General features: G+C 67.5%; 48 protein-coding genes and 1 riboswitch (1 of these 49 running past the window's edge). Of the genes, 18 read left to right on the top strand and 30 right to left on the bottom strand.

The annotated features are described in order from the left end of the window. From AC3FJ6_RS04315 to AC3FJ6_RS04285, 7 genes are all read right to left on the bottom strand, one after another. Window positions 1–933: the 5' portion of a Tim44 domain-containing protein gene (locus AC3FJ6_RS04315; protein ID WP_488770828.1), read on the bottom strand. Its footprint begins 66 nt before the window's first position; the window shows 933 of its 999 coding nt (coding positions 1–933); it begins with the start codon at window positions 931–933; its stop codon lies beyond the left edge, outside the window. A 50-nt stretch (window positions 934–983) separates the two neighbouring features. Next, window positions 984–1715, bottom strand: coding sequence for a bifunctional demethylmenaquinone methyltransferase/2-methoxy-6-polyprenyl-1,4-benzoquinol methylase UbiE (gene ubiE, locus AC3FJ6_RS04310; protein WP_488770827.1), 732 nt, complete (start codon window positions 1713–1715; stop codon window positions 984–986). Between the two features lie 22 nt (window positions 1716–1737). After that, window positions 1738–2154, bottom strand: coding sequence for a gamma-butyrobetaine hydroxylase family protein (locus AC3FJ6_RS04305; protein WP_488770826.1), 417 nt, complete (start codon window positions 2152–2154; stop codon window positions 1738–1740). Between the two features lie 58 nt (window positions 2155–2212). Next, a complete protein-coding gene (locus AC3FJ6_RS04300) occupies window positions 2213–4123 on the bottom strand; it encodes an ABC transporter ATP-binding protein/permease (protein ID WP_488770825.1) in 1911 nt (636 codons plus the stop codon). 206 nt (window positions 4124–4329) lie between these two features. Further along, window positions 4330–4764 carry an HIT family protein gene (locus tag AC3FJ6_RS04295; RefSeq protein WP_488770824.1) on the bottom strand — a complete coding sequence of 145 codons (435 nt, stop codon included), beginning with the start codon at window positions 4762–4764 and terminating at the stop codon, window positions 4330–4332. A 9-nt stretch (window positions 4765–4773) separates the two neighbouring features. Then, the gene (locus AC3FJ6_RS04290) at window positions 4774–8748 is read right to left on the bottom strand and encodes a DUF3683 domain-containing protein (RefSeq protein WP_488770823.1); all 3975 of its coding nucleotides are present in this window, start codon (window positions 8746–8748) and stop codon (window positions 4774–4776) included. Window positions 8749–8948: 200 nt separating this feature from the next. Next, window positions 8949–9527, bottom strand: coding sequence for a YqaA family protein (locus AC3FJ6_RS04285; RefSeq protein WP_488770822.1), 579 nt, complete (start codon window positions 9525–9527; stop codon window positions 8949–8951). 257 nt (window positions 9528–9784) lie between these two features. Between AC3FJ6_RS04285 and AC3FJ6_RS04280 the strand changes: the two genes are divergently transcribed. The 8 genes from AC3FJ6_RS04280 (at window position 9785) to AC3FJ6_RS04245 (ending at window position 18342) form a co-directional block, all read left to right on the top strand. Continuing rightward, window positions 9785–10279 carry a (2Fe-2S)-binding protein gene (locus AC3FJ6_RS04280; RefSeq protein WP_488770821.1) on the top strand — a complete coding sequence of 165 codons (495 nt, stop codon included), beginning with the start codon at window positions 9785–9787 and terminating at the stop codon, window positions 10277–10279. A 12-nt stretch (window positions 10280–10291) separates the two neighbouring features. Further along, window positions 10292–12676 carry a xanthine dehydrogenase family protein molybdopterin-binding subunit gene (locus AC3FJ6_RS04275; RefSeq protein ID WP_488770820.1) on the top strand — a complete coding sequence of 795 codons (2385 nt, stop codon included), beginning with the start codon at window positions 10292–10294 and terminating at the stop codon, window positions 12674–12676. A gap of 14 nt (window positions 12677–12690) precedes the next feature. Then, entirely contained in the window at window positions 12691–13491 is an 801-nt protein-coding gene (locus AC3FJ6_RS04270; RefSeq protein ID WP_488770819.1) for an FAD binding domain-containing protein, read from the top strand. A 518-nt stretch (window positions 13492–14009) separates the two neighbouring features. After that, window positions 14010–14906 carry an AAA family ATPase gene (locus AC3FJ6_RS04265; protein ID WP_488770818.1) on the top strand — a complete coding sequence of 299 codons (897 nt, stop codon included), beginning with the start codon at window positions 14010–14012 and terminating at the stop codon, window positions 14904–14906. 13 nt (window positions 14907–14919) lie between these two features. After that, a complete protein-coding gene (locus AC3FJ6_RS04260; protein ID WP_488770817.1) occupies window positions 14920–16143 on the top strand; it encodes a vWA domain-containing protein in 1224 nt (407 codons plus the stop codon). Then, on the top strand, window positions 16134–16718 hold the full coding sequence (locus AC3FJ6_RS04255) for an SRPBCC family protein (RefSeq protein WP_488770816.1): 585 nt from the start codon (window positions 16134–16136) through the stop codon (window positions 16716–16718). Before AC3FJ6_RS04260 ends, AC3FJ6_RS04255 begins: the two co-directional genes overlap by 10 nt. Next, the gene (locus AC3FJ6_RS04250; RefSeq protein WP_488770815.1) at window positions 16691–17740 is read left to right on the top strand and encodes an XdhC family protein; all 1050 of its coding nucleotides are present in this window, start codon (window positions 16691–16693) and stop codon (window positions 17738–17740) included. The genes AC3FJ6_RS04255 and AC3FJ6_RS04250 overlap by 28 nt, the downstream gene beginning before the upstream one ends. Further along, window positions 17737–18342 carry a nucleotidyltransferase family protein gene (locus tag AC3FJ6_RS04245; protein ID WP_488770814.1) on the top strand — a complete coding sequence of 202 codons (606 nt, stop codon included), beginning with the start codon at window positions 17737–17739 and terminating at the stop codon, window positions 18340–18342. Before AC3FJ6_RS04250 ends, AC3FJ6_RS04245 begins: the two co-directional genes overlap by 4 nt. A 178-nt stretch (window positions 18343–18520) precedes the next feature. Here AC3FJ6_RS04245 and AC3FJ6_RS04240 read toward each other — a convergent pair whose 3' ends face one another. The 3 genes from AC3FJ6_RS04240 to otsB are packed head-to-tail and all read right to left on the bottom strand — an operon-like array spanning window position 18521 to window position 22609. Further along, on the bottom strand, window positions 18521–19915 hold the full coding sequence (locus tag AC3FJ6_RS04240) for an alpha,alpha-trehalose-phosphate synthase (UDP-forming) (RefSeq protein ID WP_400392957.1): 1395 nt from the start codon (window positions 19913–19915) through the stop codon (window positions 18521–18523). Between the two features lie 31 nt (window positions 19916–19946). After that, window positions 19947–21812, bottom strand: a complete 1866-nt coding sequence (locus tag AC3FJ6_RS04235; RefSeq protein WP_488770813.1) for a glycoside hydrolase family 15 protein — start codon at window positions 21810–21812, stop codon at window positions 19947–19949. Next, window positions 21809–22609, bottom strand: a complete 801-nt coding sequence (gene otsB / locus AC3FJ6_RS04230) for a trehalose-phosphatase (RefSeq protein WP_488770812.1) — start codon at window positions 22607–22609, stop codon at window positions 21809–21811. The genes AC3FJ6_RS04235 and otsB overlap by 4 nt, the downstream gene beginning before the upstream one ends. A gap of 188 nt (window positions 22610–22797) precedes the next feature. On the opposite strand from otsB, the gene ilvA reads away from it, so the two are divergent. Together ilvA and queF are read left to right on the top strand one after the other, a co-directional pair. Then, window positions 22798–24333: a threonine ammonia-lyase, biosynthetic gene (gene ilvA, locus AC3FJ6_RS04225; protein ID WP_488770811.1), complete on the top strand. Its 1536-nt coding sequence runs from the start codon at window positions 22798–22800 to the stop codon at window positions 24331–24333. A gap of 8 nt (window positions 24334–24341) precedes the next feature. Continuing rightward, a complete protein-coding gene (gene queF / locus AC3FJ6_RS04220; protein WP_400392965.1) occupies window positions 24342–25175 on the top strand; it encodes an NADPH-dependent 7-cyano-7-deazaguanine reductase QueF in 834 nt (277 codons plus the stop codon). 33 nt (window positions 25176–25208) lie between these two features. On the opposite strand, the gene AC3FJ6_RS04215 is transcribed toward queF, so the two are convergent. After that, entirely contained in the window at window positions 25209–26639 is a 1431-nt protein-coding gene (locus AC3FJ6_RS04215) for a carbohydrate porin (RefSeq protein WP_488770810.1), read from the bottom strand. 246 nt (window positions 26640–26885) lie between these two features. Between AC3FJ6_RS04215 and AC3FJ6_RS04210 the strand changes: the two genes are divergently transcribed. From AC3FJ6_RS04210 to AC3FJ6_RS04190, 5 genes are read left to right on the top strand one after another with little or no spacing between them, the layout of a single operon-like run. Then, a complete protein-coding gene (locus AC3FJ6_RS04210; protein WP_488770809.1) occupies window positions 26886–27560 on the top strand; it encodes a TetR/AcrR family transcriptional regulator in 675 nt (224 codons plus the stop codon). Between the two features lie 21 nt (window positions 27561–27581). Next, window positions 27582–28553: an HlyD family secretion protein gene (locus AC3FJ6_RS04205; protein WP_488770808.1), complete on the top strand. Its 972-nt coding sequence runs from the start codon at window positions 27582–27584 to the stop codon at window positions 28551–28553. Beyond that, the gene (locus AC3FJ6_RS04200) at window positions 28550–29587 is read left to right on the top strand and encodes an ABC transporter ATP-binding protein (protein WP_488770807.1); all 1038 of its coding nucleotides are present in this window, start codon (window positions 28550–28552) and stop codon (window positions 29585–29587) included. Before AC3FJ6_RS04205 ends, AC3FJ6_RS04200 begins: the two co-directional genes overlap by 4 nt. Beyond that, window positions 29584–30762 (top strand): ABC transporter permease, encoded by a 1179-nt coding sequence (locus AC3FJ6_RS04195; RefSeq protein WP_488770806.1) that lies wholly within the window; start codon window positions 29584–29586, stop codon window positions 30760–30762. Before AC3FJ6_RS04200 ends, AC3FJ6_RS04195 begins: the two co-directional genes overlap by 4 nt. A 16-nt stretch (window positions 30763–30778) precedes the next feature. Continuing rightward, window positions 30779–32254 carry an efflux transporter outer membrane subunit gene (locus tag AC3FJ6_RS04190; RefSeq protein WP_488770805.1) on the top strand — a complete coding sequence of 492 codons (1476 nt, stop codon included), beginning with the start codon at window positions 30779–30781 and terminating at the stop codon, window positions 32252–32254. 197 nt (window positions 32255–32451) lie between these two features. Here AC3FJ6_RS04190 and AC3FJ6_RS04185 read toward each other — a convergent pair whose 3' ends face one another. From AC3FJ6_RS04185 to AC3FJ6_RS04175, 3 genes are all read right to left on the bottom strand, one after another. After that, complete coding sequence (locus AC3FJ6_RS04185; protein ID WP_488770804.1) at window positions 32452–33651, bottom strand: pyridoxal phosphate-dependent aminotransferase; 1200 nt, start codon at window positions 33649–33651, stop codon at window positions 32452–32454. 82 nt (window positions 33652–33733) lie between these two features. After that, window positions 33734–34579, bottom strand: coding sequence for a beta-keto acid cleavage family enzyme (locus AC3FJ6_RS04180; RefSeq protein ID WP_488770803.1), 846 nt, complete (start codon window positions 34577–34579; stop codon window positions 33734–33736). A 10-nt stretch (window positions 34580–34589) separates the two neighbouring features. Next, complete coding sequence (locus AC3FJ6_RS04175) at window positions 34590–35915, bottom strand: aspartate aminotransferase family protein (protein WP_488770802.1); 1326 nt, start codon at window positions 35913–35915, stop codon at window positions 34590–34592. A gap of 183 nt (window positions 35916–36098) precedes the next feature. Here AC3FJ6_RS04175 and AC3FJ6_RS04170 point away from each other — a divergent pair, with 183 nt between their 5' ends. After that, on the top strand, window positions 36099–36995 hold the full coding sequence (locus tag AC3FJ6_RS04170; protein WP_488770801.1) for a MurR/RpiR family transcriptional regulator: 897 nt from the start codon (window positions 36099–36101) through the stop codon (window positions 36993–36995). 121 nt (window positions 36996–37116) lie between these two features. Here the strand turns inward: AC3FJ6_RS04170 and AC3FJ6_RS04165 are convergent, their stop codons facing one another. From AC3FJ6_RS04165 to AC3FJ6_RS04145, 5 genes are all read right to left on the bottom strand, one after another. Then, window positions 37117–38034 (bottom strand): glutamate/aspartate ABC transporter substrate-binding protein, encoded by a 918-nt coding sequence (locus AC3FJ6_RS04165; RefSeq protein WP_153946501.1) that lies wholly within the window; start codon window positions 38032–38034, stop codon window positions 37117–37119. Window positions 38035–38190: 156 nt separating this feature from the next. Then, on the bottom strand, window positions 38191–39552 hold the full coding sequence (locus AC3FJ6_RS04160; protein ID WP_488770800.1) for an MFS transporter: 1362 nt from the start codon (window positions 39550–39552) through the stop codon (window positions 38191–38193). Between the two features lie 104 nt (window positions 39553–39656). Further along, window positions 39657–39866: a DUF2783 domain-containing protein gene (locus tag AC3FJ6_RS04155; RefSeq protein ID WP_153946499.1), complete on the bottom strand. Its 210-nt coding sequence runs from the start codon at window positions 39864–39866 to the stop codon at window positions 39657–39659. Between the two features lie 36 nt (window positions 39867–39902). Beyond that, on the bottom strand, window positions 39903–41657 hold the full coding sequence (locus AC3FJ6_RS04150; RefSeq protein ID WP_488770799.1) for an FAD-dependent oxidoreductase: 1755 nt from the start codon (window positions 41655–41657) through the stop codon (window positions 39903–39905). Window positions 41658–41859: 202 nt separating this feature from the next. Further along, window positions 41860–42819 (bottom strand): MBL fold metallo-hydrolase, encoded by a 960-nt coding sequence (locus tag AC3FJ6_RS04145; RefSeq protein ID WP_153946497.1) that lies wholly within the window; start codon window positions 42817–42819, stop codon window positions 41860–41862. A 263-nt stretch (window positions 42820–43082) separates the two neighbouring features. On the opposite strand from AC3FJ6_RS04145, the gene AC3FJ6_RS04140 reads away from it, so the two are divergent. After that, window positions 43083–43865 (top strand): IclR family transcriptional regulator, encoded by a 783-nt coding sequence (locus AC3FJ6_RS04140; RefSeq protein ID WP_488770798.1) that lies wholly within the window; start codon window positions 43083–43085, stop codon window positions 43863–43865. Next, window positions 43862–44659, top strand: coding sequence for an IclR family transcriptional regulator (locus AC3FJ6_RS04135; protein ID WP_488770797.1), 798 nt, complete (start codon window positions 43862–43864; stop codon window positions 44657–44659). Before AC3FJ6_RS04140 ends, AC3FJ6_RS04135 begins: the two co-directional genes overlap by 4 nt. Before the next feature lie 41 nt (window positions 44660–44700). Here AC3FJ6_RS04135 and AC3FJ6_RS04130 read toward each other — a convergent pair whose 3' ends face one another. The 11 genes from AC3FJ6_RS04130 to AC3FJ6_RS04080 form a co-directional block, all read right to left on the bottom strand. Continuing rightward, window positions 44701–46443 (bottom strand): SulP family inorganic anion transporter, encoded by a 1743-nt coding sequence (locus AC3FJ6_RS04130; protein ID WP_488770796.1) that lies wholly within the window; start codon window positions 46441–46443, stop codon window positions 44701–44703. 218 nt (window positions 46444–46661) lie between these two features. Continuing rightward, window positions 46662–47429 (bottom strand): DeoR/GlpR family DNA-binding transcription regulator, encoded by a 768-nt coding sequence (locus tag AC3FJ6_RS04125; RefSeq protein ID WP_488770795.1) that lies wholly within the window; start codon window positions 47427–47429, stop codon window positions 46662–46664. Between the two features lie 129 nt (window positions 47430–47558). Next, window positions 47559–49781, bottom strand: a complete 2223-nt coding sequence (locus AC3FJ6_RS04120) for a TonB-dependent receptor (protein WP_488770794.1) — start codon at window positions 49779–49781, stop codon at window positions 47559–47561. A 33-nt stretch (window positions 49782–49814) separates the two neighbouring features. Continuing rightward, a riboswitch (cobalamin riboswitch) is annotated at window positions 49815–50073 on the bottom strand. A 106-nt stretch (window positions 50074–50179) separates the two neighbouring features. After that, on the bottom strand, window positions 50180–50929 hold the full coding sequence (locus AC3FJ6_RS04115; protein ID WP_153946796.1) for an amino acid ABC transporter ATP-binding protein: 750 nt from the start codon (window positions 50927–50929) through the stop codon (window positions 50180–50182). Between the two features lie 28 nt (window positions 50930–50957). Further along, complete coding sequence (locus AC3FJ6_RS04110; protein WP_153946491.1) at window positions 50958–51611, bottom strand: amino acid ABC transporter permease; 654 nt, start codon at window positions 51609–51611, stop codon at window positions 50958–50960. Window positions 51612–51697: 86 nt separating this feature from the next. After that, complete coding sequence (locus AC3FJ6_RS04105; protein WP_488770793.1) at window positions 51698–52486, bottom strand: amino acid ABC transporter substrate-binding protein; 789 nt, start codon at window positions 52484–52486, stop codon at window positions 51698–51700. A 418-nt stretch (window positions 52487–52904) separates the two neighbouring features. Continuing rightward, complete coding sequence (locus AC3FJ6_RS04100) at window positions 52905–53363, bottom strand: chromate resistance protein ChrB domain-containing protein (protein ID WP_488770792.1); 459 nt, start codon at window positions 53361–53363, stop codon at window positions 52905–52907. A gap of 36 nt (window positions 53364–53399) precedes the next feature. Then, the gene (locus AC3FJ6_RS04095) at window positions 53400–54599 is read right to left on the bottom strand and encodes a chromate transporter (RefSeq protein ID WP_488770791.1); all 1200 of its coding nucleotides are present in this window, start codon (window positions 54597–54599) and stop codon (window positions 53400–53402) included. Window positions 54600–54618: 19 nt separating this feature from the next. Continuing rightward, complete coding sequence (locus AC3FJ6_RS04090; protein ID WP_488770790.1) at window positions 54619–55587, bottom strand: chromate resistance protein ChrB domain-containing protein; 969 nt, start codon at window positions 55585–55587, stop codon at window positions 54619–54621. Window positions 55588–55668: 81 nt separating this feature from the next. Continuing rightward, window positions 55669–55863 carry a hypothetical protein gene (locus tag AC3FJ6_RS04085; protein ID WP_488770789.1) on the bottom strand — a complete coding sequence of 65 codons (195 nt, stop codon included), beginning with the start codon at window positions 55861–55863 and terminating at the stop codon, window positions 55669–55671. A 74-nt stretch (window positions 55864–55937) separates the two neighbouring features. Continuing rightward, entirely contained in the window at window positions 55938–56636 is a 699-nt protein-coding gene (locus AC3FJ6_RS04080) for a hydrolase (RefSeq protein WP_488770788.1), read from the bottom strand. Between the last annotated feature and the right edge of the window lie 87 nt (window positions 56637–56723).

Raw genomic sequence — 56723 nt, 5'->3', positions numbered from 1 at the left:
GACCTCACCGAACGGTTGCGCCGCTTCGCCGGCCGTCTCGCGGATCATGCCCGAGAAACGCACGCTGGCAATATGCTGGACCGGCGTGGTCTCGATGCCCAGCAGCTGGGCGTCCAGCGTGACAACGTCGGTCTTGTTGACGGACTCGCCGCGCTCGGACAGGTCCATCTTGATCTCGGCAAACATTTCCGGCGTGGTGAATTCGCGGATGTCGTCCAGGTTGCCGGCATCCCAGGCAGCCTGGAGGCGCACGTAATGTACCTTGGCGTTGCGCAGGAAGGCTTCGGTGTCGAAGTCGGCCGGCACGCCCCATGGCTGCTGCACTGCAGCGGCGGCGGCACCGGCGGCCGCGCCGCCCATGACCGGGTTGGCTGCGGCGCCGTTGTAGCCGGCCGGCTGCACCGGTTCGGCCTGACGCAGCGTCGGCTCGGCATTGCGTGCCGCGCCGCCGAACGGCGAGTTGTTGCCGTTGCCGCCCATGCCGGCGTAGGCCGGCGTCTGCGTACGGGCCGAGCCGCCACGGAACTTGCGGAACAGCCACAGGGCGAGCATCGCGATCACGGCAAAGATGATCACGTTGGCCAGGAAGCTGGCTGCCGCGCCACCGAGACCGAAGTGCGACAGCAGGTAGCCCAGGCCCAGCCCAGCCGCCAGGCCGCCGAGCATGCCACCCCAGTTACGCTTGGGCGCCGCAGCCGCTGCGCCACCCGCGGCACCGGCGGTCGCCGGCGCAGCCTGCTGCTGCGCGGGCTGCTGCTGGGCCGGCGCATTCTGCTGCGGCGGCGTGGCCTGACGCTGCTGCGTCACGTTCGACGATTGCTTGCCGACGCTGCGCGACCCGCCGAGGCGTTTCGCATTGGCGTCGAGTGCGGCCCCCATGGCTACCGTCATGATCAGCGCGGCGGCCAGGAATTTTCCACGAAAAGAAGACATTTGAGCTTTTCCCCTGTCATTTTCGGCCATTAGCGGCCGAACATGGCGAATTAGTACTTTCTCCCGACGTGGAGCGCCACGACTCCGGCCGTCAGGTTGAAGTATTCGACTTGTTCCAGTCCAACTTGTTCCATCAAGCGTACAAGTGAACCCTGGTCCGGATGCATTCTGATGGATTCCGCGAGATAGCGATAGCTCGGGGCATCCCCAGCCACGCGCTCGCCCAGCCAGGGGAGCACCTTGAAAGAATAGACGTCGTAGAACTTCTCGAGCGGCTTCCAGACCTTGGAAAACTCCAGCACCATCACCTTGCCGCCCGGCTTGACCACACGGCGCATCTGGGCCAGGGCGCGGTCCTTGTGCGTCATGTTGCGCAGGCCGAAGGCGACCGTGACCAGGTCGAAATAGTTGTCCGGGAACGGGATCTTTTCGGCGTCGCACAGCGCCACCGGCGTGACGATGCCCTTGTCCAGCAGGCGGTCGCGGCCGACGCGCAGCATGGATTCGTTGATATCGGTCAGCCAGACCTCGCCCTTCGGGCCGGCCTGCTTCGCGAAGGCCTTGGCCAGGTCGCCCGTGCCGCCGGCGATGTCCAGTACCTTGTGGCCCGGCCGCACATTGGCCTGGGCGATCGTGAACATCTTCCAGACGCGGTGCATGCCACCGGACATCAGGTCGTTCATCACGTCGTATTTGCTGGCCACCGAGTGGAACACGCCGGCAACCTTGCCGGCCTTTTCCGATTCGTCGACCTTGTCGAACCCGAAGTGGGTTTCGCTCATTCTCAGACTCCAGGTACTAGATTCAGTGATGATGGCCGCATGCGTGGCCGCCGGCCGCCGGCATCGGCGCATCGCGGTCCAGCCCGGCCGCTTCCAGCCGCTTCAGGTAGCCGTCCCACAGCGTGTCCTGCTGGTCGCCCAGGCGGTACAGCAGTTCCCACGTGTAGATGCCCGTGTCGTGGCCATCGTCGAAGCGGATCTGGATCGCATAGTTGCCCACCGGCTCCACCGCCGCTACGCCTACGTTGCGCTTGCCGGTCTGCAGCGTTTCCTGGCCCGGGCCGTGGCCCTGGACTTCGGCGGACGGCGAGTATACGCGCAGCAACTCGAATGGCAGCCGCCAGGTGCGGCCATTGTCGAAGCCGATTTCCAGCACGCGCGACTGCGTGTGGACGGTCAGCGCCGTGGGGTGAGGAGTATCTTTGTCGAGGCCTGCCATGGTCGATGGTCGCGGCGCCAGCCTGGGCGGCCCCAAAAGGGCCGTTACAGCGGCGCCGTCATGCGTCTTGTACGACCCGATAGCTTACTCCACCCCCCTCGGCTTGCCCATCCCGCGGGCCGCCGCCGCTTTCGTCGTTGCCCCGGTTCACCGGTACGTAGCGCAGGCGCCGGCCATGGAAGGCAGCCACGGTGCTGCGGTGCGCGATGCTGACGATGGCCGCCCCGGGCAGTTCGTCCACCATCAGCTGGTACATCGCGCTTTCGGTTTCCTCGTCCAGCGCGCTGGTGGCCTCGTCCAGGAACAGGTAATCCGGCTTCTGCAGCAGGGCCCGGGCAAAGGCCAGGCGCTGCTGCTCGCCGGGCGACAGGCGCAGCGACCAGTTGTCGAATACGTCCAGATGCTTCGTCAGCATGCCCAGCCGCGCCTTGCGCAGCACGGCCACCAGCGTCTCGCGCGAATGGCTGTTGCCGGCGTCGGGGTACGACAGCGCGTCGGCCAGCGTGCCGATCGGCAGGTAGCTGCGCTGCGGCAGGAACAGCATGCGCCGGTGCGGCACCGTGATACGGCCGCTGCCATAGGGCCAGATGCCGGCCAGCGCACGGAACAGCACGCTCTTGCCGCAGCCCGACGGCCCGTGCACCAGCCAGCGTTCGCCCGGCGCAATCGACAGCGAGAACGGCGCCACCAGCGGGCGCTGCCCCGGATGGCTGTCGGGATCGACACCTTCGTCGTCCACGCCGAGCCCGCCGCGCACCGGCAGCGCCAGGGCCAGGCCGCTGATCGAGATATCGCCGTCGGCCGGGCTGGCGGACTGCACCACCTCGATATCGCCCGGGCCTTCGTGCGTCAGGTCCTGGCGCTCGGCCACCCGCATGGCGTCCTGGAAATCGATCAGACGGTTGGCGGCGGCCTTCCAGCCCACCAGCGTCGAATAGCTGTCGACGAACCAGGACAGCGCGCCCTGTACCTGGCCGAACGCGGAGTTGATCTGCATGAGGCCGCCCAGCGTGAGCTTGCCCGAGAAATAGCGCGGCGCGGCCACCAGCAGCGGGAAGATGATCGCAAACTGGCCGTAACCCGAGTTCACGAACGTCAGGCGCCGGGTGTAGCGCATGAGCTGGTTCCAGTTTGCCCGGATGCGCTCGAAACGGGCGCGCAGGCCCGCCTGCTCGGTCGGCTCGCCGCGATACAGCGCCACGGGCTCGCTGTTTTCGCGCAGGCGCACCAGCATGAAACGGAAGTTTGCCTCGTACTGTTCCTGCTGGAACGACAGGCCGATCAGCGGTCGCCCCACGAAGTGGGCAATCAGCGAGCCCACCACCGCGTAACCGATGGCAAACCAGACCATGTAGCCCGGGATCGTCAGGTCCGTGCCGCCCAGCGCCAGCGTGATCGGGCCCGACACCACCCACAGGATGCCGATGAACGACACCAGCGTCACCGCCGAATTGAGCAGCCCCATCGACAGCGTCAGCGCGCCGTCGGTGAACTGGCGCAGGTCATCGGCCAGCCGCTGGTCGGGGTTGTCTGTGGCATGGGTCTGCTCGATGCGGTAGTAGGCCTGGTGCCCGAGCCAACGCTGCATGAAGGTGCCCGTCATCCACGTGCGCCAGCGCATCTGCAGCATCATCTGGTAGTACTGGCGCGAGATCGCCAGCACGATGAAGCAGGCCGCGATCCACGAAAAACGCAGCAGCAGCGCCTTGAACGAGACGAAGTCGCGCTGCTCGATGGCGTTGTAGAACACGCGGTTCCACTCGTTGAGCAGCACGTTGATGTAGACGATGCCCAGGTTCAGCGCCACGACCAGCGTCAGCAGCCCCAGGCCGGCCTTGCGGTCTTCCGAGCTCCAGTACGGCTTGATCAGCGCCCAGGTGGCGGCCAGGCGCAGCCGGCTCTGGTTCTTGAGGGCCTCGGCGGGTACGGCAGGACCGGGCACGATAACGGACGACGGTGTGGATGACATGGCGCCAGCGGTTGGCCCGCCGCGCAAGGCCGGCGGGCATGTTGTTGTTCGACCGGAGTCAGACGCACCGCCCGGCGGGCGGGTTCCGTACCAGACTGCTACGGCACTTTACAAGGGGATGGGAAGGATTGCAGCGGAACCGGTCAATAACGGCCGCAAGTCGCCGGCAGCGGGCTGCCGGTTGCCGACCGCACGCCGCACCGGCGTCAGTCCGGATCGGACAGCATCGAAAGTGCCGTGCGCAGCGCCGGCAGCCGGCTGCCCAGTTCGGCAATGCGCGCGGCATCGGCGGCCCGCTGGGGCGCAGCCCACACAGACTCGGGGAAATGGGTGTCCCAGCGGTAGCGCGGAATGATGTGCCAGTGCAGGTGCGGCACCATGTTGCCGAACGCGGCCAGGTTGACCTTGTCCGGTGTCATGACTTCGCGCACCACGCGCTCGACGCGTGCCACCAGCCGCATCAGCCACGCCTGGTCGGCATCGTCCAGGTCGGTCAGCTCCGCCACATGGTCGTTCCAGACCACGCGGCAGAACCCCGGAAAGCGGTCGCGCTCGACCAGGATCACGCGCGCGCGGCCGCCCATCCAGGCCAGCTCGCCGCCATCGGCTTCGCACAGGGGGCAGTTCGGAACCCGGCTCATGGCAATGGCTTACACCAGCACGCGTTCGATACCACCCGCGTTCGCCCTGGCCACGTACTCGGGCATCCAGTTGTCGCCCAGCAGGTGCTTGGCCATTTCCACGACGATGTAATCGGCCGTGACCGATGCATCCTCGTTGTACCGCGACAGGCCCTGCAGGCACGACGGGCAGCTGGTCAGGATCTTGACGTCGCCGTTGAAGTCGTCGGTGCGCAGCTTGTCCGCACCCTTGCGCATCTCCTCTTCCTTGCGGAAACGGATCTGCGTCGACACATCCGGGCGCGTCACGGCCAGCGTGCCCGATTCCCCGCAACAACGCTCGTTCTTCTCGATCTTGCCGCCGCCCTCGTTGCCGCCCATGAGGTCGTTCACCAGCCTGGTCGGGTCCATCGTCTTGATCGGGGTGTGGCAGGGGTCGTGGTACATGTAGCGCGTACCCGTCACGCCTTCCAGCTTGACGCCCTTCTCCAGCAGATACTCGTGGATGTCGATGATGCGGCAGCCCGGGAAGATCTTGTCGAACTCATACCCGGCCAGCTGGTCGTAGCACGTGCCGCAGCTGACCACCACGGTCTTGATGTCGAGGTAGTTCAGCGTATTGGCCACGCGGTGGAACAGCACGCGGTTGTCGCTGACCATCTTTTCGGCGCGGTCATACTGGCCGGCGCCGCGCTGCGGATAGCCGCAGCACAGGTAACCCGGCGGCAGCACGGTCTGCACGCCCACGTGCCACAGCATGGCCTGCGTGGCCAGCCCCACCTGCGAGAACAGGCGCTCCGACCCGCAGCCCGGGAAGTAGAACACGGCTTCGGTCTCGGCCGTGGTCGTCTTCGGGTTGCGGATGATCGGCACGATCTCGTTGTCTTCGATATCGAGCAGCGCGCGCGCCGTCTTCTTGGGCAGGTTGCCCGGCATCTTCTTGTTGATGAAGTGGATCACCTGCTCCTGCACCGGCGGCTTGCCAACCGTGGCGGGCGGATGCTGGGTCTGCTTCTTCGCGAACTTCTTGAGCACCTCGTTGCCCAGGCGCTGCGCCTTGTAGCCCCAGCCGATCATGGCCGCGCGGGTCATGTTGATGGTCTGCGGATTGGTCGCGTTCAGGAAGAACATCGACGCGGCGGTGCCCGGGTTGAACTTCTTCTGGCCCATCTTGCGCAGCAGGTTGCGCATGTTCATCGACACGTCGCCGAAGTCGATCTTGACCGGGCAAGGCGTCACGCACTTGTGGCAGACGGTGCAGTGGTCGGCCACGTCCGAGAACTCGTCCCAATGCTTGATCGACACGCCGCGGCGCGTCTGTTCCTCGTACAGGAACGCCTCCACCAGCAGCGACGTGGCCAGGATCTTGTTGCGCGGGCTGTACAGCAGGTTGGCGCGCGGCACGTGCGTGGCGCACACCGGCTTGCACTTGCCACAGCGCAGGCAGTCCTTGACGCTGTCGGCAATGGCGCCGATGTCGCTCTGCTGCATGATGATGGACTCATGTCCCATCAGGCCGAACGACGGCGTGTACGCATTGCGCAGGTCGGCGCCCGGCAGCAGCTTGCCCTTGTTGAAGCGGCCCTGCGGGTCCACGCGCTGCTTGTAGGCGCGGAATTCCCCGATCTCTTCCTCGGTCAGGAATTCGAGCTTGGTGATGCCGATGCCGTGCTCGCCCGAAATCACGCCGTCCAGCGAACGCGCCAGGTCCATGATGCGGGCCACCGCGCGGTGCGCGTCCTGCAGCATGTCGTAGTCGTCCGAGTTGACGGGGATGTTGGTGTGGACGTTGCCGTCGCCGGCGTGCATGTGCAGCGCCACGAACACGCGGCCGCGCAGCACCTGCTTGTGGATCTTCTGCGCCTCGTCCAGGATCGGCTTGAATTCGCCGCCGTTGAAGATCTTGCGCAGTTCGGCGCGGATCTCGTGCTTCCAGCTCACGCGGATCGTGCGGTCCTGCATCAGGTGGAACACCGTGGCGTCCGGCTGTGTCTGCAGGCGCTGCTCGAAGGCCGGGCCCAGCAGGCCCAGGCCGTGGCCAATCAGCGATGCGCGGGCGGTCTGCAGCGGCGTATCGAGGTGATCCTGCAGATAGCGCCAGCGCGCGCGGATCTCGCGCAGCAGCGTCAGCGCATGCTGCACGCGGTCTTCCAGCAGTTCGGCGCTCGGAATCTCGTTGGCGTCGTCGCTGCGGCCCAGCGGCAGGTTGCCGCGCGCGAAGAATGCTTCCAGCTCGTCCAGCAGCTTGAGCTTGTTCTTGGTCGACAGTTCGATGTTGATGCGCTCGATGCCGTCCGTGTACTCGCCCATGCGGGGCAGCGGAATCACCACGTCCTCGTTGATCTTGAAGGCGTTGGTGTGGCGCGCGATGGCGGCGGTGCGCGAGCGATCGAGCCAGAACTTCTTGCGGGCCTCGGGGCTCACGGCGATAAAGCCTTCGCCGCTCTTGCCGTTGGCCATGCGGATCACTTCCGAGGTGGCGCGCGCCACGGCGTCTTCGTCGTCACCGACGATATCGCCGATCAGCACCATCTTCGGGAAGGCATTGCGCTTGCTCTTGGTGGCGTAGCCGACCGCGCGCAGATAGCGTTCGTCCAGATGCTCCAGGCCCGCCAGGATGGCGCCGCCCTCGCGCCGGGACTCGGCATCGAGGAAATCCTTGATCTCGACGATGCTGGGAATGGCGTCGCGCGGCTGGCCGAAGAACTCCAGGCAGACCGTGCGGATGTGCTTCGGCATGCGGTGCAAGATCCAGCGCGCGCTGGTGATGATGCCGTCGCAGCCTTCCTTCTGCACGCCGGGCAGGCCGGCCAGGAACTTGTCGGTGACATCCTTGCCCAGGCCTTCCTTGCGGAACTTGCGGCCTTCGATGGCCAGCGTCTCGGTGCGCAGCACCTTCTCGCCGGGGCGGCGGTTGCCGTCCGACCACTTCAGCTCGAACGTGGCCACCGGCACGTCGTGGATCTTGCCCAGGTTGTGGTCCATGCGGGTGATCTCGAGCCAGTTGCCCTCGGGATCGACCATGCGCCACCACGCCAGGTTGTCCAGCGCCGTGCCCCACAGCACGGCCTTCTTGCCGCCCGCGTTCATCGCCACGTTGCCGCCGATGCACGATGCATCGATCGACGTCGGGTCCACCGCGAACACCAGGCCGGCGCGGTCGGCGGCATCGGCCACGCGGCGCGTCACCACGCCGGCGCCCGAGAAGATCGTCGCCACCTTGTGCGGCACGTTGGGCAGGTCGGACATCTCCACCGCGTCCAGCTGTTCCAGCTTTTCGGTGTTGATGACGGCCGAGAACGGCGTCAGCGGCACGGCGCCGCCGGTGTAGCCGGTGCCGCCCCCGCGCGGAATGATGGTCAGGCCCAGCTCGAAGCAGCCCTTCACCAGGCCGGCGATTTCTTCCTCGGTGTCCGGGGTCAGCACCACGAACGGGTATTCCACGCGCCAGTCGGTGGCGTCGGTCACGTGCGACACGCGCGACAGGCCGTCGAACTTGATGTTGTCCTTCTGGGTCACCTTGCCCAGCACGCGCTGGGTGCGCTTGCGCAGCGCGTAGGCGTCGGCGAATTCCTGCTGGAACGACTCGATCGCCTGCTTGGCGAACGCGACCAGCTGCTCCACGCGGTGAGAACGGTCTTCCGCGGCGGGCTCGGCGTGCTCGGCACGATCGGCGGCGCGGCGCTTCTCGATTTCGTTCAGGCGGTGGTGCAGCGCGCTGACCAGCATCTGGCGGCGCTTGGGATTTTCCAGCAGGTCGTCCTGCAGGTAGGGATTGCGGCGGACCACCCAGATATCGCCCAGCACCTCGTAGAGCATGCGGGCCGACCGGCCGGTACGGCGTTCGCCGCGCAGTTCGTCGAGGATGCGCCAGGCTTCTTCGCCCAGCAGACGGATGACAATCTCGCGATCCGAAAACGACGTGTAGTTATAGGGGATCTCACGCAGGCGCGGCGGGGCGTCCTGCGTGGCGAGCTTGGCATCGAGCACGAGTGGGGCGTTCATGGGCGGGACCGCTTCGAAGCTGCGCACGGGGACGGTGCGCGATTTTCGTCATTAAAGGGCGATTGTACTGCAACGCCCAGTTTCGCCGCACCGCAGCAAGCCCGTTTTGGGGGAATAACCCCTGAAAGTGTCCGGGATCGGCATCGATTGCATGCAATTTTGCGCATTTCGGGCATTTCCCAGCGCCTGCCCGGCCCCGCCTAGAACCACTGCCGGATCGCCTCGCCCACGCCGTGCCAGAAAGAGTTGGGAATCCAGAGCAGGCTGGCCGTCATGGCCAGGTAGCGCAGGAACTTGCCGATCGCCATATAGGACAGGCTGCGCCAGAACGGCAGCCGCAGCCAGCCGGCCAAAGTGCACAATGGATCACCAATGCCGGGCAGCCACGACAACAGCATCGTCGGCGGCCCGTAACGGCGCATCCATCGGAAATATCTGGCGTCCAGCCGGGGCTTGTGCCGCTTGCGAGGGTGTTTGCGGTGCTCGGCATGTTCGCGCTCATGCTCGTGGTGCTGGCGCCGCTGGCGGTAGCGCACCACCGCCAGCTTGGCGGCGTACCCGAGCCACCAGTCGATGGCGCCGCCCAGCGTGTTGCCGGCCGTTGCCACCAGAATCGCCGGCCAGAACATGCCCGGATTGAGCTTCACGTAGCCGAAGACGGCGGGCTCCGACCCCAGCGGCAGCAGCGTGGCCGACACCAGGCTGACCACGAAAATGGCCGGCAGCCCGACCTTGGGCAGGGCTACGGTCTCGAACAGCCAGTCGATGAAGGCTTCCATGCGTGGGGACGTTGGACAGGCCGCTCAGGGCAGGGGAACCCGCATGGCAGCACCGAAGGTTTTGTGATTTACTTTTAGAGCCTGTGGCGGCGGATCGTTCATTCCGCCGCAAGACCGGGCAAACCCGGCAGCACCAATATCACGAAATAGCCGTCTCAACCAAGCGGCAGTACCGCGTCGTGGCCCGTCCCGCGCAGTCTTTCATTCGGGGATCGGCGGAGCTGGCCATGCGCGCACCACCCCACATGGAGACAAGCATGGCGATTCCGATCCGCCTGACGGTCAACGGCAAGCCCGTTGACGCGCAGGTCGAACCCAATACCCTTCTGGTCCAGTTCCTGCGCGAGCAGCTTCGCCTGACCGGCACCCACGTGGGCTGCGACACCGCCCAGTGTGGCGCCTGCACCGTCCACCTGGACGGCCGTGCCGTGAAGTCCTGCAACATGCTGGCAGTCCAGGCGGACGGGGCCAGCGTGACCACCATCGAAGGTCTGGCGGCCAACGGCGAGATGCATCCGATGCAGCAGGCGTTCCGCGAATGCCACGGCCTGCAATGCGGCTTCTGCACGCCCGGCATGGTGATGGCGGCCACGTCGCTGCTTCAGCAGCAGCCGCATGCCGATGCCCAGGCCATCCGCGAGCAGCTCGAAGGCAATCTGTGCCGCTGCACCGGCTACCACAACATCGTGCGTGCGGTGCAGCAGGGGCAGGCCGCCATGCAGGGCGACCGCGCCACGGTCAGCGCCGAATAAGGGAGGCCCGTCATGAACGCACCCGAAAAGCACCCGTTCATCGGCACGCCCGTGCGCCGCAAGGAGGACTACCGCTTCCTGACCGGCAATGGCCAGTACACCGACGACGTCACGCTGCCGCACCAGAGCTACGGCTACTTCGTACGCTCGCCGCACGCGCATGCGCGCATCCAGTCCATCGACACGGCGCAAGCCCTGGCGTCGCCCGGCGTGATCGCCGTGCTGACCGGCGACGACATGGCAGGCGACAAGGTGGGCGGCCTGCCCTGCGGCTGGCTGATCCACAGCATCGATGGCTCGCCGATGAAAGAGCCGCCCCACCCCGCCCTGGCGCACGGCAAGGTCCGCCACGTGGGCGACCAGGTGGCGCTGGTCATCGCCGAGTCGCTGCAGCAGGCACGCGATGCAGCCGAGCAGGTCGTGGTCGATTACGACGAGCTGCCCGCCGTGGTCAACCCGGCCGATGCCGCCGCGGCAACCACGCTGGTCCACGACGACGTGCCGGCCAACACCTGCTACACCTGGGGCCACGGCGACCGCGCCGCCACCGATGCCGCGTTCGCCAGGGCTGCCCATGTGACCACGCTGGAGATCGTCAACAACCGGCTGATCCCGAACGCCATCGAGCCGCGCGCGGTCAACGCCAGCTACACCCGCCAGGACGACAGCTACACGGTCTACGTGTCCAACCAGAACCCGCACGTGGAACGGCTGCTGATGGGCGCCTTCGTGCTGGGGCTGCCCGAATCGCGCCTGCGCATCATCGCGCCCGACGTGGGCGGCGGCTTTGGCTCGAAGATCTTCCTGTATCCGGAGGACGTGGCGCTGACCTGGGCGTCGAAGAAGGTCGGCCGCCCGGTCAAGTGGACGGCAGAGCGGTCGGAATCGTTCCTGACCGACGCACACGGCCGGGACCACGTGACCAGGGCCGAACTGGCGCTCGATGCCGATGGCAAGTTCCTGGCCATGGGCGTGCACACGGTGGCCAACATGGGCGCGTACCTGTCCACGTTCGCCAGCAGCGTGCCGACGATCCTCTACGCCACGCTGCTGGCCGGCCAGTACGCCACCCCGGCCATCTACGCCGAGGTGCAGGCGGTGTTCACCAACACGTCGCCCGTCGATGCCTATCGCGGCGCGGGCCGGCCCGAAGCCACCTACGTGGTGGAGCGCCTGGTCGAAGCCGCCGCGCGCGAGACCGGCACCGACCCCGCCACGCTGCGCCGCAAGAACTTCATCCGCACCTTCCCGTACGCCACGCCCGTGGGCCTGACCTACGACACCGGCGACTACGAACCCTGCCTGGCGCGGGCCCAGGAACTGGCCGACGTGGCCGGCTTCCCGGCGCGCCGCGACGCCGCAAAGCAGCGCGGCAAGCTGCGCGGGCTTGGCTATTCCTGCTACATCGAGGCCTGCGGGCTGGCCCCCTCGAACATCGCCGGGGCGCTTGGCGCGCGTGCGGGCCTGTTTGAAGTCGGCGAGATCCGCGTCCACCCGACCGGCACGGTGACCGTGTTCACCGGGTCGCACAGCCACGGGCAGGGCCACGAGACCACCTTCGCGCAGATCGTGGCAGACCGGCTCGGCATTGCGATGGATGCCGTGGAGATCGTGCATGGCGACACCGGCCGCGTGCCGTTCGGCATGGGCACCTACGGCTCGCGGTCGCTGGCCGTGGGCGGATCGGCCATCATGAAGGCGCTGGACAAGATCGAGGCCAAGGCCAAGAAGATTGCCGCGCACCTGCTGGAGGCCTCCGACGCCGACATCGATTTCCAGGACGGCGTGTTCCGCGTAGCGGGCACCGATCGCACCAAGACCTTCGGCGAGGTGGCGCTGACCGCCTACGTGCCGCACAACTACCCGCTGGACAAGCTCGAGCCGGGCCTGAACGAAAACGCGTTCTACGACCCGACCAACTTCACGTATCCGTCGGGCGCCTATATCTGCGAGGTCGAGGTCGATCCCGACACGGGCGAGTCGCACGTCGTCAAGTTCACGGCGGTGGACGACTTCGGCAACGTCATCAATCCGATGATCGTCGAGGGCCAGGTACACGGCGGCATCGGCCAGGGGCTGGGCCAGGCCATGCTGGAACAGTGCATCTACGACCCCGACAGCGGCCAGTTGCTGACCGGCTCCTATATGGACTACGCCATGCCGCGCGCCGCCGACCTGCCCGATTTCACGGTGGAAACCGCCAGCGGCACGCCCTGCACGCACAACCCGCTGGGCGTGAAGGGCTGCGGCGAGGCCGGTGCCATCGGGTCACCGCCGGCGTTCATCAACGCGCTGGTCGACGCGCTATCGCCGCTGGGCGTGCGCGACGTGCAGATGCCCGCCACGCCGCATCGCGTGTGGCAGGCCATCCAGGCTGCCCAGGGCAGCGCCGCATAACGGAGGAGACGACCATGTACGCATTCCAGTATGAACGCGCCACGGACGCCGGCGCCGCCGTAGCCAGGCTCAAGGCCGATGGCGAGGCCAAGTTCCTGGCCGGCGGCCAAAGCCTGCTGGCGGCCATGAAACTGCGCCTGGCGGCCCCGTCGACACTGGTCGACGTGACACGCATACCGGGCATCGCCGACATCACGGTGCAGGGCAACGAACTGGTGGTCGGCGCCGCCGCGCGCCACGCCGACGTGGCCGCCAACGCCGAGGTCATGCGCCGCATCCCGGCGCTGGCCGCGCTGGCGTTCGGCATCGGCGACCGCCAGGTGCGCGCGATGGGCACGATCGGCGGATCGCTGGCCAACGACGATCCCGCCGCCGACTACCCGGCGGCAGTGCTCGGCCTGAACGCCACCGTCGTCACCGACCGCCGCAGCATTGCCGCCGACGACTTCTTCAAGGGCCTCTACGAGACCGCGCTGGCGCCTGACGAGCTGATCACGGCCGTACGGTTCCCCGTGCCCGATCGCGCTGCATACGTCAAGTTCCGCAACCCGGCGTCGCGCTTTGCGCTGGTGGGCGTGATGGTGTCGCGCACCGGCCAGGCCGTACGCGTGGCCGTGACCGGCGCGGCCGACAGCGTGTTCCGCGCCCCGGCGCTGGAGCAGGCGCTGACGGCCAGCTTCACCGTGGCCGCGGCACGCGCGGTGAAGGTCGATCCATCCGGCCTCAACGGCGACCTGCATGCCTCGCCCGAGTACCGCGCGCACCTGATTCCGGTGCTGACGGCCCGGGCGGTGGAGCAAGCGCTGAAGGGATAGTGTCGCCTGCGGAGTGGGTTTGCTCCCCTCTCCCGCAGGCGGGAGAGGGGCCGGGGGAGAGGGCACGGCATATCAGGCGCCACCATGCTGGACCACACCGACGGCTTCGCCCGCCGCGTTGGTTTGCTCCCCTCTCCCGCAGGCGGGAGAGGGGCCGGGGGAGAGGGCACGGCATGTCAGGCATCACCATGCTGGATCACACCGACGGCTTCGCCCGCCGCGTTGGTTTGCTCCCCTCTCCCGCAAGGCGGGAGAGGGGTCGGGGGAGAGGGCACGGCATATCAGGCGCCACCATGCTGGACCACACCGACGGCTTCGCTGGATGTGGCCGCTTGCTGTACCACCCCTCTCCCCTGCCCTCTCCCCATGAGGGGAGAGGGAGCCGAGACACTACGATCTGCGTCCACCTGGGCGTGGCTTGCGGCGGTGGCTGTTAAACAACCGTCGGCTTCGTTGAACTGGCTTCGTTGAACTGGCTTCGTTGAACTGGCTTCGTTAACCCGTTTGCTGCCGTGACAATGCTCCCGACCTCCATCGACCAGACCCTGACCCAGCTCGAAGCCCAGCAGTACTTCGCCGATCGCGAAGCCGCCACCGTGCTGTACCTGGCCCTGCGCATGCAGCGGCCGCTGTTCCTGGAGGGCGAGCCCGGCGTGGGCAAGACGGCGCTGGCGCAGGCCATGGCCGGCATGCTCGGCACGCGGCTGCTGCGGCTGCAGTGCTATGAGGGGCTCGATGCCGCCAGCGCGCTCTACGAGTGGGACTACCCACGCCAGATCATGGCGCTGCGCCTGGCCGAAGCGCGCGGCGAGCGGCCCGAGCAGCAATCGCTCTACCACGACGACTACCTGCTCAAGCGGCCGCTGCTCGAATCGCTGCTGCCGGACCCTGCCCGGCCCGATGTGCCGCGCGTGCTGCTGATCGACGAGATCGACCGCGCCGACGAGCCGTTCGAGGCGTTCCTGCTCGAAGTGCTGTCCGAGTATCAGGTATCGATCCCCGAGATCGGCGTGATCCGCGCCGAGCGCCCGCCGCTGATCGTCATCACGTCGAACCGCACCCGCGAGGTACACGACGCGCTCAAGCGCCGCTGCCTGTACCAGTGGATGGGCTACCCGGGCCGCGACCGCGAACTGCAGATCGTGGCCGCCCGCGCGCCCGAAGCCGCGGCGGCGCTGCAGCACCAGGCGGTGGACTTCATCCACCGACTGCGCGGCATCGACCTGTTCAAGGCACCCGGCATTGCCGAAGCCATCGACTGGTGCCGCGCGCTGGCCGCGCTGGGCGTGACCGAACTCGATCCGCAGTCGGTACGCGACACGCTGGGCGTGCTGCTCAAGTACCAGGACGACCTGGCGCGCGCCGATGGCCCGACCATCGCAGAACTGCTGGCCGGCGCCGCCCCGGCCGCCTGATATGCCGCCCGACATGGCGCCCCGCCCCGTCGCCTTGCCGATGCTGGCACGCAACGTCACCCATTTCACGCGGCTGCTGCGCGATGCCGGCTTTGGCCTGTCGCCCGCCCATGCCGTCGATGCGCTGGAAGCCTTGCGCCACATCGACATCGGCGCGCGCAGCGAAGTCCGTGCCGCGCTGGCCGCGCTGATGCTGTCCGGGCCCGACCAGCGGCCGCTGTTCGATGCCGCCTTCGACCTGTTCTGGCGCGATCCCGACTGGGAAGGCAAGCTGCGCGCGATGCTGCTGCCGCGCGTGGATGCCGGCGCGCCGCCGCCCAAACGCAGCAATCGCCTGGCCGATGCGCTGGCGGCGCGCCAGCCGGCCGCCGCCCAGCCCGCCCCGCCGATGCGCGAGGAACGCTTCACGGCGCCGCTGACCTTTTCCGGCCGCGAGCGGCTGGCCAGCCGCGACTTCGAAACGCTGTCGGCCGACGAATGGCGGGCGCTGCAGCATCTGGTGCGCACGCGCCGCGCCCATCTGGCACTGCAACGCACGCGCCGGCTGCGGGCCGCCGCCTGCGGCACCCATGCCGACCTGCGCGCCAGCGCGCGGCTGGCCGTGCGCCAGCATGGCGAATGGCTGCGCTGGAAATACCGCAAACAGGCCGAGCGCAAGCCGCCCGTGGTGCTGCTGCTCGACATCTCGGGCTCGATGAGCCAGTACTCGCGCGCGGTGCTGTACTTCTGCCATGCGCTGATGCAGTCCCGCGAACGCATGCACGTGTTCCTGTTCGGCACGCGGCTGACCAACGTCACCCGGGCGCTGCGCGAACGCGACCCCGACGACGCCGTGGCGCTGATCACCGAACAGGTGCGCGACTGGGCCGGCGGCACCCGCATCGGCGCCGCGCTGGCCGCCTTCAACCGGCAGTGGGCACGGCGCACGCTGAGCGGGCGCGCCACCGTGCTGTTCGTCAGCGACGGCATCGACCTGGAACACATCGACCTGCTGGAACGGGAAATGGCCCGGCTGCGGCGCTTCGCGCACCGCATCGTATGGCTCAATCCGCTGCTGCGCTACGCGGCATTCACGCCCCAGGCGCGCGGCATCCAGGCCATCCTGCCGCATGTGGACGCACTGCGCCCGGCGCACAACCTCGACAGCCTGCTGGCACTGGAAACGCTGCTGGCGGACACCGGCCGGCCACCGGACAGACCAACCGCCCCCCGACAAGGAAATCCGCCATGGAAATGAACCAGACCCAGCGCCTGCCCGTGCCGCAACAGGTGGCATGGGAGGCGCTGAACGACATCGCCCTGCTCAAGCAATGTATTCCCGGATGTGAGAGCATCGAGCCCGATGGCGAAAACGCCTACCAGCTTGCGCTGACCGCAGCCGTGGGGCCAGTCAAGGCGCGCTTCAAGGGACGCATGGCTTTGCAGGACATCCAGGCGCCGGACAGCTACACGATCCAGTTCGACGGACAGGGCGGGGCGGCTGGCTTCGGCAAGGGGTCCGCCAAGGTCACGCTGACGCCCGAAGGCGACGAGACACTGCTGACGTATGCGGTGCAGGCGCAGGTGGGTGGCAAGATCGCCCAGATCGGCTCGCGGCTGGTGGATGCCGCCGCGCGCAAGATGGCCGATGCGTTTTTCGCGCGCTTCACCGAGGCCGTGGGCGCCAGCCCCGGCGACGATGACGCGCCGGACAGTGACAACAACGACAACACCCAGAGCAACGGGGCCGCCGGGGCTGGCAACGGCGACGGCGGCGAGGAACAGACGAAGCAGCGGAAACGATCATGGACAGCGTGGATCTCGAAGTCCTGAAAAGCAGCGTGAAGTGGCAGCAGGAAGGACACGGCGTGTTGCTGGTGACGGTGGTCAGGACATGGGGCTCGTCGCCCCGGCCTGAAGGCGCGATGCTGGCGGTGCGCGACGACGGCCTGGTGGTCGGCTCGGTCTCGGGCGGATGCATCGAGGACGACATCATTTATCGCGTACACAAGGAAGGCATCCGGGCCACGCGCCCCGAAGCCATGAAGTACGGCATCAGCGCCGAGGAAGCCCATCGCTTCGGCCTGCCCTGCGGCGGCACCATCGAACTGGTAGCCGAACCGCTGGCACCCCACAGCGGCCTTGCCGAACTGCTGCAGGCAGTGGAAGGCGGCCGGCTGGTGGCGCGATCGCTGGACATGGCCACCGGCCGCGCCACGCTGGGCCACGCCTTGGCGACCGACGGCCTGGCGTTCGACGGCCAGACGCTGGTGACCATCCACGGGCCCCGCTATCGCATGCTGGTGATCGGCGCGGGCCAGCTGTCAAAGTACCTGTGCCAGATCGCCGTCGGCCTGGGCTTCCAGGTCACCGTCTGCGACCCGCGCGAGGAATACACCGAGACCTGGGACATCCCCGGCGTCACGATGGTGCGCACGATGCCCGACGACACCGTCGAGGCGATGCAGCTCGACGAACGCTGCGCGGTGATCGCGCTGACGCACGACCCGAAGCTGGACGACCTGGCGCTGATGGAGGCCCTGCGCACTCCCGCGTTCTACGTGGGCGCGCTGGGTTCGCGCCGCAACAACCAGGCGCGGCGCGAGCGGCTCAAGGAATTCGACCTGACCGATCAGCAGCTGGCCCGGCTGCACGGGCCGGTGGGCATCTATATCGGCAGCCGCACGCCGCCCGAGATCGCGATCTCGATCCTGGCCGAGGTGGTGGCCGCCAAGAACCACGTATCGCTGCCCGACATCCTCCAGGTGGAAGGCGCCAAGGCCGCCCGCGAAATCGCGGCCGGCGAGGCCGAGTGCCCGATCCTGCCCGGCGGCGTTTCCGCCGCACAGCCATGAGCAAACCCGCCCGTGCCCCGCTGACGCAGACCGACCTGCCGACCGGCATCCTGCTGGCCGCCGGCTTCGGCCGGCGTTTCGATCCCGCCGGCCTGCGCAACAAGCTGCTCGAAAAGCTGCCCGATGGCCGTACCGTGGCGTGGCGCAGTGCGCGCACGCTGGCGGCCGGTCTGCCCAACTCGATTGCCGTGGTGCGCCCCGGCATGCCGGACCTGGCCGAGGAATTGCGCCGCGGCGGCTGCAAGGTGATCGAGGCCCCCGAAGCCGAAGCCGGCATGGGCGCGGCACTGCGCGCGGGCGTGGCAGCCTGCGCCGATGCGCGCGGCTGGGTGGTGGCCCTGGCCGACATGCCCTGGCTGTCGATGGAACTGGTGCGCGCGGTGGCCCTCACGATCACATCGCGCGACACCATTGCCGCGCCGTGGCGCGACGGGCAGCGCGGCCACCCCGTGGGTTTTGGCGCGGCCTGGAAAGACGAACTGCTGAAGCTCGATGGCGACGAAGGCGCGCGCGCGCTGCTGAAGTCGCATCCGGTCACGCGCATCCTGACCGAGGACGACGGTGCGTTCCGGGATATCGACCTGCCGGGGGATCTGGTCTAGCGGGCGACGTACCGCCCGCTGCCTTCTGGCTCCCCTCTCCCATGCAATGGGAGAGGGGTTGGGGGAGAGGGCCTTGAGGTTCTGCTTGCCGATCCGTCGCATCTGGGACGGCCCGCCCTCTCCCCCGCCCCTCTCCCGCCGGCGGGAGAGGGGAGAAAACCCTCGACGTTCCGGGCCATCAGCCCCCCTCGGTCTCCATCAGCGCCCGCAGATACTCGCTGCTCCACCAGTGCACGTCCTGCTGGCGGATGCGTTCGAGCAGCTTCTGGTGCCGGGCACGGCGTTCCGACAGTGGCATGTGCAGCGCCTGCTGGATCGCCTGCGCCGTGGCGCGGGTATCGTAGGGGTTCACCAGCAGCGCCTCTTTCAGCTGCTCGGCGGCGCCGGCAAAGCGCGACAGCACCAGCACGCCCGGATCGTCGGGGTCCTGCGCGGCGATGTATTCCTTGGCCACGAGGTTCATGCCATCGCGCAACGGGGTGACCAGCGCCACGCAACTGGCGCGGCACAGGCCCGGCAAGCGGCGGCGCGACGTGGACCGATGGATGTAGCGCACCGGCATCCAGTCCAGCTCGCCGTATTCGCTGTTGATGGCGCCGGTGATGCCTTCCATCTCTCGGCGCAGGTCGGCATAGGCGTCCACCGATTCGCGCGACGGCGCGGCAATCTGGATCAGCGTGGCACTCGACCGGTTCTCGGGGTACTCGGCCAGCAGCGTCTGGTACGCCTTGAGCCGCTGCGGCAGACCCTTCGAATAGTCGAGCCGGTCGATACCGAGCAGCAGCCGGCGCCGCGCATACTGGCCGCGCATCATCTCGTAGGTTTCCACGGCCTCATGGCCGCGACCGAGTTCGGCAAATTCGTCGACATCGATGCCAATCGGGAACGCCTGCGCGCGCACGGTGCGGTGGAACGCGCGGAAGCGGTATTCGCCCATCGGCTCCGCGCCGGCCTCGCCCTGCACGTAGCGCGAGAAATGGTCCAGGTCCGCCTGGCTCTGGAAGCCGAGCAGGTCGTAGGCGAACAGCGCGCGCATCAGCCATTCGTGCTGCGGGATGGCGGCCAGGATCAGCGGCGGCGGCAGCGGCACGTGCAGGAAGAACCCGATGCGCTGGCCGCAGCCGATGGCGCGCAGCTCGGCCGCCAGCGGGATCAGGTGGTAGTCGTGGATCCAGATCACGTCGTCGGGCTTCAGCATGGGCGCCAGCTTGCGCGCGAACAGCTGGTTCACGCGGCGGTAGGCGTTGAGATTACCGCCGGCGTCGAAGTCCGCCAGGTCCACGCGGTAGTGCAGCACCGGCCACAGCACGCCGTTGCTGTAGCCGAGGTAGTACGCGTCATGATCTTCGCGGCACAGGTCCACGGTGGCCAGCGTCACGTTGCCCGCCTGCACCTGGTGCACCTCGCCTTCGCCGGGCGTGCCGCCCTGCGCGGTTTCCAGCACCTTGCCGCTCCAGCCGAACCAGAGGCCGCCCGTCTTGTTGAGCGCCTCGGAAAGCGCCACGGCCAGGCCGCCCGCCGCATGGTTGCGGGGGTCCGCGACCCGGTTCGATACCGCTACTAGTCTGCCCATATATCGTTTCTTGTTGTTGCCAATCCTTTCTTCAGATCACGGTGTCCCAGGGTGCCGACAACCGCATGGCACCGTTGATCAGGCCGACCATCGAATAGGTCTGCGGGAAGTTGCCCCACATCTCTCCGGTGACCGGGTGTGTGTCTTCCGACAGCAATCCCAGCGGATTGCGTGCGGCCAGCATGGCCTCGAAAATTTCGCGCGCCTCCTCGCGCCGCCCGATGCGCGCCAGCGCGTCGATGCGCCAGAAGGTGCAGATGTTGAAAGCGGTCTCGGGCTTGCCGAAATCGTCGGGTGCCTCGTAGCGCCGCATGTACGGCCCGTCGCACAGCGATTCCTCCAGCGCCTTGACCGTCGACACGAAGCGCGGGTCCTTCGGATCGATGAAATTGACTTCGGCCATCAGCAGCACGCTGGCGTCCAGCTCCTTGCCGCCGAAGCTCTCCGCGAACGCCTGGCGCTTTTCGTTCCACGATTCGTCCAGGATGCGCTGCTTCATGCGGCCGGCATGGTCGTGCCAGTAGGCAGCCCGCGCGGGCTGTTCGAGCTTCACGGCGATCTTGGCCAGGCGGTCGCACGCCACCCAGCTCATCAGCGCCGACGACGTGTGGATGCGGGCGCGCGTGCGCAGTTCCCACATGCCCGCGTCGGGGGTGCCGAACACGCGCACGGCCTGCTCGCCCACATCTTCGAGCCGCCGGAATTCGGCGGGCCCGCCGCGATAGAGCAGGCGGTGGTCGTGAAAAGCCTGCGCGGCGGCCAGCACCACGTTGCCATAGACATCGTGCTGGAAGTGCTCCTGCGCCTGGTTGCCCACGCGCACCGGCCCCATGCCGCGGTAGCCGCCCAGGTGATCGAGGATGCTTTCCGGCAGCTCGCGTTCGAGCCCGATGCCGTAGAGCGGCTGGATATGCCCGTCCTGCGACTGCATCACCACGTTGGACAGCCAGCGCAGGTAGTCTTCCATCGTGCCGACTTCGGACAGGCTGTTCAGCGCCCGCACCACGAAGAACGCGTCGCGCAGCCAGCAGAAGCGGTAGTCCCAGTTGCGGCCGCTGCCGGGCGCCTCCGGGATGCTGGTGGTCATCGCCGCCACGATCGCGCCGGTTTCCTCGTAGAGCGACATCTTCAGCGTGATGGCCGCGCGGATCACCGCGTCCTGCCATTCGCGCGGCACGGCCAGCCGGCGGCTCCACAGCCGCCAGTACGAGGTGGTTTCCTGCTCGAAGTCGCGGGCGATGTCGTCCACGCCGTGCGTGAGCGTTTCATCGGGCCCGAGGATGAAGTTGTAGCCGCGCGTGACGAGGAAGGGCGTTTTTGACAGCACATAGGCCAGCGGCGCGTCGGTGGTCAGGCGCAGCGTCATGTCGTCGCCGACAAACCGCGCGTGGCTGCTGCCGCGCGTGACCTGCGGCTGGATGCGGCCCCAGTTGAAACGCGGCGCCACCGTCACGCGCACGCGCGGCGCGCCCCGGATCGGGCGGATGCGCCGCACCAGCGTCAACGGCCGGAAGTAACGGCCCAGCCGGAAGAAGCGCGGGCAGAAATCGGTGATTTCCAGGCAGCTGCCATGCTGGTCGATCAGCCGGGTGCGCAGGACAGCCGTGTTCGGCTCGTACCACTGCGTGGCCTCCTTGAAGTCCTCGATCTCGATATTGAAGTGGCCGGCGTTCTCGCTGGTATCGAGCAACGCGTTGAAGACGGGATCGCCGTCGAAGCGCGGCATGCAGCACCAGACGATGCGGCCGCGGCCATCGACCAGCGCCGAGAACGCGCAGTTGCCGATCATGCCGAGCGACAGCGACGGATCGGCCTGGCGGCAGGAGCTGTCCGAATCCGTATTGACCGCCGGCGCCTCGGTGGCAATGGCGGGGTTCAGGTTGGCAGGGTCACTCACAACGGTTCCTCCCTTGCAGGCGATGGGGGTGAGAGGGGGTCGGCGGGTGCCTCGCGGCGCGCCATCAGATGGGTCAGCGCGTGCGCGGAACGATGCAGCCAATCGCGCAGGACGGCGGGCGCAGGCACGCTGACCGACGCCGCCGTGGCCCGCTGGCCCACCAGCAGGCCCACGCCGCCCAGTTCGCGCACCACCGTAAAACCGGCCTCGTCGGTCACGTCGTCACCGGCAAATAGCGGCATGCGGCCGGCAAATGGCGCCGAGCGCATGAACGTGGCAATCGCCCCGCCCTTGTCCACGCCGGCCGGCTTGATCTCGATGACCATCTTGCCGGGCAGCGCATCGAGCCCCACCGCATCGCGCAGCACATCGGCCACGGCGGCGCGCACCAGCGGCTCCAGCTCCGGCACCTGGCGGTAGTGGATGGCCACGGCCACCGACTTGCGCTCCAGTTGCAGGCCCGGGTGCCTCAGTACCAGCGCCTCGAGCTGCGGCAGCAGCGGGCCGATGCCCGGCGCGGGCGGCCGCACGATGCTTTCGGCGCCATGGCGGAATTCCGCGCCATGCACGCCGGCGGCCGGCAGGCGCAACGGTTGCAGGAAATAGTCGAGTTCGTCCACGGGACGGCCCGAGACGATGGCCAGCGCGCCGTCCAGGCAGGTGTGCAGCGCACGCAGCGTGCCAACCAGCTCGGGCTCCACCTGCACCAGGTCGGGGCGTGGCGCAAGGTCGGCCAGCGTCCCGTCGAAGTCCAGGAACAGCGCGGTGTTGGGTTCGATGAGAGGTAGGGGGGGCATCGCGTGAAACCGTAGCACGCCGATTTGACGAGCGTCCACCGGGCGCTGTCCTACAACAGTGGCCCTTGCGGCACCTGGGGCGCCACCACACGGTACCGGGGCCCGCATGTGCGCCATCCATTATCATTGGCGGTTTCCGCCGATTTTTCCGGCTTTTTTTGCCACGGCCAGCGTGGCGTCCGCAGACCATGACCCGCACCCCCGCCAAGCCCGACTATTTGAAGAAGATCCTGACCGCCAAGGTCTACGACGTGGCCCAGGAAACCGAACTGACCTACGCCCCCGCGCTGTCGGCGCGCACGCACAATGCGGTCTGGTTCAAGCGCGAGGACACCCAGCCGGTGTTCTCGTTCAAGTTGCGCGGGGCGTACAACAAGATGGCGTCGCTGCGCCCCGAGGATCTCAAGCGCGGCGTGATTGCCGCGTCGGCCGGCAACCATGCCCAGGGCGTGGCGCTGTCCGCCGCCCGGCTGCAGTGCAAGGCCATGATCTGCATGCCGACCACCACGCCGCAGGTGAAGATCGATGCCGTGCGCGAGCGCGGCGGCGAATGGGTGCAGATCGTGCTGCATGGCGATTCCTACAGCGACGCCTACCTGCACGCGGCCGAACTGGAAAAGAAGCACAAGCTCACCTTCATCCACCCGTTCGACGACCCCGAGGTCATCGCCGGCCAGGGCACCATCGCCATGGAGATCCTGCGCCAGCACCCGGGCCCGATCCACGCGATCTTCGTCGCCATCGGCGGCGGCGGGTTGATTTCGGGCATTGCCAGCTACGTGAAGGCCGTGCGTCCGGACATCAAGGTGATCGGCGTGCAGACGCTTGATTCCGACGCGATGAAGCGTTCGGTGGACGCCGGCAAGCGCGTGGAGCTGAAGGACGTGGGGCTGTTCTCGGACGGTACGGCCGTGAAGCTGGTCGGCAAGGAGACGTTCCGCATCACGCGCGAGCTGGTGGACGACATCATCCTGGTGGATACCGACGCGATCTGCGCCGGCCTGAAGGATGTGTTCCAGGACACGCGCAGCATCCTGGAGCCGGCCGGCGCGCTGGCCGTGGCCGGCCTGAAGGCCTACGCCGAGCGCGAGAAGCTCAAGGGCCAGCACCTGGTGGCCATCGCCTGCGGCGCCAACATGAACTTCGACCGCCTGCGCTTCGTGGCCGAGCGTGCCGAAGTGGGCGAGGCCCGCGAGGCCATCTTCGCGGTCACCATCCCCGAGGAACGCGGCAGCTTCAAACGCTTCTGCGAACAGGTCGGCACCCGCAGCGTGACCGAATTCAACTACCGGATCGCCGATACCGGCGTGGCGCATATCTTCGTGGGCGTGCAGATCGCCAGCCGGGCGGAAAGCGACAAGATCGCCGCCAACTTCCGCCGCCATGGCTTCGACACGCTGGACCTGTCCAACGACGAACTGGCCAAGCAGCACATCCGCTACATGGTGGGCGGCCATTCGCCGCTGGCGCAGGACGAACTGCTGTACCGCTTCGAATTCCCCGAGCGCCCGGGCGCGCTGATGCGGTTCCTGTCAAGCATGAGCCCGAACTGGAACATCAGCCTGTTCCACTACCGGAACCAGGGGGCGGACACGTCGAACATCCTGGTCGGCATCCAGGTGCCCCGGAACGAAAAACGCGAATTCCGCACGTTCCTTTCCACGCTCGGTTACGTACACTGGGACGAGACCGACAACCCCGTCTACAAGCTGTTCCTGTCCTGAGACCGATCATGACGCTTCCTGAGCACTCGCCGCTGGGCAAGCCCTCGGCCTACAAGACCGAATACGACCCGACGCTGCTGTTCCCGATTCCGCGCCAGCCCAAGCGCACCGAGATCGGCCTGCCCGAAGGCAAGGCCTTGCCGTTCTTCGGCGTCGATATCTGGAATGCCTACGAGGTGTCGTGGCTGAACCTGAAGGGCAAGCCGCAGGTGGCGCTGGCCACCTTCATCATTCCCGCCGATACGCCGAACATCGTCGAATCGAAATCGTTCAAGCTGTACCTGAACTCGTTCAACCAGAGCAAGCTCGCGTCGGCCGAGGCGCTGCAGCAGTTGCTGCACCACGACCTGTCCGACGCCACGGGCGGCACGGTGCAGGTGCGGCTGGTGACCGAATCGGACCTGGGCACCCAGAAGATGGGCGAACTCGACGGCCTGCTGCTGGACCGCCTGGACATCGAGACCGACGTCTACGAACCCGATCCGACGCTGCTCAAGGCCGACCAGGACGAATCGCCGGTGGAGGAATCGCTGGTGTCTCACCTGCTGAAGTCGAACTGCCTGGTGACCGGGCAGCCCGACTGGGGCAGCGTGCAGATCCGCTACGTGGGCGCACCGATCGACCAGGAAGGGCTGCTCAAGTACCTGATCTCGTTTCGCAATCACAACGAATTTCACGAGCAGTGCGTGGAGCGGATCTTTACCGACGTGATGCGCATGTGCAAGCCGGTGAAGCTGGCCGTCTACGCCCGCTATACGCGCCGTGGGGGCCTGGACATCAACCCGTTCCGCACCAACTTCAACACGCCGTGGCCGGACAACCGGCGCAACGCGCGGCAGTAAGGCCACCCGCCAGAAGCCGGCCGGGCCGGTTCGTCAGAACTCCGCGTGCGCGCGGATGCCGATGAATTTGGCCGGCCCGCGGTCGCGGTTGTAGCCCGGATTGCGCACGTACTGGAAATCCGGGCTCAGCGTCAGCGTCTTCCATACCGCCACGCTGTAGTAGATCTCGACGATCTGCTCGGGCCCGTAGCGCAGCGCGCCATCGCCCAGGAAGGCACCCAGGCCGCCGGCGGCCAGGTAGTTGCGGTGCCCCGATCCCAGCATGTTCACGGCCACGGCCAGGCCCACCTCGTCCTTGGGGCGGCCCCAGCGCGCGCCCTTCATCGTGCCGCCGGCCGATACTTGCCGGCCGATTTCGGTAAAGGCATAGGTCTCGGTCTTGTCGTCGGACCAGTTGGCACGCAGGAACACGCCGGCGTCGTCGGCCACTTCCTGCAGGAAGGCCAGCCCGACGCCCCACTTGCTGTGCTCGCGGCGCACATCGGCCACATCGGGCGTCACGCCGTTGGCCTGGCCGAACGCGAGGGCGTCATTGAACGCACCCATGCGCGCCTTGTTCCGCCATAGCAGCAGGCGCGCCTGGCCGGGCCGCTCCGCGATGGTGTAACGCTTTTCCAGCTCCAGCATCTGGCCATAGTGCTGGAACAGCCGGGTATCCAGCTCACGCCCGTTCGATTCGACCGGCTGCAGGAAATGGCCCACGCGGGCCGACCAGCCATCGCCGATGTATTCGAGTGCCGCACCCCAGTTATAGCCGCGCGAGTCGGCGGGATAGTCCCAGGAGCCGTGCGTCATGAACGACCAGTTCATGAACTGCGTGCGGGGATCGGACCCATACGGGTTCTGGTCGAACACGTCGATCACGCCGAAGTTGCCGGCGGTCAGCACCACGCGCTGCTTGTCCACCGTGCGGGCGAACTGGTTGAAGTCCGAGTCCAGCGTTTCATCGCCGCCGCCCAGGCCCCAGTACTGCCGGATAAAGGCGCGGGCCCGGTAGACCTTCGGGCTCGTGCTGGCCGTCTTGGCCAGTTCGCCGTTGGACAGGCCGCCCATGCCGTGCAGGTCGGAAAACGGCACGCCCTGCGCCAGCTCGGGGTTCAGGTGGAATTCGGCCCCCTTCCACAGCCGCAGGCCCAGGTCGAGGGTGGCCGTCCACGAATAGCTCTTGGCGCGGTTCGGCGTCAGGCTGTTCTCGCCCGAATAGGGCGCGCTGAACGCGGGCTTGCGCTGCCAGATATAGGTGGTCTGCCCGTGGAACGCGAACGGGCTCTCCATATCGTTGACGAGCGGCACGCTGGCGGCGGGCGCGGCGGGCGCAGTGGCGGCCGGGATGTCCGCGGGCGGCGTTTCCTGCGCGTGCGCCGCCCACGGCAACGCCGTACTCGCCACCATCCAGGCGGCAAGCTGACGGACAAAGCGCGGGCGTGGCCGCAGCACGGCGGCCAGGAAACGGAAGCACTGCATAGGAAAACCCGGGATGCGGATGCACCACCGACGGGCACCCTTCTGGACAGGCGCGAGCATAGCCAAGCCGACATGACATGTCTACCTCGTTTTGCTGCGACGCAGCATTCGCGCGACGCTTGTGTTGTCAAGCCTTGCGGTGGCGCAAAGCCGACGTTGTAACCGCCCTTGTATTAATTAATCCGAAAATTAATATGGATCGGAACCTGCCATGTTGTGGCGCTTCCGAAGTCTCTCACTGGCTCGATGCCCTCCCGCCCACCGACCGATCCCCCGCGCCGTCCCGGCCGCCCCGCTGCGCAGGCATCCGATGCCGGCCAGCGCGACCGCCTGATCGATGCCGCCGTCACGCTGTTCGCCCGCCATGGCGTGGCGGCCACCTCGACCAAGGCCATCGCCGCGGAAGCCGGCGTGACGCCGGCCCTGGTGCATTACTACTTTGGCGACCGCGACACGCTGCTTGACGCGATCTTCGAGGAACGGCTCCAACCGCTGATCGAACACGTGTTCGGCGCGCTGCAGGCTGGCCCGCCCGACCCCATCGCCCGCATCCAGGCGCTGGCGGAGCAACTGATCCGCACGGCATCGGCCACGCCATGGTTTCCGGGGTTGTGGATTCGCGAGATTGTCGGCACCGACGGCCAGCTGCGCGAGCGCCTGCTGCAGCGGGTGGCCCTGCAGCGCGCGCATCTGATCGCCAGCCCGCTGGCGGCCGCGCATGCGCAGGGCCAGCTGAACCCCGGCCTGGCGCCCGCGCTGGTGATGGTGTCGCTGATCGGCCTGACACTGCTGCCGCTGGCCACCACGCATATCTGGCGCGCGCTGCCCGGCGCCGCCGACATCGACACCGACACGCTGGTGCGCCACGTCACCGCCATGCTGGGTCATGGGCTGTCCGTGCCGCCCCAAGCCCCTGCCTGAACCTGGTATCCCGGAGCCCGCATGATGCTTCCCGTCCCGCACCACACCTGGCCCCTGCTGCTGGCCGCCCTGTCTTTGCCGCTGCTGGCTGCCTGCGGCAACGACAAGCCCCCCACCTGGCAGGGCTACGTCGAAGGCGAATTCGTCGCCGTGGCCTCGCCATTCGCGGGCCGGCTCGAAACGCTGTCGGTCGATCGCGGCCAGCAGGTCAGCAACGGTGCGCCGCTGTTCGTGCTGGAATCCGATGACGAGCGCGCCGCGCGCCAGCAGGCCGTCGAACAGGTGCGCGTGGCCGAGGCCCAGCTGGCCGACATCCAGACTGGCAAGCGCCCCGTGGAAGTGGCGGTCAACCAGGCGCAACTGGTGCAGGCCCAGGCGCAGGCCGGCCGCAGTGCCGCCCAGCGCAAGCGCGACGAGGCGCAGTTCGACATCGGCGGCATCTCGAAGGCGCAGCTTGACGAAAGCCGCGCCACGGCCGACGCCGATGCCGCCCGCGTGCGCGAACTGCAGCGCGATATCGACGTGGCCCGCCTGCCCGGTCGCAAGGACCAGCTGGCCGCCCAGTCGGCCCAGGTGGACGCCGCGCGCGCCGCGCTGGCCCAGGCCGAGTGGAAGCTGTCGCGCAAATCGGTCAATGCCACGGTGGCCGGAGTGGTCTACGACGTGCCGTTCCGCCCCGGCGAATGGGTGCCGGCGGGCAGTGCCGTGGTGCGCATGCTGCCGCCGGGCAACGTCAAGGTGCGCTTCTACGTGCCCGAGGCCGTGGTCGGATCGCTGAAGAACGGCCAGGCCATCACGATCCATTGCGATGGCTGTGCGGCTCCGGTGGCCGCCAAGGTCACCTATGTGTCGAACCAGGCCGAATACACGCCGCCCGTCATCTACAGCAACGACACCCGCCGCAAGCTCGTGTTCCTGATCGAGGCCAGACCCAGCGCCGCCGACGCGCCGAAGCTGCGCCCCGGCCAGCCGGTGGAGGTGACGCAATCATGAGCACCCAGTCCGGAAGCCGGCCGGAACCGGGCCAAGGCGACGGCAATGCCACCGCCAACGGCCACCGCAACGGGGAACTGGTCATCGACGTGCACGACCTGAACAAGCACTTCGGCGACAAGCACGTGGTCAACAACCTGACCATGCAGGTGGCGCGCGGCGAGATCTTCGGCTTCCTGGGCCCGAACGGCAGCGGCAAGACCACCTCCATCCGCATGATGTGCGGGCTGCTGACGCCCGATTCCGGCTCCGGCACCTGCCTGGGCTACGACATCCTCAAGCAGGCCGCCGACATCAAGCGCAATGTGGGCTACATGACGCAGCGGTTCTCGTACTGGGAAGACCTGTCGATCCGCGAGAACCTCGACTTCGTCGCCCGCGTCTACGACATGCCCAACCGCAAGGACGTGGTGGCGCGCGCGCTGGAAGACCTGGGCCTGCAATCGCGCGCCGAGCAGCTGGCCGGTTCGTTGTCCGGCGGCTGGAAGCAGCGGCTGGCGCTGGCCGCGTGCCTGCTGCACGAGCCGCAACTGCTGCTGCTCGACGAACCGACTGCCGGCGTCGATCCCAAGGCGCGCCGCGATTTCTGGGAACAGCTGCACCAGCTGGCGGCGCGCGGCATCTCGGTGCTGGTCAGCACGCACTACATGGACGAGGCCGAGCGCTGCCACAAGCTGGCCTATATCGCCTACGGCACGCTGCTGGCGCAGGGCACGTCGGACGAAGTGGTCGCCAGCCAGCACCTGAGCACGTGGAGCGTCGAGGGCGACAACCTGGCCGAGCTATCCGCGCAGTTGCAGGGCAAGCCTGGCGTGGACCAGACCGTGGCATTCGGCACCGCGCTGCATGTGACGGGCAAGGACGCCGCGCAGCTCGAACAGACGCTCCGGCAATACGCGGGCGCCCACCACCGCCTGGTGCAGACCAAGACCAGCCTCGAAGACGTGTTTATCCACATGATGGGCGGCGCACAGGACAACATGGCCGCCCCGCCGCAAAAGAAGGCCGCGCACGGGCGCAGGGAGGCATCATGAGCGCCGCGCGCCCGTCCGCCCGCAATGCTTCGCGGCCGACGCACACGTCGTTCTCGCTGCAGCGATGGTGGAGCATCGTGCTGAAGGAATTCCTGCAGCTGCGCCGCGACCGCATCACGTTCGGCATGATCGTGGCCCTGCCGATCGTGCAACTGCTGCTGTTCGGCTTTGCCATCAACAGCGATCCGCGCCACATGCCCACGGCGGTGATCGTGGCCGAGCACAGCGATTTCTCGCGCACGTTCATCGCGGCGATGGAAAACACCACGTACTTCCGGGTGGTGCGCACGATGCCCGACGAGACCGCGGGGCGCGAGGCGCTGCTGCGGGGCGACGTGCAGTTCGTGGTCAATATCCCGCACGACTTCTCGCGGCGGCTGCTGCATGGCGACCGCCCCCAGATCCTGGTGGAAGCCGATGCCACCGACCCGTCCGCCACGGGCCAGGCCATCGCGGCGCTGGCGCAGTTGCCGGACACCGTCGCGCGCATCGACCTCAAGGGCGCGCTGGCGCCGCTGGCCGGCGGCAAACCGGCCTTCGACGTCAACGTGCACCGCCTGTACAACCCCGAAGGCATCACCCAGTACAACATCGTCCCGGGGCTGATGGGCACCATCCTGACGATGACGATGGTCATGATGACGGGCCTGGCCATGACCCGCGAACGCGAGCGCGGCACGATGGAAAACCTGCTGGCCACGCCGGTGCAGCCCATCGAGGTGATCTCGGGCAAGATCGTCCCGTACATCTTCATCGGCCTGATCCAGGCCACCATCATCGTGCTGGCCGCGCACTACGTGTTCTCGGTGCCGTTCCTGGGGTCGGTGCTGGCGGTGTACCTGGCCACGCTGCTGTTCATCGCGGCCAACCTGACGGTGGGCATCACGCTGTCGTCGCTGGCCAGCAACCAGCTGCAGGCGGTGCAGCTCACGTTCTTCTACTTCCTGCCGAACATCCTGCTGTCCGGCTTCATGTTCCCGTTCGCCGGCATGCCGACATGGGCGCAGTGGATCGGCAACGTGCTGCCGATGACCTATTTCAACCGGATGGTCCGCAGCATCATGCTCAAGGGCAGCGGCTGGACCGAACTCTGGCCCAACGTCTGGCCCGTGGCGCTGTTCACGGTCATCGTCATGGGTATCGCCGTGCGCTTCTACAAGCGCACGCTGGACTGACAAGCGGAGCCTTGCCATGCGTACGTTCCCCCCCTTGCTGGCCCCGGTCGCCGCGCTTTGCGCGCTGCTGGCCGCCGGCTGCGCGGTCGGCCCGGACTTCCACAGCCCCGACGCGCCTGCCGACGCACGATACACGGCCGGCCCGCAGCCGCTGCAGATGCCGGCCCAGGGCTTCCCGACGCAAACGCTGCAGCCCGGCGATGTGCCCGCGCAATGGTGGACGCTGTTCGGCAATCCGCGGCTCGACGAGACAATACGCCTGGCGCTGGCCAGCAGCCCCACGCTGACGCAGGCGCGCGCCCGCCTGCGCGAAGCCCAGGAGAACCTGGCCGCGCGCACCGGGGCCACGCAATTTCCGCAGGTCGATGCCAAGTTCAACGCCACCCGCCAGCAGGTGGACCTGACCTCCGTCGGCATCACCCAGTTTCCGAGCCCCGGCCCGTTCACGCTCTACAACGCCAGCGTGCAGGTGTCCTACGCGCTGGATCTGTTTGGCGGGCAGCGGCGCGAACTCGAAGGCCTGCGCGCCGCGGTCGACTATCAACGCTACGAACTGGAGGCGGCCCGCCTGTCGCTGGCGGCCAACGTGGCCACCACGGCGATCCGCGAAGCCGGGCTGCGCGCGCAGCTGGCCGATACGGTGGCCATCGCCGAAGCGCAGCAGCGCCAGCTTGGCATCATGCAGCAGCGACTGCAGGCAGGCGGTGTGGCCCGTGTGGACGTACAGCGGCAGCAATCCGAACTGGCGCAGACGCAGGCGCTGCTGCCAGGGTTGTCGCAACAGCTCGATGCCGCACGCCATCAGCTTGCCGTCTACACCGGACAGACGCCGGCCAGCGCGCAACTGCCCGAGTTCCGGCTTGACGATCTGCACCTGCCCGAAACGCTGCCGGTCAGCCTGCCCGGCGAACTGGCACGGCGCCGCCCCGACATCCGCGCGGCCGAGGCGCTGCTGCACCAGGCCTCGGCCGACATCGGCGTGGCCACCGCCAACCTCTATCCGCAGATCACGCTGACGGCCAGCGGCGGCACCCAGCAGATGCGCGCCCGCGACCTGTTCAGCAGCATGAACGTCTGGAGCCTGGCCGCCGGCGTGGTGCAGCCGGTGTTCCACGGCGGCGAACTACGCGCGCAGAAGCGCGCCAAGGAAGCGGCGTACGAACAGTCGCTGGGCGCCTACCAGCAGGCCGTGCTACAGGGGCTGCAAAACGTGGCGGACACCCTGCGCGCCCTCGACGCCGACGCCGGCACCCTGCAGGCCCGCGCCGACAATGCCCGGCAAACGCGCGCCACGCTGGCCATCGTCAGTGAGCAATACCGGCTGGGCGGCGTGAGCCAGTTCACGGTGATCGACGCCGAACGCCAGGCCCGCCAGGCCGCGCTGGATCTGTCGCAGGCCCGCGCGGCCAGGCTGGCCGACTCGGCGGCGCTGATGCAGGCCTTGGGGGGTGGGTGGTGGGGGGAAGAGGCGACGGTGGGGAGCCTGAAATAGAGGGTGTCGGTACCGGAAACGCCCGCCCTCTCCCCCAACCCCTCTCCCGCTCGCGGGAGAGGGGAGCGAACCGACCGTGCTTGTCATGCGGTGGCTCGCGGGTCAGCGAAGCGAACCGACAGTCCGTCATGCGGTGGGTGTTCTCCCCTCTCCCGCATGCGGGAGAGGGGCGGGGGAGAGGGCAAGCGCATCAAGTGCTATGACCGTAGATACGCGCGCAACCGCCTCACCCCCTCGTCCAGCCGCGTCACGTCGCACGCGTAGCACCATCTGACAAAGCCCTCGCCCTCGTCGCCGAACGCGCTGCCGGGTGCCAGCCCAAGGTGCGCCTCGCGCACCAGGCGTTTGCAGAGCGCCAGGCTGTCCGCGGCGCCGGCCAGCCGGAAGAACACGTACATGGCGCCGTCGGGCGCGTGGGCTTCCACGCCTGGCAGGGCAGATAGCGCGCCGACCAGATGATCGCGCGACGTGCGCAGCCGCTGAACCAGGTCCTGGGTGAACGCCTCGCCCTGCTGCACGGCCACGATGCCCGCCTCCTGCACGAACGAGGGCGCGCAGGACGTGTTGTATTCGATCAGCTTGCCAAGGTCGTCCATCAGCGATGCGGGCAGCACCATCCAGCCCAGCCGCCAGCCTGTCATCAGCCAGGCCTTCGAAAACGAGTTCACCGCGATCACACGTTCGTCGCGGCTGGCGATATCGAGGAACGACGGCGCGTTGCCCCCTTCGCTGCCGTAGTAGAGCCGTTCGTAGACCTCGTCGGCGATGATCCAGATGCCGTGGCGGCGGCAGTGGTCCAGCACGGCCTGCTGCTGGGCGCGCGGCATGACCCAGCCCGTGGGATTGTTGGGCGAGTTGATCATCACCGCCCGCGTACCAGGGGTCAGGGCGCGCAGCAGGCGGTCGATATCGAGGGTCCAGCCTTTGTCGCCGAAGTCGAGCGATACGGTGTCCACGGTGGCGCCGAGGATGCGCGGGATTTCCACCAGGTTGGGCCAGAGCGGCGTGACGCAGACCACGCGGTCCCCCGGGCCGGCCACCAGCTGGGCGGCCAGCATCAGCGCATTGACGCCGGCGCTGGTCACGGCGATGTTGTCGACCGGCGTGGCGCCATGCAGCCGGGTCACATAGTCGGACAGCGCGGCCCGCAGCGGCGCGATGCCCAGGTTGTGCGTGTAGAACGTGGCCCCGCTGGCCAGCGCCTGCGCGGCGGCGTCGCGGATGAAGGCCGGGGTCACCTGATCCGACTCGCCGAACCAGAACGGCATGACATCGGGCAGGCCGATGCCCGCGTTGGCCACCTCACGGATGCGCGAGGCGCGCAGGCCGTGGACGATGTCCCGCGCCAGCGGCACGGCTTCGTTGGAAGAAGGCAGGCGAGACGGACTGGCGGACATCGGCACTCCTGGAACGAAAAGCGGATGAAGCGCCTAGCGTACCGGAATCCCGCCGGGCCTGCCGGCGGGACTGCACTGGGGATTACGCGAAGCGGGCGCGCAGGTCGTCGGCCGTCATCGCCGCATAGCCCAGGCCGCTCAGCGGCGTACGCACGGCACGCAGCAGGCCGGCGTTGTCGGGCGCCGTGCTGCCGTCGGGCAATGTCATGTTGTTCTCGAAACCAATGCGCGCATGCCCGCCCAGCATCACGGCCGCCGCCGCGCAATCGGCTTCCTGCTTGCCGAACGCACAAACCGCCCATTCGACGCCGCTCTGGTCCAGTCCCACGTCGTGCCATGCGGCCAGGAACGGCAGCAGGTCCGTGGGCGACGATTTCTGGCCGGCCGCGTAGCGGCCCAGGACGAACAGCACCCAGTGCCGCCCGGCAGGAATGGCGCCGCTGGCCCGCAACGCGGCATAGCGGCGGACATCGTTGGCATCGTAGAGGATGTACTGCGCCACCACGTGCTCGCGATGCATCCACTGGAAGAACGACTCGGCTGCCGGCAGCGCCGCATCGTCGGGCACCAGTTCGCGCACCGCCACCGACGCAGCCTCTGGCCGCAGCGCCTGCACCATCGCGATCTGCTGGGCCGGCTGGTAGATGCCCACCGCTTCGGTGGTCAACTGCAGCACCAGTTGCTGGCCGACGGCCTTGCGCACGGCCGCGATGGCCGGCTCGTAATCGGCGACTTCGAGGCTGTGCGTGGCGTCCGCCTTGCGGACGTGCAGGTGGATCATCGCCGCACCGGCCTCCACGCAATCGCGCGCGCACTGCGCCAGTTCGTCGGGGGCGATAGGCAGCCGGGCGTGGTCGGCGTGGGTCTTGCGCGCGCCGTTGGGGGCCACGGCCAGGGCGAAGGGACGGCGCAGGGTATCGATCGTCATGGGTCGTTCCTCAGGCCGGCAGCACGGTGTTCACCGACTGCACGAAGCGGTCGACGATATTGTCGATATCGGCCGGCGTGCAGATGAACGGCGGCGCGAACAGCACGTGGTCGCCATGGATGCCATCGACCGTGCCGCCCATCGGGTAGACCAGCAGGCCATTCTCCATGCAGGTGCGCTTGAGCACCGCGTGAGTCTTCTTCGCCGGATCGAGCGTAGCCTTGGTGGCGCGGTCGGCCACGAACTCCACGCCGACGAACAGGCCGCGGCCGCGCACGTCACCCAGGTTCGGATGGCTGCCCAGCGCCTCGCGCAGCCGTGCACGCAGCTGGTCGCCACGGGCAAGCACGTTGTCGAGCAGCTTGTCCTCGGCAATCGTGCGCTGCACGGCCAGCGCAGCCGCGCATGCGGTGGCGTGGCCGATATAGGTATGGCCGTGCTGGAAGAAGCCGCTGCCGCCGACGATGGCATCGTAGATGCGCGCGGTGGACATCATCGCGCCGATCGGCTGGTAGCCCGCGCCCAGCCCCTTGGCGATGGTCACGATGTCGGGCACCACGCCGTCTTCCTCGCAGGCGAACAGATAGCCGGTGCGGCCCATGCCGGACATCACTTCGTCCAGGATCAGCAGCACGCCGTACTTGTCGCACACCGCGCGGATGCGCTTGAGGTAGTCCGCCACCGGCGGCACCGCGCCGGCCGTGGCCCCGACCACGGTTTCGGCGACGAAGCCGGCCACCGAATCGGGCCCCAGTTCCAGGATCTTGGCTTCCAGCTCGTCGGCCAGGCGCTGTGCATATTGCACATCGGTCTCGCCGGCAGCCTGGTCACGATAGGCATAGCACGGCGACACATGGTGCGCGGGCACCAGCAGCGGCAGGAACGGCTCGCGGCGCCAGGCGTTGCCGCCAATGGCCAGCGCGCCCAGCGTGTTGCCGTGATAGCTCTGGCGACGCGCGATGAAATGGCGGCGCTGCGTCTGGCCCGTCTCGACGAAATACTGCCGCGCCAGCTTCAGCGCGGCTTCCACGGCCTCGGAGCCGCCCGACACGAAGTACACGTGGTTCAGGTCGCCCGGTGCGGCATCGGCCAGCGTCTGGGCCAGCGTTTCCGACACCTCGGTGGTAAAGAACGACGTGTGGGCGTAGGCCAGCGTATCCACCTGCTGCTTGATCGCCGCGATCACGCGCGGATGGCCGTGGCCCAGGCACGACACCGCCGCACCGCCCGAGGCATCCAGGTAGGCGCGGCCGTTGCTGTCGAACAGCTCGATACCCTTGCCGCCAACGGCGACAGGCAAGGTTTGCTTGGGATTGCGATGGAAGACGTGCGTCATGGTCGGCGTGCAAGAAAGCGCATGGGGCGCGAAACAGGTAGCCAGTATAGGAACAACACACCAGCTACGCAACAACTGTTTCACGTATGCGACTCGACGAAACATACGGTTCCCGCAATTCCGCCGACCCCGGCCGGCGACCTATGCAACAATCGTTGCAAATCCCGCTTTTTCATCACATCGATGTCCGACGACCAGCCCAGCCCTCCCGAATCGCTCGACGCGCTGCTTGAACGACTGCGCACGGAATTTCCGCATCTCAGCGTCCAGTTCCAGGGCGGCGCGCGCTATCTGCTGGACCATCCGCGCGACATCGCCATTCAGTCGATGCGCAAGGTGGCCGCCAATGCCGGCGTGCAGCCGGCGACACTGGTGCGCCTGTCGCAGTCATTGGGATTCGACGGATGGCAGGGTCTGCGCGAGCTGTTCGTGACGGCCGTGCGCGAGGGCGGCAGCCAGCCTTACGCGCGCCGCGCGCGCAAGGTGGTCAAGGATTCGGACAAGCCCAGCGGCCCGGGCAAGATGCTGGCCGAGATGATCGAAGTGCAGCACCACAACCTCGACGCGCTGCTGGCCAACAATGCCGACACCCTGCCCCGCGCCGCCGACCTGCTGGCCGCCGCGCCCATCGTGCACGTGGCCGGCTTCCGCTCGTGCTTTCCGATCGCGTTCACGTTCCACTACATCTACGGGCTGTTCCGCAGCTCGGTGCGACTGATCCGCGGCGACGCCGGCACGCTGGAAATGGAACTGCGCGCGCTCAACGCCCGCGACGCCGTGCTGGTCGCCGGCTTCGCGCCCTACTCCCACGAAAGCCTGCGCGTGGCCCAGGCGGCGCGCGAGGCCGGCTGCAAGGTCATCGCCCTGACCGACAGCACCGTGGCCCCGATTGCCCTGGAGGCCGACTGCACGCTGCTGTTCGCCATCGACAGCCCATCGTTCTTCCCGTCGATTACATCCGGCGTGACGATGGTGGAGGCGCTGGTCGAGCAACTGCTGGCCCGCAAGGGCAAGGGGGCAATCCGGGCGCTGGAGCAGACCGAGGGGCAGCTTCATCGTACGGGGGCATATTTGCCATAGCCGCTTTGGGCAGCGCCATGACGGCGAAGCGAAGCGGTTCCGGCCAGGGGCGTGGCCGTCAGACAGTACGAGTGGTGCGGTCAGGGCACGCCCAACGCCAGAATCGTCTGGGTAGCCGCGCTTACTCGAACGCCTCGTCATTCGGATTCGCATACGCCTTCTTGATCTGCTCGCTCTGCGGCAGGTCGAACGAGATGTTCTTCGGCGGCACCGGCTTCTGGAACCACTTGGCGTAGAGCGTGTTGATCTCGCCGCTGCGCATCAGGCCGGTCATGGCGTTGTCCACCACCTGTTTGAAGCCGGGGTCGTCGCGGCGCATCATGAAGCCGTAGGCTTCGAAGGACTGCGGCGTGCCCACCACGGCCCAGTCGTCGGGCCGGGGCGCCAGCGTGCGGGCGCCGGACAGCAGCACGTCGTCCATCATGAATGCCGCCACGCGGCCCGACTGCAGGATCAGGAACGATTCGCCGTAGTCCTTGGCGCTCTGGATCGTCATGTTGGCGCCCTTTTCGTCGTTGAGCTTGCGCAGGATGCGCTCCGACGTCGTGCCCGCATTCGTCACCACGGACTTGCCGGCCAGGTCCGCGAAGTCGTGAACGGGGCTACCCTTCTTGACCAGCAGCCGGGTGCCGGCCACGAAGTATGTGGTCGAGAACGCCACCTGCTGCTGGCGCGACTTCAGGTTGGTCGTGACGCCGCACTCCAGGTCCACCGTGCCGTTTTGCACCAGCGATTGGCGATTTTGCGATGTCACGGGGACCATGCGCACCTGCAGGTTCGGCGACCCGGTTTCCTTCTTGACGGCATCGACAACGCGGTCGCAGATGTCCTGGGCAAACCCGATCACTTTCTGGTTGGCGTCGTAATACGAGAACGGAATCGACGACGTCCGGTGCCCGATCGCGATCGTGTTGGACGACTTGATCTTGCTGAGCGTCGGGCTGGCGGCCACCGCCGCTGCGTCGGCGGCCAGCGCCGAACCGGCGCCACTGAACGCGGCCAGCAGCACCGCGGCACGGATCGGGAAGGACTGGGTCATGGAAACACTCCTGTTGAATGAAAGCGTCAGCTGTTGCAATGCTAGTCATTGAGCAACAAGTGTTCCATCATGGATAACCATGAAACAAATGGATTTTCCCCGACGTCGGGCATGCGGCGCCCGGCTTTGGGGAAATGTGGCGGTGCCGCCGGGCGGTCAGTGCGCTGCCTGGGTGCGTGGGATGCCCTGCCACATGGCCAGTCCGCTTGCCAGCAGCAGGCCCGCCAGCAGGTACAGCGCGTTGTCCATGCTGCCCGTGTGCGTCTTGATCTGGCCGATCACCCAGGGGCTGACGATGCCGCTGGTGATGCCGATACTGGAGATGAACGCGATACCGGTGGCGGCGGTCTGGGCCGGCAGGTGGCTGGGCGGCAGCGACCAGAAGATCGGCAAGGCGGCGAAGATCAGCACGGCCGCCACCGAGAGCATCGCCAGCGACACGCTCAGGCTCGGCACGTGCAGCGTCAGCGCCGCCAGGGCCAGCGCGCCGCCGGCGGTGCAGCACAGGAAGTGCCCATGGCGCTCGCCCAGCCGGTCGGAGCGGCGCGCGATCAGGATCAGCCCAACCGCGCCGATCGCATTCGGGATCACCGAGTACAGGCTGATCGCCATCACGTCGCGGATGCCGAAGTCCCGGATCATCAGCGGCATCCAGAACGACAGCGTCAGCGATCCGCAGGTCAGCGCGAAGTAGATGAACGCGAACAGATACAGGCGCGGATTGCGCAGCGCCTGACCCAGCGCCTGCAGCGAATGGGCGTGGCCGCCCCCGCCTTGCGTCTCTGCCGCGCGCTGGGCCACCAGGTAGTCCTGCTCGGCAGGCGTCAGCCAGCGCGCCTGGCGCGGGCCATCGACCAGACAGAACGCCGCCACCAGCCCCAGCAGCACGGCCGGTGCGCCTTCGATGGCGAACATCCATTGCCAGCCGTGCATGCCCAGCACGCCGGCCATGTCGCGCATGATCCAGCCGGACACCAGCCCGCCCAGCACCCCGGCCACCGCCACGCCGGCAAAGAAGATCGCCATCACCGCGGCACGGCGGCGCGCCGGAAACCAGTAGGTCAGGTACAGCACGATGCCCGGGAAGAAGCCCGCCTCGAACACGCCCAGCAGGAAGCGCAGCAAATAGAAGTGAGACGGCTGCGACACCAGCATCATGCCGACCGACGCCACGCCCCACAGCACCATGATGCGCGTGAACGTCCGGCGCGCCCCGAAACGCGCCAGCAGCATGTTGCTGGGCACCTCGCAGAGCACGTAGCCCACGTAGAACACGGCGGCGCCCAGGCCGTACATCGCGTCGCTGAAGCCCAGGTCCTGCTTCATCTGCAACTGCGCGAAACCGATGTTGATGCGGTCCAGGAACGACACCACGTAGCAGACGAACAGGAACGGGATGATGCGCAGCCAGACCTTGCGGTACAGCGCGTCTTCCTGCGGCAGCGGCAGGCTCTGTGGCAAGGGGTCGGACGAGATGTCGGGCACGGCGGGGGCGGCGCCCAAGCTGTGGGTGTGCATGGTTGTCTCCGGATTCAGTGGGGTGGCAGGCGCGAGTCGCCCCCGGGGCGTCGGATTGCGCCCCTGCGGAGGTCGATCGCGGGTCGGGTGGTGGCTAGGCGGAACTAGGCCGGCGTGGGCGCTTCGGCTGCCGCACGGGCCAGCTGCATGGCCTCGACCAGTGTGTCGTGGTCGCCGATATGGTTGGCCAGCAGCAGGATCAGCCGCGCGTTGACGGCCTGGCTGGCGGCGTCGTCGAGGCCGCGGTGCATGTCGATCAGCGCCTCGTAGAAGTCGTCGGGGCGCGCAAGGTTGGGGGCGGTATTGAGCGGCATGGGGCCTGTCTCCTTCGGTTGGCTGGGTTCAGGGCTTCAGGCCAGGGCCGCTGCCTGCACCGGGGCGGAGGGCGTCAGGGTCCGGGATACCGGCGCATTGCCGGTGGCACGGGCCAGTGCAGCGGCGATGCCAGCCACATCGACACCGCGCCAGCGCGCGCAAACGTGCTGGTCCGGCCGGATCAGGTAGCAGGTGCCGGCACGCGCGTCGTAGCGGCTGGCGGCCAGGCCTTCGGCATCGCGCAGCACCGTGGCGCCGGGCCACGCCTGTGCCGATGCCGAAATGGCCGGGTCGGTGACAAACACCACGCGCAGCGGAATGCCGCCCTGCTGCAGCGTGCGCAGCGCCTCGGCCTGCGCGGCATCGAGCCCGGCCGGCGGGCCGAACACCAGCACCACGAACGCGTTGCCCAGGTGCTGCAGCAGCCACGGCTTGCCGGCCGCATCGGCAACCGGTGCGTCCACGCATGCCGCCCCCGGCGCCATGGCGCCGCCGAATGCATCGGCATCGGCCGTGTTGAGCGTCGAATCGTGCAGCACCGCCGGCACCGACAGACGACCGCTGTTGACCAGCTGCCGCGCGAACGCGTGATCGCGCGCCAGCGTCAGCACGGCATCGCGGAACACCCGGCTGACCGCGCTCTTCGGCGTGATGAAATCGGTGGCGCGCGTGGAATTGCGAATGTTCTCGTCGGCCGCGTATTCGCGTTCGCTGGCGTAGGTGTCCAGCAGGCTGTCGGGCGCCTTGCCCTGCAGCACATAGGCCAGTTTCCAGGCCAGGTTCTCGGCGTCCTGCACGCCGCTGTTGGCGCCACGCGCGCCGAACGGGGACACCCCGTGCGCGGCATCGCCGGCAAACAGCACGCGGCCATGGCGGAAGCTGTCCATGCGCACGCAGGCAAACGTGTAGACGCTGACCCATTCGAGTTCGAACTTCGCGTCGGGGCCCAGCAGCGCCTGCACGCGGGGGATCACGCGCTCGGGCGCCTTCTCGGCCACGGGGTCGGCATCCCAGCCCAGCTGGAAGTCGATGCGCCAGACGTTGTCGGGCTGGCGGTGCAGCAGCACCGACTGGTTCGGATGGAACGGCGGATCGAACCAGAACCAGCGTTCGGCCGGAAACGGCGCCTCCATCTTCACATCGGCAATCAGGAAGCGGTCGCGGAACGTGTGGCCATGGCTTTCCTGCCCCAGCATCTTGCGCAGCGGGCTGCGCGAGCCGTCGGCCGCCACCACGTAGCGGCCGCACAGCGTGTAGCAGCCGTCGGGGGTCTCGATGGTCAGCGCCACGTGGTCCGGGTGCTGCGCCACGGCCACGGCGCGGCTCTTCCAGCGGATGTCGATATTGGGCATCGCCCGCGCGCAATCGAGCAGGTAGCCCTCGACGTAATACTGCTGCAGGTTGATGAATGCCGGACGACGATGGCCGGCCTCGGGCAGCAGGTCGAACGCGTAGATCTGGCGGTCCTGCAGGAACACCTTGCCCACATGCCAGCGCACGCCCTTGTCGACCATGCGGTCGCCGCAGCCCAGGCGGTCGAAGATGTCCAGCGTGCGCTTGGCAAAGCAGATCGCCCGCGAGCCGGTGGACAGCGTGCAGTCGTCATCGACCAGCACCACCGGCACGTCGTGGCGCGCCAGGTCGATCGCGGTGGCCAGCCCCACCGGCCCCGCGCCCACCACGATCACGGGATGCGGGCCCTCGGCCCGGTGGCCCGGCTGCTGCTCGGCACAGGGCATGTAGGCATACGTCTGCTTCTGGTAGTCGATGTCGACTTCGGTACTGCTCATGGTGTCTCCGTCCACTTGTATGTGGTTGCGTTCTTTTGCTCCGCTGTCCCGCGACGTGGAAGAGCGGTTGGGGGAGAGGGGCTGGCGGTTCCGCCTGCTACCCGTGGCCAAGGGAACTGCCCTGCCCTCTCCCCCGCCCCTCTCCCGCCGTGCGGGAGAGGGGAGAAAACCATCGCACCGGCTTGCACCGGCTTATGCCGGCTTACGCCTGCAACGCCGCCCACATCTCCTGATCGCGCTGCGCCGTCCAGATGCGCGGATGCGTGATGCCGGACGCCTCGTCGAACGCGCGCGACACGTCGAACGGCAGGCAGTGCTCGTAGATGAATACGTGGCCGAACTTCGGGTCCATCAACTTGCGCGTATGCGCCATGGCGGCCTTCAGGTCGAGCTTGTCGGCCACGGCTTCGCGGCCGGCCTGCAGCAGTGTGGAGACGAAATCCTTGGTGTAGGCCAGACCCTTGGCCACGTCGGCCGGGGTGGTCAGCGCGGGGCCGCGGCCCGGCACCAGCTTTTCGGGCTGCAGCGCGGCCAGCGCGTCCAGCGTGGCCGGCCATTGTTCGAGCTGGGCGTCGCCGCAGTAGCAGGCGGCGTCGTACTCCACCAGGTCGCCCGAGAACAGCACCTTCTGCTGCGGCAGCCACACCACGGTGTCGCCCTTGGTGTGGCCGGCGCCCAGGTGGGCGATGCGCACTTCGAGCTTGCCCATGAACAGCGTGATCTCGCGCTCGAAGACCAGCGTCGGCCAGGTCAGGCCCGGCACGGTTTCCACGCCGGCGAACAGGCGCGGAAAGCGTTCGATCTCGGATTTCATGTCGGCCTCGCCGCGCTCCACGATCATCTCGTAGGTGCCCCGGCTGGCGATGACCTGCTGCGCGCCCTCGGCAAAGTAGGCCGACGCGCCCAGCACGCGCACCGCGTGGTAGTGCGACAGCACCACGTACTTGATCGGCTTGTCGGTGATCTCGCGGATGCGGGCAATCAGGTCCTGCGCCATGGCCGGCGTGGCGGTGGTGTCCACGATCATCACGCCGTCGTCGCCAATGATCACGCCCGAATTGGGATCGCCCTCGGCCGTATAGGCCCAGGCGTTTTCCGAAAGCTGGGTGAAGGTGATCTGCTTGGCTTCCAGGTCGGCCTGGGATGCGAATGCTTTTGCCATGTCTGCCTCGTTGTCTTGTGTAGGGGGATGGGTCGGGCGATCACGCGGGGGATCGGCGTGAATGAATCTTAGGAAGACGGCTATTTTTAGTCAATGGCAAATACGATTGCTATTTGCTAAATTACCCGCCAAGCCTTGTCGCAGCGTAGGGGACGCGGGAAAACCCCGATGCCGAGGCGCCGCGACAAGCGCCTGACAGGCCGCCCGCTGGCGATGCATCGCGTACCATTGGGCTCTTTCCGACAGACAGGCAGCACGCAGGCATGGCAAGACCCCCGGGCGAATCCGCCGGCAAGACACAACGCGGCATCCAGAGCGTGGAGGTGGGCGGCCGCCTGCTGCAGGCGCTGGCCGATGCGCGCCGGCCGCTGGCCCTGGCCGAACTGGCCGCCGCCGCGCAACTGGCGCCGGCGCAGGCGCATACCTATCTGGTCAGCCTGACGCGCCTGGGGCTCATCAAGCGCGATCATCTCGACGGCAGCTACGAACCGGGGCCGCTGGCCTTGCGCCTGGGCATGCTGCATCTGGACCACACGCCGGCGTACCGGGCGGCCGTGCCGCCCGTGCAGGCGCTGGCCTCGGCCATCGGCTGGAACGTGGCCGTCAGCCTGCCCACGCCGCAGGGGCCGACCATCGTCCATTACGCGTCCGCCGGGTCGCCGCTGCACGTCAACCTGCACGTGGGTACGGTCATGGCCCTGGCCACCACGGCCACCGGCCGCACGTACTGCGCGTTCCAGCCGCCAGCGCACTGGCAGCCGATCTGGCGCCAGCAAGAGGCTGGTGCGTCTTCCGCGGATGCCCTGCCCGCCTTCATGGATCAACTGGCCGCCGTGCGCCAGCGCGGCATGGAACGCAGCATCGATACGCCCAGCCCGGCAGTCAGCAGCCTGGCGATGCCGCTGGTCGATGCCGACGGCACGCTGCGCCTGGTACTGACCGCCATCGGCTCCACGGGCGCCATCGACGTCGACTGGCAAGGCCCGGTGGCACGCATGCTGCGCGGGGCCATCGACGACATCGCGCGGGCAATGGAGGCGACATGACCGAACTGGAAGAGAGCAAACCCCAGCGCGGCATCCAGTCGCTCGACAATACCGGCCAGTTGCTCAATGCGCTGGCCGACGCCGGCCGTCCGCTATCGCTGGGCGAACTGGCGCGCGCCGCCGGCATGGCGCCGGCCAAGGCGTTCCCGCATCTGGTCAGCCTGCAGAAGATCGGCCTGCTGACGCGCAATGCCGACGGCGACTTCGAGGCCGGCATGCTGGCGCTGGACATGGGCCTGGTGGCGCTGCAACGCCTGTCGCCCACGCGCGAGGCCGAGCCCGAGGTGGTGGCGCTGGCGCATGCCACGGGCCTGTCGGTGGCGATGGCGGTGTTCGGCCCTCTGGGGCCCACGGTGATCCGGCTGGAAGAAGCGTTGCGTCCGCAGCACGTCAGCCTGCGCGTGGGCACGGTGCTGTCGATGGTCAACACGGCCATCGGCCGCACGTTTGCCGCCCATCTGCCTGATGACGTATTGACCCAGGCGCTGGTGCAGGATGCGATCCGCATGGCGGGTGTGCCCGTGGATGCGGCGATCCGGCAGGCCGCCACCCCGCGCTGGCACAAGATTCGCGACGATGGCATCGACAACGCCGTCAGCCGCCCCGTGCCCGGCATCGACACCCTGGCCGCCCCGGTGTTCGACCACACCGGCGCGCTGGCGCTGGTCATCGCCGTGATGGGCAGCAGCGGCAGCTTCGACAGCGCGCTGGACAGCGAGGTGGCCCAGCTGGTCAGGCAGGCGGCGCGGCGGTTGTCGTGGCGGTTCGGGGCGATGGGCGCCAGCGGGGGCTGACGCGGCGTACCCCCAGCCGCTGGCCGTGCCTCGGCCCATCGTCATTCGTCCAGTTTCCGGGCGCCGATGCTGGCCAGATAGTCGTCCACGGCGCTGCCCACGGTGGGATGGAAACAGGCGTTGGGGAAGGTCTCGGTCAGCTCGAAGCGCCGCAGCTTGTCTCGGACAGGGTCCTTCATTTCCGCGAAATGCAGTGCCACGCCGTCCTGGGCCAGGTTCTGGCTCAGTTCGCGCAGCATGTCGGCCGACGTGACGTCCACGCTGGTGACCGGCTCGGCCGCCACCACCACCCAGCGCACCGGCTTCGGCGCCGCCTCCACGGCCTCCGTCAGGCGCTGCTGGAACAGTTCGGCATTGGCAAAGAACAGCGGCGCGTCCCAGCGGAACAGCACCAGCCCGTCGATCAGCGCCGCATGGGGATAGCGTTTCAGGTCGTGGTAGCCGCGCAGGCCCGGCACCCGGCCCAGTACCGCGAAATGCGGCCGCCAGCCGTCCCACAGGAATTCGATCACGGCCAGGACCACGGCCAGGCAGATGCCGGGAATCGTGCCGAATACGGCCACGGCGGCAAAGCACAGCATCGACAGCCAGAACTCCCACTGCTGGATGCGATAGATGCGCTGCAGATCCTTGAACTCGAACAGCCCGATGGCCGCCGCGATCACCACGGCGGCCAGCGCGCTGTTGGGCAGGTAGCGCAGCAGATTGGGCGCCACCAGCAGCAGGGCCGCCACGGCAATGGCGCCGACCACGCCAGTCAGCTGCGTGCGGGCGCCGGCTGCCTCGGCCACCGGCGTGCGCGACGCGCTGCTGCTGATCGGAAACCCCTGGAACAGCCCGGCCGCCAGGTTGGCCACGCCCAGGCCCACCATCTCCTGATTCGGGTCCACCCGCGTATGGGTGCGCGCAGCATAGGTGCGCGACAGCACGCTGGTATCGGCAAAGGCGATCAGCGCCACGGCACAGCCGCCCAGTGCGATGCGGACGATATCCACGCCGCTGAACCACGGTAGCGCGAAGGTCGGCAACCCCTGCGGGATTTCGCCCAGCACCTTCACGCCGTGGTGATCGAGCCGGAACACACTGACCGCCAGCGTGGCCAGCACCACGGCGATCAGGATGCCCGGCACGCGCTCGAATCGCTTCAGGAACAGGATCAGCACCAGGCTGGCCGCGCCCACGGCAAAGCTGTACCAGTTGGCCTTGCCATCGGCGATGGCCTGCGCCAGCCACCACAGCTCGCGCAGCGGCCCGGCATCGTCGACCTTGATGGCGAACAGCTTGGGCAACTGGCTGACCAGCACCGTCAGGGCGATGCCATTCATATAGCCGTAGCGGATCGGTTTGGACAGCAGTTCGGTAATGAACCCCAACCGCAGCAGGCCCAGCACGATGCAGAACAGGCCGGCCACGATGGCCATCAGGCTGGCGGTGGCCACGGCGCGCATCGGGTCGCCGCCGGACATGCCAACCACCACCGCCAGGATCGGCGCGGCCAGCGCGGAATCGGGCCCCAGCACCAGGATGCGGCTCGGCCCGAACAGCGCGTAGGCCAGCAGCGGGATGATCGTCGCGTAGAGCCCGTACACGCCCGGCACGCCCGACGCCTCGGCATAGGCGATACCCACCGGCACCAGCATCGTGGTCAGCACGAGCCCCGCCGCCAGGTCCCGCGGCAGCCAGGCTGCCTCGTAGGTGCGCAGCATGGCCAGGCCGGGCAGCCAGCGCAGCCAGTGGGGGGCCGGCGCGTGGGCGGGCGTTGGAGTAGGCGCGGTGGATGCCATGGGACCCTTTTTTGTGGTGGTGACACGCCGGAGATCGGTGTGATTCAGCATAGGTCCCGCATGCGCCAAAGCAAGCGCACGAATGTGGCGCATGACACACCCGTTCAACTCGCGGACGGCCCTGCCCGTTGGGCGGGCCGGGCGATCACGCCGTCAATCGCGGCGATCCGGTATCCGGGACGAAGGAAGACGCCAGGTGAGTCGGCGGTGCCGGTGGCTCAGCACAGGTGCAGCGCCACGCCGGCGCGCTCGCACAGGCCCGGCAACGATGGCAGCGCGGCGGTGGCTTCGGCGTCCGTGAACAGGTGGTCGATCTGGTCCAGGCCAGCCACGCGGCACGGCGCGTGGCGCAGGCACTTGCTGCTGTCGGCCAGCAGCACGCGCAGATGGCTGTGCGACAGCAACACCTGGCTCAATTCGGCCTCCTCCGGCTGGAATTCGTAGAACGTGCCGTCCGCGTCAATGCCGGCGGCGCTGCAGATCGCCACATGCGCACGAAAACGTCGTACAAAATCCAGGGTGGCACTGCCCATCACATCGAAATCGCCGGCACGCAGCCGTCCGCCCGTGACCCAGGTTTCGATGCGGGGCTTGTCGGCCAAGGCATGCACGGCACCCAGGTTGTTGGTGATCACGCGCAGCGGCAGGTCGTCCGGCAGGGCGCGGGCAAAGTCGGCCACCGTGGTGCCATAGCCCAGGAACACCGTGGCATCGGCCTCGACGATGCCAATGGCCGCCTCGGCAATGCGCCGCTTGCGCTCCACATGCGCGGTACTGCGTTGCAGGTAGCTGATGTTGTGCTGGCTGGCCGGCAAGCTCAGCCCGCCGTGCATGCGTCGCGCCAGCCCCTGCACGCTCAGTTCGTTGATGTCGCGCCGGATGGTCTGGCTGCTGACGCCAAAGCGGCTGGCCAGTTGTTCGGTACTGAGGTAGCCGGCATCATTCAGCCAGCCGAAGATTTCACGTTGCCGCAGGGTCAGGCTCATCGACGCTCATTCGCTCACGTTGCATGGTCGAACGAAAATGTAAGCGCGCGATATGACACTTCCGTGACAGTCTTGCCCTCCCGGCCTTTGGGGGGCGAGGCTGGGCGGCCACCGACCGCCCGACGCCACTCAGAAGTAGAAGTTTGCCGACAGTTCCGCCGAGCGCGGACGGCCCAGCAGCCACTGCTGGCCGCCGTTCGAGAACGATTCGGCGTAGTCGCGGTTGAACAGGTTGTAGACGCGCAGCGTCAGCGCCGCCTGCCTGGTCACGCGCCACGACAGCGCGGTATCGACCGTCGTATAGCTCGGCACGCGCACCTTGTTCGCGGTGTCCGCGTAACGGCCGCCCACGTAGCGCAGACCCGTGGCGAACGTCCACTGCGGCATGAAGCTCCAACTCAGCCAGGCGTTGGCCGCCTGCTGCGGCACGCTGGTCGGCACATTGCCGGCACGCGACACCGCCACGCCTCCCACCGACTCGGTGAAGTCGTCGTAGCGTGCCCGCAGCACCGTGCCGTTGATGTCCAGGCGCAGGCCGCGCAGCACTTCCACGCTGGCCGATGCCTCCAGCCCGCGCGACGACTGCTCGCCCACCTGCTGGGTGATCGTCGGCTTGACCGGGTCGCGCGACAGCAGGTTGTTCTTGCGGATCTCGTAGGCCGCAACCGTCCATTCGCCGCGATGGCCCCAGAACGCCTGCTTCACCCCCACTTCCACCTGCTTGCCGGTAGCCAGCTCGAAATTGCGCTGTGCGTCGCTGGTCGTCACCAGCGAGCCAAGCGGATCAGTGGCCGTGGCGTACTGCGCGTAGACCGACAGCGCCGGCGTAAACTGGTACACCGTGCCCACGCGCCACGTGGTATTGGCGAAGGTTTTCTCCCAGCCCGTGTTGGCGACCAGATCGGTGCGATACAGCCGGGCGTGGTCGAAGCGCACGCCGCCGATCACCGACCACTGCGGCGTAAAGGAAATACGATGCTCGCCGAACAGCGCGTACTGCGTGGTGTGGGTCCGCAGGCGCGGCGAGGTGACGATGCCCGGCGGGCTGAAGAACATCCCCGGATCGAAGTCGTACGCATTGACCGTCGACGATCCGCCATACGGCGAATTGTTCGAATGCGTGAAGTTGATCTTGTTGATGTCGAAGCCGACCGTCGTGGCGTTCTCCAGCCCGAACAGCCGGCTCTTGACCGTCAGGTCCGCGCGATTGCCCACCTGCTCCTGGTCGTGCAGGATTTCCAGATAGTCGGTGCGGCGCACCTGCGAGGTTGCCGGCAGGAACGCGTAGGTCTCGCTATCGCGCCAATGCCGATGGCTGGTCAGGTAATAGAACTGGTTACGCACGGTGACGCGGTCGTTGGGCGTCCATTCGGCGTTCAGGCGCGTCCAGCGGTCGCGGTAGCTGATCTGGGCATCGCCGACGTTGTAGTTCTTCTTGCGCAGCGACGTGTCCAGGCTGCCGTTCACCAGCGGCACGCCGAAGTACTGCTGCGGATGCTGGGTGCCGTCGTCATAGGACAGCGTCAGGTTGAAGTCCGGATTGACGTCCAGCCGCACCGACGCCGACACCATCAGGTTGTTCGAATCCCCGCGATCGACCCAGCCGGCCGAGCGGTTGTACGCGGTGGCGAAGCGGTACGACAGGTTGTCGTTGACCTTGCCGACGCTGTCGAACGCCACGCGCGCGGTCTTCCCGGTGCCGCCCGCGATCTGGAGTTCGTTCTCGATGGGCGCGCGGATCGGCTTCTTCTGCACCACGTTGACCACGCCACCGATGGCACCTTCGCCATACATGACCGATGCAGGCCCGCGCAGCACTTCGATGCGATCCACCGACCAGGTATCGAACGGAAACGTGACCGTGCCCGAGGCCACGTACATGCGCGTGCCGTCGAGCAGTTGCATGACCGAGCCCTGGCCGGCAAAGCCACGGGCTGTCAGCGACGTGCCGCCGTTGCCGGGCGCCGGGTTGCCGGTGATGCCGGTGGCGCGCGTCACCGCTTCCCGCACGGACTGGTCGCCACGCGCCCGGATCGTTTCACCGCCGAGCACTTCGACGCTGGCCGGTGTTTCCAGCGGGGTCAGGCCCAGACGGCTGCCTGTGTATTCGGGCGCGGACAGGGCCAGCCCGGGCGGGTCAAGCTGAGCCGCCCCGCTGACCGTGACGGCCGGCAGCGTGCCCGCCTTACGGTCGGAAGCGGCCTCCTGGGCCCATGCACCGGGGAAATTGAGGCTGGCGACGGTGCCAAGCGAGGCAGCCAGCAGATGTGGCCGGCGCGCACGCGCGGAGCCAGGGCGAAACGGAGCCGAGCGCAAGCGGCCGGCGGAATGCGCGGACAGATTGTGTGTCATCGTGAAGCCAGGCGACCCCGCCCGGGCAATGGATTTCGATGATGACAACAGGCCGGTATCCGGGCTTGCAGGGCGGCGCGTCTCGCGCCGGGATGCCATCGCCTTCCCGCGCCATGTGCTGGCGCAGTGACCGCCGACCCGGATGGATCGGCTTGACGGTTCCCGACCTGCTTACCGTTGCGGGGGCAGCACAGGCATGGCCGCTCTCGTCGAAATCTGGACGATCGGCGACGCACCTGTTTCCCGTTTAACCGGCGAATGGCTCGCCGGCACCTGCAGTCACGGTCGGCACACGAGGACCGTGTGCCGCGGTGCGCATTCTACCTGCAACAGTTTTGATACAAACGCGACAAAACGACACGCGCCAGGTGCGCCGGCCGCGGGGGCCGGCCCACGCCTCAGAACACGCGCGTCAGGAATTCGCGCGTCCGCGCCTGAACGGGCGCCCCGAACAGCTGCGCCGGCGGGCCCTCCTCGACCACCTTGCCGCCGTCCATGAAGACCACATGGCTGGCCACCTCGCGCGCGAAACCCATTTCGTGCGTGACCACCAGCATCGTCATGTGCTCGTCGGCCAGCTGGCGCATGGTGCGCAGCACTTCGCCGGTCAGTTCGGGGTCGAGCGCCGACGTGGGCTCGTCGAACAGCATGATGTCCGGCTCCATGGCCAGCGCGCGGGCAATCGCCACGCGCTGCTTCTGGCCGCCCGACAGACGCGACGGGTAGCTGTCGCGCTTGTCGAACAGGCCGACCTTGCGCAGCAGATCCTCGGCCAGCGGCACGATGCGGTCGCGCGACATGCCCTTGACCGTCATCGGGGCCTCGATCAGGTTCTGCAGCACGGTCAGGTGCGGGAACAGGTTGAACGACTGGAACACCATGCCCATCCTGGCGCAAATACGACGCAGATCGGCACCCTTGGCGTAGCGCACACCGCTGGCGTCGGTGGCCGCCAGCACTTCGCCCTCGATTTCCAGCGTGCCGCGGTCGATCAGTTCCAGATGGTTCATGCACCGCAGCAGCGTGCTCTTGCCCGAGCCCGACGGGCCGATGACGGCGGTCACGTCGCCCTTGCGCAGCGACAGCGACACGCCCTTCAGCACCTCCAGCGCGCCGAAGGACTTGTGAATGTCGCGGGCCGACACCATCAATGGGCGCTCGCGCACGCCGGCGTTCTCATTGATCGTATCTTGCATAGCGTTTTTCGAGGCGTTGGAAGAGCCACGTCAGAACCAGCGTCATCACCAGGTAAAACAGTGCGGCCACCAGGAACGGGGTTGTCGTGAAATCGCGCTGCACGATGCTGCGCGCCGTGCGCAGGATGTCATTGAGCGCCAGCACGTAGATCAGCGAGGTGTCCTTGACCAGCGTGATGGTCTCGTTGCTCACCGGGGGCAGCACGCGGCCGATCATCTGGGGCAGCACGATCCGGCGCATGGTCTGGAAGTAGCTCAGGCCCAGCGTCTTGCTGGCCTCGTACTGGCCGCGCTCCACCGACTGGATGCCGGCCCGGAAGATCTCGGCGAAGTACGCCGCGTAGTTCAGCGCGAACGCGACCACCGCAGCGGGGAAATCGGGCAGCCGGATGCCGACATACGGCACGAACGGCAGCGCGAAATAGATGAAAAGCATCTGCAGCATCAGCGGCGTGCCGCGCATCAGCCAGATATAGCCATTCACCAGGCCGCTGACCGGCGCCCACGCCGAAATCCGCAGCAGGGCCAGCGCCAGGCCCAGTGGCACCGACAGCCCGAGCGTGATGGCGAACAGGGTCAAGGTGACCTTGGCCCCTTCCATCATCGGAGGCAGGAGAGAAAGAACGTAGTCCATGCTGAAACATTACGATGCAGGTGCAACAGGGCCGGTGCAATTTGCTTGCTTTCCCGAACCCTGCGCCCCCTGCAAGGTGGCTGTCCTTACTTCGTGATGTCCGCGCCGAACCACTGGGTGGCGATGCGTGCGGCCGTGCCGTCCTGCTTCATCGAGGCCAGCGTCTTGTTCAGCTTGTCCAGCAGTTCGCCGTCGTCCTTGCGCACGCCCACGCCGTAGTCTTCGGTGCCGAAGTTCTCGGTCAGGATGCGGTATTCGCCGGCGCGCTTGCTGGCCAGGTAGCGGCCCACCACTTCGTCGACCACCACGGCGTCGAGGCGGCCTGCCGACAGGTCCATCAGCGCCGTCACATTGTCGCCAAACGACTTCAGTTCCTTCAGGCTGGCGGCCACGGCTGCCTCTTTCTTGATCGCGTCCACGGCGCTACTGCCGTCCTGCGCGCCAACGATGCGGCCGGCCAGGTCGGCCTTGGTCTGGATCGGCGACTTTTCGGTCACGATGACGATCTGGTGGTTCGTCATGTACGGCGCGGTGAAGCTGATGTTCTTCTTGCGGTCCTCGGTGATCGTCAGGCCGTTCCACAGCACGTCAACGCGCTTGCCGTTCAGTTCGGCTTCCTTGGCGCTCCAGTCGATCGGCTTGAAATCCACCGTCATGCCAAGGCGCTGCGCCGCTTCCTTCGCCATGTCGATGTCGAAGCCGACCAGCTGGTTGTTGGCATCGCGGAAACCCATCGGCGGGAAGTTGTCGTCCAGGCCGACGACGATGCTGGTGCCCGCGCTGGCAGGCTTTGCCGCCGGCGTCGGGTCGCTCTTGCCGCAGGCGGCCAGCAACGAAAGACCGGAGATCAGGAGAACGGCTGCTATTTTTTTCATGATGTCGAGGAGAGATTAAGGGTGCGGCAACGCGTGCCGCCGCACCGATGGCAGGATCGCCGCCACCGGCACCATTCGCGCCCGTTGGCGCCGCTGGCGCTCACAGCCAGGCAAGGCCCGGGCGCCGCGCACGATTGCCCCGCCGCGCCGGGTTGTGGGCCGGCATGGTGTGAACATCGGGAAGTGGGCGCGGAATCCAGGCGATTCGGCAAGGCGATCCGCAGAGGTCGCTGAACGCGTGAGCTATCGGCCATCTGGCGTCCTGGCCCACCGGGTTGACCGATGGGCAGCGCCGGGTGGCCAGCCAACAGGCCGACATTCTACAGGGACGCACGGCGCGGCAGGCCGTGATCGGCGCCGCGCCTGATGTCATCCGTATTGTGATTGATACCTGAAAGGCACTTTTTGCGGGGATCTTTCAGGCCGGCATGATCGGCGGCCAGTTGTGCGTCTCGGCCTGGCAGTGCTTGCACCAGGCGTACAGGGCGTCGTACATCACCATGCCCTGCCGCAGCATGTCATGGTCGTCGGCAAAGGTCTGCGACAGGCCCAGCGATATGGCATAGAGGCCGCCGGACTCGCGGGTGAGGTCCAGCCGCGACGTGTCGGCACCCCGGACGATGGCGGCAAGCTGGGCGAGCGAAGGGTCGGCCAGGCCGTACTTCTTGAGGAAGGCGTCGAAACTGCACAAGTCGCCTACGTGCGACAGCTCGACGCCGGGTATGTCGTAGGGAATCGCCCCGCTGCGCTGCGCTTCGGCCAGTACGTCGCCGGCGGGTACATATAGAAACTCCGGCGAAGGATCGATAAACCGGGCCACCAGCCAGGGACAGGCAATCCGGTCGATCTTGGGGCGTTCTCGCGTGATCCATTTCATGATTGGCTCCTGAACATCCGCCGACGCCGGCCGACATCAGCCGCGCAGCAGCGGATAGACGATCAGCCCGATGACGGCCGCACCGAGCACGATCACCGGCTCTGGCAGTTTCTTGAAACGCCAGAGCAACAGCACGGTCACCACGGCCAGCGCCACGGTCGGGACATCGACCAGCGAGCGCCGGGCCAGCACGATCACGGCGCCCGTGATGGCGCCGACGGCCGCGGCCGTCACGCCGTCCACGAAGGCAATGATGGCCGGCCGCTTGCCGTACTTCTTGAAGTAAGGCGCCGGGATGACGGTAAACAGATAGCAGGGCAGGAACGTGGCCAGCGCGGCCACCACCGCGCCGGGCAGGCCGGCCACCAGATAGCCGATAAAGCCCACGGTAATCACCACGGGGCCGGGCGTGATCATGGCCACGGCCACGGCATCGACAAACTGCTTGTCATTGAGCCAGTGGTGCTCGGTCACCACGCCGCCGTACAGGAACGGCACGATGGCCAGCCCCGAGCCGAATACGAACGCCCCGGCCTTGGCGAAGAACACGCCGATCTGCATCAGCAGCGGCCAGTCCAGGCTGCTGGCGAACCCGCCGGCCATCGGCAACTGCGCGGCGGCGACGGCATTGACGCCCCGTTCGCGCAGCCACTTCGGCGGCGCGCGCCAGAACCACACCAGCAGCCCGGCGGCCAGGAACAGCCAGGCGATTTCGGATTCGGTAATGACCGTGACCGCGCCCAGCACCAGATAGATGCCCCACAGCAACGGGTCCCGGCCCACGCTCTTGTTGGTCAGCTTGTACGCGCTGAGCGTGATGATGCCGATCACCGCCGCGCCCACGCCGTAGAACACCGACTGCATCCACGTCAGGCCGCCGAACTTCGTATAGGCCCAGCCCAGCGCCAGCACCATCAGGAACGACGGCAGCACAAAGGCAATGCCGACCAGCGTGGCGCCGACGATGCGGTAGTGGACATAGCCCAGATAGATGGCAAGCTGCGCGGCCATCGGCCCGGGCGCCAGTTGCGCCAGCGCGATGCCCTCCTTGTAGTCCCCATCGGTAATCCATTGCCTGCGTTCGACCAGATCGCGATGCATGTAGCCGGCCAGCGCCACCGGCCCGCCAAAGCCAAGCGTGCCCAGGCGCAGCATGTAGCAGACCAGCTGCCAGAGGCCATAGCGGGGGCCGTCCTGGCCGATGTCCCCAGTGGGGGTCGTGTCTTGCGGATTCATGTGCAATGTCCCCAGGGTGCTAACGTTTGCGGCGGCTGGCGCTGCCGTAGTGGGTGTAGAGGGAGTCCAGTACCGGGCTCATATCGCGCAGCAACGCGTCGTCGTCCGGCATACGGGTGCGTGCCCCGGTCAGCACGGCCTCGAAGCCGCTGGCCTCCGCGACCGGCGCCCCACCGACATCGAGCACGTGGATCAGTTGCGCCAGCTTGGCCAGCCCCTTGTCCTCGTCCAGCCCGAAGCTCGCCATCAGCACCTCGAACGACACGCGGTCGCCGACATGCGTGAACGTCGCGCCGTCGAAATCGAATCCGAGCGCATCGGCCGGGCACTGCCGCACGTCATCGAGCCACAGGAACCTGGCATGGGGGTCGATAAAACGCTGGATCAGCCAGGCGCACGCGACGCGGTCTACCCAGAGGTGCTTGCGCGTGGCCCAGCAGCGCCCCTGGTATTGCGTGGGATCGCGCCTGGCGATGGCACCGGAGACGCCGTGCGGCTCGCCAGGAGACAGCGCGGCATCCACGGCGGCATTGAAATCGCGCCACTTTGCCTCGGCAATCGCCGCGGGCTCGCCGGGGAAGAAGTCGATCTTCCGGATCGCGTCATAGCCACGTCCCAATCGGCGCGCGACGCGCAACAGCTCGGCTTCGCCCAGGCCCGTGATGGCCTCGCGGGCGGCTGCCAGTTCAGCGGTCCAGTCGGCATATTCGGCCGAACGATCGAACAGGCGCCGATAGTCGGCTTCCTGTTCCTGGGTGGCCACGACCGATAGCAGCCAGACCTTGCCATCCTGATCCGCCGCATCGTCGGCAAGTGCCTGCAGCGGCGGCTGCAGTTCAGCCCGGTCGGGAACCAGATAGACGCCATCGCGCAGCGCCGCGCCGCCCAGCGCCTTGATCGCGCGCCAGAACCGCATGCGGGCCGTGGCTGCCGACGTCGGCAGGCTGATGACCAGGAGCCGCCAGGTGGCGGAGTGAAAAGTGTCCATGCCGGGCATCGTAGATGGCCGCAACATGCACTTCAAGTCTGTCACAAGCTCTACAACGGGGGTACGCTCCCGGCCATGCGATCAATGCGCTACCCAGGCCAGTCCCGTCGGGGCGGGACGCTTGTCGAGCGCGCTGCGGGCGACCAGGGCACACACCGCCAGCGTCCCGGCCAACATGCCAAGGGACGACGAGGTGTGCCCATGCGACGAGAATCCCGTCGCAAAGGCGACGGCGGCCATTTCCAGCTTGCGACCGATTTGTTGAGGGCGTGTCATAGCGGTTGCGCCTTTTGCCTATGCGCTTGTTCCGGGTGGCCCGGCTCCGATGCCGCGCCACCCACCGTAGGATTTCAGTACTCGATCACCGGCGCATGCACCGGCGCGATCGACGGATGGGCGCTTTGCGTGCGCTGGGCGGCCTTGTGCACCATCGTGTAGGCGTAGTCGATGCCCATGCCGTAGGCACCCGAGTGTTCCTTCGCCAGGCCCGTCACCGCGTCGTACGTTTCCTTGTTCTTCCAGTCACGCTGCCATTCCAGCAGCACCTGCTGCCACGTCACCGGCACCACGCCGGCCTGGATCATGCGCTGCATGGCGTAGTCGTGCGCTTCCTTGGTGGTGCCGCCCGAGGCGTCGGCCACCATGTAGATCTCGTAATCCCCCTCGAGCATGGCGCTCAGGGCGAAGGTCGTGTTGCACACTTCGGTCCACAGGCCCGCCACGACGATCTTCTTGCGGCCGTTGGCGGCCAGCGAATCGCGCACCTTCTGGTCGTCCCACGAGTTCATCGAGGTGCGTTCGAGCGTTGGCTTGCCCGGGAAGACGTCGAGCAGTTCCGGGTAGGTGTAGCCGGAGAACGATTCGCTCTCGACGGTGGTGATGGTGGTCGGCACGTCGAAGATCTTCGCGGCCTTGGCCAGGCCCACGACGTTGTTCTTCATGGTCTGGCGGTCCATCGACTGCACGCCAAAGGCCATCTGGGGCTGGTGGTCGATGATGATCAGCTGGCTGTTGCGCGGGGTCAGGACTTGCAGTTTGGCGTTCGACATGATGGGCTCCGGTATTAAAAACGATTCAATAAGTTTGAGGTGTTATCGGGCGGCGCTGGCTTCGCTTCGTTCGTTTCGCTGCGTTGC

Source organism: Cupriavidus sp. 94F1 (assembly GCF_057798875.1).
This window is presented reverse-complemented; position numbering and strand designations above follow the sequence as displayed.

Excerpts from the sequence above, each read along its gene's own strand:
- AC3FJ6_RS04095 (WP_488770791.1), bottom strand. The coding sequence starts at position 54,599 with ATGAATCCGCAAGACACGACCCCCACTGGGGACATCGGCCAGGACGGC.
- AC3FJ6_RS04160 (WP_488770800.1), bottom strand. The coding sequence starts at position 39,552 with ATGCACACCCACAGCTTGGGCGCCGCCCCCGCCGTGCCCGACATCTCG.
- AC3FJ6_RS04145 (WP_153946497.1), bottom strand. The coding sequence starts at position 42,819 with ATGGCAAAAGCATTCGCATCCCAGGCCGACCTGGAAGCCAAGCAGATC.
- AC3FJ6_RS04140 (WP_488770798.1), top strand. The coding sequence starts at position 43,083 with ATGGCAAGACCCCCGGGCGAATCCGCCGGCAAGACACAACGCGGCATC.
- AC3FJ6_RS04090 (WP_488770790.1), bottom strand. The coding sequence starts at position 55,587 with ATGGACACTTTTCACTCCGCCACCTGGCGGCTCCTGGTCATCAGCCTG.
- AC3FJ6_RS04205 (WP_488770808.1), top strand. The coding sequence starts at position 27,582 with ATGATGCTTCCCGTCCCGCACCACACCTGGCCCCTGCTGCTGGCCGCC.
- otsB (WP_488770812.1), bottom strand. The coding sequence starts at position 22,609 with ATGCCCCCCCTACCTCTCATCGAACCCAACACCGCGCTGTTCCTGGAC.
- AC3FJ6_RS04290 (WP_488770823.1), bottom strand. The coding sequence starts at position 8,748 with ATGAACGCCCCACTCGTGCTCGATGCCAAGCTCGCCACGCAGGACGCC.
- AC3FJ6_RS04100 (WP_488770792.1), bottom strand. The coding sequence starts at position 53,363 with ATGAAATGGATCACGCGAGAACGCCCCAAGATCGACCGGATTGCCTGT.
- AC3FJ6_RS04125 (WP_488770795.1), bottom strand. The coding sequence starts at position 47,429 with ATGAGCCTGACCCTGCGGCAACGTGAAATCTTCGGCTGGCTGAATGAT.
- AC3FJ6_RS04275 (WP_488770820.1), top strand. The coding sequence starts at position 10,292 with ATGAACGCACCCGAAAAGCACCCGTTCATCGGCACGCCCGTGCGCCGC.
- AC3FJ6_RS04175 (WP_488770802.1), bottom strand. The coding sequence starts at position 35,915 with ATGACGCACGTCTTCCATCGCAATCCCAAGCAAACCTTGCCTGTCGCC.
- ilvA (WP_488770811.1), top strand. The coding sequence starts at position 22,798 with ATGACCCGCACCCCCGCCAAGCCCGACTATTTGAAGAAGATCCTGACC.
- AC3FJ6_RS04280 (WP_488770821.1), top strand. The coding sequence starts at position 9,785 with ATGGCGATTCCGATCCGCCTGACGGTCAACGGCAAGCCCGTTGACGCG.
- AC3FJ6_RS04180 (WP_488770803.1), bottom strand. The coding sequence starts at position 34,579 with ATGACGATCGATACCCTGCGCCGTCCCTTCGCCCTGGCCGTGGCCCCC.
- AC3FJ6_RS04150 (WP_488770799.1), bottom strand. The coding sequence starts at position 41,657 with ATGAGCAGTACCGAAGTCGACATCGACTACCAGAAGCAGACGTATGCC.
- AC3FJ6_RS04105 (WP_488770793.1), bottom strand. The coding sequence starts at position 52,486 with ATGAAAAAAATAGCAGCCGTTCTCCTGATCTCCGGTCTTTCGTTGCTG.
- AC3FJ6_RS04080 (WP_488770788.1), bottom strand. The coding sequence starts at position 56,636 with ATGTCGAACGCCAAACTGCAAGTCCTGACCCCGCGCAACAGCCAGCTG.
- AC3FJ6_RS04265 (WP_488770818.1), top strand. The coding sequence starts at position 14,010 with ATGCTCCCGACCTCCATCGACCAGACCCTGACCCAGCTCGAAGCCCAG.
- AC3FJ6_RS04260 (WP_488770817.1), top strand. The coding sequence starts at position 14,920 with ATGGCGCCCCGCCCCGTCGCCTTGCCGATGCTGGCACGCAACGTCACC.
- AC3FJ6_RS04245 (WP_488770814.1), top strand. The coding sequence starts at position 17,737 with ATGAGCAAACCCGCCCGTGCCCCGCTGACGCAGACCGACCTGCCGACC.
- AC3FJ6_RS04155 (WP_153946499.1), bottom strand. The coding sequence starts at position 39,866 with ATGCCGCTCAATACCGCCCCCAACCTTGCGCGCCCCGACGACTTCTAC.
- AC3FJ6_RS04170 (WP_488770801.1), top strand. The coding sequence starts at position 36,099 with ATGTCCGACGACCAGCCCAGCCCTCCCGAATCGCTCGACGCGCTGCTT.
- AC3FJ6_RS04295 (WP_488770824.1), bottom strand. The coding sequence starts at position 4,764 with ATGAGCCGGGTTCCGAACTGCCCCCTGTGCGAAGCCGATGGCGGCGAG.
- AC3FJ6_RS04110 (WP_153946491.1), bottom strand. The coding sequence starts at position 51,611 with ATGGACTACGTTCTTTCTCTCCTGCCTCCGATGATGGAAGGGGCCAAG.
- AC3FJ6_RS04135 (WP_488770797.1), top strand. The coding sequence starts at position 43,862 with ATGACCGAACTGGAAGAGAGCAAACCCCAGCGCGGCATCCAGTCGCTC.
- queF (WP_400392965.1), top strand. The coding sequence starts at position 24,342 with ATGACGCTTCCTGAGCACTCGCCGCTGGGCAAGCCCTCGGCCTACAAG.
- AC3FJ6_RS04165 (WP_153946501.1), bottom strand. The coding sequence starts at position 38,034 with ATGACCCAGTCCTTCCCGATCCGTGCCGCGGTGCTGCTGGCCGCGTTC.
- AC3FJ6_RS04195 (WP_488770806.1), top strand. The coding sequence starts at position 29,584 with ATGAGCGCCGCGCGCCCGTCCGCCCGCAATGCTTCGCGGCCGACGCAC.
- AC3FJ6_RS04190 (WP_488770805.1), top strand. The coding sequence starts at position 30,779 with ATGCGTACGTTCCCCCCCTTGCTGGCCCCGGTCGCCGCGCTTTGCGCG.
- AC3FJ6_RS04300 (WP_488770825.1), bottom strand. The coding sequence starts at position 4,123 with ATGTCATCCACACCGTCGTCCGTTATCGTGCCCGGTCCTGCCGTACCC.
- AC3FJ6_RS04130 (WP_488770796.1), bottom strand. The coding sequence starts at position 46,443 with ATGGCATCCACCGCGCCTACTCCAACGCCCGCCCACGCGCCGGCCCCC.
- AC3FJ6_RS04240 (WP_400392957.1), bottom strand. The coding sequence starts at position 19,915 with ATGGGCAGACTAGTAGCGGTATCGAACCGGGTCGCGGACCCCCGCAAC.
- AC3FJ6_RS04185 (WP_488770804.1), bottom strand. The coding sequence starts at position 33,651 with ATGTCCGCCAGTCCGTCTCGCCTGCCTTCTTCCAACGAAGCCGTGCCG.
- AC3FJ6_RS04085 (WP_488770789.1), bottom strand. The coding sequence starts at position 55,863 with ATGACACGCCCTCAACAAATCGGTCGCAAGCTGGAAATGGCCGCCGTC.
- AC3FJ6_RS04115 (WP_153946796.1), bottom strand. The coding sequence starts at position 50,929 with ATGGTGTCGGCCCGCGACATTCACAAGTCCTTCGGCGCGCTGGAGGTG.
- AC3FJ6_RS04200 (WP_488770807.1), top strand. The coding sequence starts at position 28,550 with ATGAGCACCCAGTCCGGAAGCCGGCCGGAACCGGGCCAAGGCGACGGC.
- AC3FJ6_RS04120 (WP_488770794.1), bottom strand. The coding sequence starts at position 49,781 with ATGACACACAATCTGTCCGCGCATTCCGCCGGCCGCTTGCGCTCGGCT.
- AC3FJ6_RS04215 (WP_488770810.1), bottom strand. The coding sequence starts at position 26,639 with ATGCAGTGCTTCCGTTTCCTGGCCGCCGTGCTGCGGCCACGCCCGCGC.
- AC3FJ6_RS04255 (WP_488770816.1), top strand. The coding sequence starts at position 16,134 with ATGGAAATGAACCAGACCCAGCGCCTGCCCGTGCCGCAACAGGTGGCA.
- AC3FJ6_RS04210 (WP_488770809.1), top strand. The coding sequence starts at position 26,886 with ATGCCCTCCCGCCCACCGACCGATCCCCCGCGCCGTCCCGGCCGCCCC.
- ubiE (WP_488770827.1), bottom strand. The coding sequence starts at position 1,715 with ATGAGCGAAACCCACTTCGGGTTCGACAAGGTCGACGAATCGGAAAAG.
- AC3FJ6_RS04305 (WP_488770826.1), bottom strand. The coding sequence starts at position 2,154 with ATGGCAGGCCTCGACAAAGATACTCCTCACCCCACGGCGCTGACCGTC.
- AC3FJ6_RS04285 (WP_488770822.1), bottom strand. The coding sequence starts at position 9,527 with ATGGAAGCCTTCATCGACTGGCTGTTCGAGACCGTAGCCCTGCCCAAG.
- AC3FJ6_RS04250 (WP_488770815.1), top strand. The coding sequence starts at position 16,691 with ATGGACAGCGTGGATCTCGAAGTCCTGAAAAGCAGCGTGAAGTGGCAG.
- AC3FJ6_RS04270 (WP_488770819.1), top strand. The coding sequence starts at position 12,691 with ATGTACGCATTCCAGTATGAACGCGCCACGGACGCCGGCGCCGCCGTA.